General features: G+C 38.9%; 24 protein-coding genes and 1 tRNA gene. 20 read left to right on the forward strand and 5 right to left on the reverse strand.

The genetic code is table 11. From position 1 onward, the window contains the following. The first annotated feature begins 9 nt into the window (after positions 1-9). From Q0486_RS12155 to Q0486_RS12175, 5 genes are all read left to right on the forward strand, one after another. A tRNA-Leu gene (locus tag Q0486_RS12155) sits at positions 10-91 on the forward strand. Between the two features lie 143 nt (positions 92-234). Beyond that, entirely contained in the window at positions 235-1,035 is an 801-nt protein-coding gene (locus tag Q0486_RS12160) for a UDP-2,3-diacylglucosamine diphosphatase (protein WP_299233711.1), read from the forward strand. Next, a complete protein-coding gene (locus Q0486_RS12165) occupies positions 1,032-2,150 on the forward strand; it encodes a glycosyltransferase family protein (protein ID WP_299233715.1) in 1,119 nt (372 codons plus the stop codon). Before Q0486_RS12160 ends, Q0486_RS12165 begins: the two co-directional genes overlap by 4 nt. Positions 2,151-2,258: 108 nt before the next feature. Further along, positions 2,259-4,322, forward strand: coding sequence for an RNA degradosome polyphosphate kinase (locus Q0486_RS12170; RefSeq protein WP_299233717.1), 2,064 nt, complete (start codon positions 2,259-2,261; stop codon positions 4,320-4,322). Between the two features lie 112 nt (positions 4,323-4,434). Beyond that, complete coding sequence (locus Q0486_RS12175; protein WP_299233719.1) at positions 4,435-5,373, forward strand: Ppx/GppA family phosphatase; 939 nt, start codon at positions 4,435-4,437, stop codon at positions 5,371-5,373. A 146-nt stretch (positions 5,374-5,519) separates the two neighbouring features. Here the strand turns inward: Q0486_RS12175 and Q0486_RS12180 are convergent, their stop codons facing one another. Together Q0486_RS12180 and Q0486_RS12185 are read right to left on the reverse strand one after the other, a co-directional pair. Continuing rightward, on the reverse strand, positions 5,520-7,931 hold the full coding sequence (locus tag Q0486_RS12180) for a TonB-dependent receptor (RefSeq protein ID WP_299233721.1): 2,412 nt from the start codon (positions 7,929-7,931) through the stop codon (positions 5,520-5,522). Positions 7,932-8,015: 84 nt separating this feature from the next. Then, complete coding sequence (locus tag Q0486_RS12185) at positions 8,016-8,597, reverse strand: LuxR C-terminal-related transcriptional regulator (protein ID WP_299233723.1); 582 nt, start codon at positions 8,595-8,597, stop codon at positions 8,016-8,018. Between the two features lie 275 nt (positions 8,598-8,872). Here Q0486_RS12185 and Q0486_RS12190 point away from each other — a divergent pair, with 275 nt between their 5' ends. Together Q0486_RS12190 and Q0486_RS12195 are read left to right on the forward strand one after the other, a co-directional pair. Beyond that, entirely contained in the window at positions 8,873-10,792 is a 1,920-nt protein-coding gene (locus Q0486_RS12190) for a family 43 glycosylhydrolase (RefSeq protein WP_299233725.1), read from the forward strand. Between the two features lie 66 nt (positions 10,793-10,858). Further along, entirely contained in the window at positions 10,859-13,198 is a 2,340-nt protein-coding gene (locus tag Q0486_RS12195) for a beta-galactosidase (RefSeq protein WP_299233727.1), read from the forward strand. 95 nt (positions 13,199-13,293) lie between these two features. On the opposite strand, the gene Q0486_RS12200 is transcribed toward Q0486_RS12195, so the two are convergent. The 3 genes from Q0486_RS12200 to radA form a co-directional block, all read right to left on the reverse strand. Then, the gene (locus tag Q0486_RS12200; protein WP_299233729.1) at positions 13,294-14,937 is read right to left on the reverse strand and encodes an FAD-dependent protein; all 1,644 of its coding nucleotides are present in this window, start codon (positions 14,935-14,937) and stop codon (positions 13,294-13,296) included. Positions 14,938-14,996: 59 nt separating this feature from the next. Then, positions 14,997-16,562, reverse strand: coding sequence for an ATP-binding protein (locus Q0486_RS12205; RefSeq protein ID WP_299233731.1), 1,566 nt, complete (start codon positions 16,560-16,562; stop codon positions 14,997-14,999). Between the two features lie 100 nt (positions 16,563-16,662). Then, positions 16,663-18,036, reverse strand: a complete 1,374-nt coding sequence (gene radA, locus Q0486_RS12210) for a DNA repair protein RadA (RefSeq protein WP_299233732.1) — start codon at positions 18,034-18,036, stop codon at positions 16,663-16,665. Positions 18,037-19,141: 1,105 nt separating this feature from the next. On the opposite strand from radA, the gene Q0486_RS12215 reads away from it, so the two are divergent. The 13 genes from Q0486_RS12215 to Q0486_RS12275 all read left to right on the forward strand — a co-directional run. Continuing rightward, the gene (locus Q0486_RS12215; protein WP_299233733.1) at positions 19,142-22,381 is read left to right on the forward strand and encodes a TonB-dependent receptor; all 3,240 of its coding nucleotides are present in this window, start codon (positions 19,142-19,144) and stop codon (positions 22,379-22,381) included. 14 nt (positions 22,382-22,395) lie between these two features. Continuing rightward, a complete protein-coding gene (locus Q0486_RS12220) occupies positions 22,396-24,162 on the forward strand; it encodes a RagB/SusD family nutrient uptake outer membrane protein (RefSeq protein WP_299233734.1) in 1,767 nt (588 codons plus the stop codon). Between the two features lie 140 nt (positions 24,163-24,302). Continuing rightward, positions 24,303-25,439 (forward strand): cyclically-permuted mutarotase family protein, encoded by a 1,137-nt coding sequence (locus tag Q0486_RS12225; RefSeq protein WP_299233739.1) that lies wholly within the window; start codon positions 24,303-24,305, stop codon positions 25,437-25,439. 46 nt (positions 25,440-25,485) lie between these two features. Further along, positions 25,486-26,298, forward strand: coding sequence for an MBL fold metallo-hydrolase (locus Q0486_RS12230; RefSeq protein ID WP_299233740.1), 813 nt, complete (start codon positions 25,486-25,488; stop codon positions 26,296-26,298). A 163-nt stretch (positions 26,299-26,461) separates the two neighbouring features. Continuing rightward, positions 26,462-30,505, forward strand: coding sequence for a glycoside hydrolase family 2 TIM barrel-domain containing protein (locus Q0486_RS12235; RefSeq protein WP_299233741.1), 4,044 nt, complete (start codon positions 26,462-26,464; stop codon positions 30,503-30,505). Positions 30,506-30,528: 23 nt separating this feature from the next. Next, the gene (locus Q0486_RS12240) at positions 30,529-32,217 is read left to right on the forward strand and encodes a M60 family metallopeptidase (protein ID WP_299233742.1); all 1,689 of its coding nucleotides are present in this window, start codon (positions 30,529-30,531) and stop codon (positions 32,215-32,217) included. Positions 32,218-32,252: 35 nt separating this feature from the next. After that, positions 32,253-33,614 (forward strand): sulfatase-like hydrolase/transferase, encoded by a 1,362-nt coding sequence (locus Q0486_RS12245; protein WP_299233743.1) that lies wholly within the window; start codon positions 32,253-32,255, stop codon positions 33,612-33,614. 123 nt (positions 33,615-33,737) lie between these two features. Beyond that, positions 33,738-35,171, forward strand: coding sequence for a sulfatase-like hydrolase/transferase (locus Q0486_RS12250; protein WP_299233748.1), 1,434 nt, complete (start codon positions 33,738-33,740; stop codon positions 35,169-35,171). Positions 35,172-35,240: 69 nt separating this feature from the next. Continuing rightward, a complete protein-coding gene (locus Q0486_RS12255) occupies positions 35,241-37,355 on the forward strand; it encodes a glycoside hydrolase family 2 TIM barrel-domain containing protein (protein ID WP_299233744.1) in 2,115 nt (704 codons plus the stop codon). Between the two features lie 42 nt (positions 37,356-37,397). Further along, positions 37,398-39,365: a family 20 glycosylhydrolase gene (locus Q0486_RS12260; RefSeq protein ID WP_299233745.1), complete on the forward strand. Its 1,968-nt coding sequence runs from the start codon at positions 37,398-37,400 to the stop codon at positions 39,363-39,365. Between the two features lie 55 nt (positions 39,366-39,420). After that, on the forward strand, positions 39,421-43,275 hold the full coding sequence (locus tag Q0486_RS12265) for a TIM-barrel domain-containing protein (RefSeq protein WP_299233746.1): 3,855 nt from the start codon (positions 39,421-39,423) through the stop codon (positions 43,273-43,275). 97 nt (positions 43,276-43,372) lie between these two features. Next, the gene (locus tag Q0486_RS12270; protein WP_299233747.1) at positions 43,373-44,401 is read left to right on the forward strand and encodes an endonuclease/exonuclease/phosphatase family protein; all 1,029 of its coding nucleotides are present in this window, start codon (positions 43,373-43,375) and stop codon (positions 44,399-44,401) included. A gap of 121 nt (positions 44,402-44,522) precedes the next feature. Beyond that, positions 44,523-44,823 (forward strand): alpha-galactosidase (locus tag Q0486_RS12275; protein ID WP_299233749.1); only part of this gene is annotated, 301 nt, incomplete at its 3' end.

Consider the following 44,823-nt stretch of genomic DNA (forward strand, 5'->3'; position numbering starts at 1 on the left):
GCTTCTCACGCGCCTGTGGCGTAATTGGTAGCCGCGCCAGACTTAGGATCTGGTGTCGTGAGACGTGTAGGTTCGAGTCCTATCAGGCGCACGAAAAGGAAGATGTAAATGATGAGTAAATCAGAATTTACATCTTCCTTTTTTATTACCATAATGTATTACCTTATTAATCTAAACTACACGTCTTTGTAATATTGATTCCGTTATTTTGCATCAGACAAAAATGAAAAAGAGATGGAATTAAGACCACATTACAGAACAATCGTTTTATCGGATATTCACCTTGGTACAACTCATTCTAAAGTTGATGAGGTGAGTGATTTTCTTAGTACGGTAGATTGCGACCGGCTTATTCTTAACGGTGATATTATTGACGGGTGGCATTTGCAGAAATCGGGTGTAAGAAAGTGGAAACCACAGCACACCCGTTTTTTCAAGATTATAATGAAAATGATGGAAAAGTGTGGTACTGAGGTTATTTATGTACGTGGAAATCATGATGACTTCCTTGATAATCTTGTACCATTGCAGTTTTCTAATATAAGTATAGTAAAGGATTATATTCTGGAAAGTAATGGTCGTCATTACTTTGTCACTCATGGAGATGTTTTCGACAAAGTTACAACCGAGATGAAATGGTTGGCTAAGCTGGGCGATGTGGGTTATACATTATTGCTTTGGATGAACGGTATGTATAACAGATATCGTGCCAAACAGGGCAAACCTTATTTTTCATTGTCTCAGGCCATAAAGCATAAAGTCAAATCGGCGGTATCTTATATTTCCGATTTTGAGAAAGTTCTTGTGGATTTTGCACGTAAACGTGATTGCGATGGAGTGATTTGCGGACATATACATCATCCTGAAAACAGAATTGTGGATGGCATCCATTATTTGAATTCTGGCGACTGGGTCGAGACACTTTCTGCTCTTACTGAAGATGAAAACGGAGTGTGGGAAGTTGTAAACTACTCTGATGTGATCAATCAATTGAATAAGACAGCAAAACTTACAATTTTATCTGTAGCATCATGAAATTCCTTTTTATTGTTCAGGGAGAGGGGCGCGGACACCTTACCCAAGCCATAACTTTGGAGAATGTCTTGTTGAGAAGTGGTCATGAAGTTGTGGAAATACTTGTAGGAAAAAGTGAGTCCAGACGATTGCCCGGATTCTTTACTCGCAGTGTACACGCTCCGGTAAAACAGTTTGTAAGTCCTAATTTCCTTCCTACACCAACAAACAAACGAGTAAATATCACACGCAGTATACTATATAATGTAATTAAGGTTCCTGAATATTGGGAGAGCATGCGTTATATCAACGAACGTATATCAAAGACAGGTGCCGATATGGTCATTAATTTTTATGAGCTGCTTACAGGACTTACATATTTCTTATATCGTCCTGCTGTGCCTCAGGTGTGTATAGGTCATCAATATCTTTTTCTTCATAAGGATTTCGAGTTGCCTCAGAGGAATAGGTTTGGCATGAAGCTTCTCAATATGTTCACCAGGCTCACTGCATTGGGAGCAAAAGAGCATCTTGCACTTTCTTTCCGCAGTATGAAAGATGATGACAGAAATAGGATTAAGGTTGTACCACCTCTGTTGAGACGTGAAGTGTTCCGTCAGGAATCATCCGATGGAGGTTATATCCACGGATATATGGTCAATTCCGGTTTTTCGGAATGTATTATGCGTTGGCATAAGGAACATCCTGAAACCCATTTGCGCTTTTTCTGGGACAGATGGGATGAGGAGCCGGTCAGGAAAGTTGATGATACGTTGAGCTTTTATCAGTTGGACGATGTCGAGTTTCTGCGTCAGATGGCAGGTTGCAAGGCGTATGCCAGCACTGCTGGTTTTGAGTCTGTATGCGAGGCTATGTATTTGGGCAAACCTTTGATGATGGTACCTGCACACATAGAACAGGAATGTAATGCTTTCGATGCCATGAAAAGTTCTGCCGGTATTGTTGACAATGATTTTGATTTGAGCAAGCTGCTGGAATTCTCCGGGACGTATAAACCAGATGTAAGATTCAAGGACTGGGTGAACTCGGCAGAATATATGATAGTTAACGAACTGGAAAGCCTTGCCTCTACTGAATTTATGCCTAATATGTATATGGTGGAAGAATATATATAACAGAAGGCTTATTTTCTGTTCATTTACCTAACAATGTATTGATAATTTTTGTATATTGCAATAACAATGTAATATGTATTACTTTCCTTTGCACAAAAATTAGATATTATGGCAAATAAGAAGAAAGAAAATCCATATCTGGAAAGAGATATAAGCTGGATGTACTTTAACAGACGTATCCTTCAGGAGGCAACACGTCAGCATGTCCCTTTGCTGGAAAGAATGGCTTTCCTGGGAATATACTCAAATAATCTTGATGAGTTCTTCCGTGTACGTATGGCCTCGCAGAACCGTATTGCTGAATGTGAGGATAAATCAGCAGCCAAGGATAGTGAAAAGGCCAAGAAGATAATCAAGAAAATTACAAAACTGAATTCGGAATACGCCAAAGAATATGAAAAGGCGGTGGAAAGTGTCATCTCAGACCTTGAAAAAGAAAATATTTTCATTGTTGATGATGAAAATATATCACCCGAACAGTTGGAGTATATACGTTCATACTACAAGGATAAACTTAACGGATTTATCGTCCCTGTATGGTTCTCGGCTATAAAGACGCTAGAGTCTGAGACTGACGAAAACATCTTCCTGGCAGTCAAGCTTCAGAAAGATAATGGCACTAAGAATGTAGTCGATTATGCTTTTCTTGAACTGCCGGTAGGATTGTGCGGACGTTTTGTCCGTCTTCCGGATTGCGACGGAAAGAGTTACATGATGTATCTTGATGATGTGGTGAGATGCTGTCTTCCTATCGTTTTCGAAGGACTTGAATATACCAAGTTCGAAGCATACGCCTTCAAGTTTACCCGCGATGCAGAAATGGAGATAGACAATGACTTGCGCACAGGTACTTTGCAGAAGATTTCCAAGGGGGTGAAGAGTCGTAAGCGTGGTGAACCTCTACGTGTGATTTATGATGGCGATATGCCTAAGGACCTGATGAAGCGTGTCCTCAATAAACTGGATGTGGATTCATGGGATACTATCCTTTCCGGCGGTCGTTATCAGAATCATAAGGACTTGATGAAGTTCCCTGATTGTGGCAGAAAGAACCTGAAATATCCGGCATGGACTCCTATTATGAAAAAGGAGCTTGACGGTCCGGAAAGTCTTTTGTCAAAGATTCAGGAAAGAGACAGGTTTATCCATGTTCCTTATCATAACTTTGACTCATTCATCAGAGTGCTTCAGGAGGCTGCCGTCAGCAAGAGGGTTAACAGTATCAAGATTACTCTGTACCGTCTTGCCAAGGAATCTAAGGTGGTAAAGGCCCTTATCGGTGCTGCACGTAACGGAAAGAAGGTTACCGTGGTAATAGAGTTGCTTGCCCGTTTCGATGAGGCTTCCAATATAAGTTGGTCAAAGAAAATGCAGGATGCAGGCATCAAGGTAATATTCGGGGTAGAAGGCTTGAAGGTACACTCTAAGATTACCCACATCGGTATGAAAACTGGTCCGGATATAGCTTGTGTAAGTACAGGTAACTTCCACGAAGGTAATGCCCGTATGTATACGGACTGTGTATTAATGACAGCCTCAAGAAGACTTGTAAATGATGTCGATGCAGTATTCGATTTTATTGAACGCCCTTACACTCCGATAAAGTTCAAGGAGTTGCTAGTCTCTCCAAATGAGATGAAGAACAAGTTCATAACTCTTATCAATAATGAAATAAAGAACCGCAAGGCTGGAAAACCTGCATATATCAAGATAAAGATAAATCATATCACAGACCCTATAATGGTAGAAAAGCTTTATGAGGCATCTCAGGCCGGTGTGGATATCGATTTGGTGGTACGAGGAAACTGTTCGTTAGTACCTGGAATACCGGGAGTGAGCAGCAATATCAGAATTACAGGTATTATAGACCGTTATCTGGAACACTCTCGTATCTTTATTTTTGCCGCCGGAGGAGAGGAAAAGATTTTCATGGGTTCTGCCGACTGGATGCCGCGAAATCTTGACAACCGTGTAGAGGTGATTACTCCGGTTTACGATCCTGCCATAAAAGGAGAACTGAAGCGAATAGTAGACTATGGTTTGAAGGACACTCTTCAGGGACGTATAGTAGACGGATTTGGTGATAACAATTTCGTTGCTTTGTCAGAAAATGAAACACCGTTCCGTTCTCAAGAGGCTCTCTACGATAGCTATCTTGCTGAAAACGAATAGATATTATAGCTTGATTTTTCACAATGTTGCTTGTCGCTTGCCCGCAAGGGTATAGTGGCAAGCAATTATTCGCATTTATAAACTTACTGTTAAATTATAAAAAACGAATACTATGAGCAAGGAGATTGAAACAACACTAAATGGTGTGAATTATGCGGCTATCGATATTGGTTCCAATGCCGTACGTTTGCTTATCAAGCATCTTGAAGAAACAAAAGAAGGAGTGAAATTCTCAAAGGTACTGTTGTTGCGTGTGCCTCTTCGTCTAGGTTTCGATGTATTTTCAAAGAATAAAATCTCGGATAAACGTGCCAAGAATATGCTTCGTCTGATGAAGGCCTACAGTCATCTGATGAAGATATACGATGTGAAGGATTATCGTGCGTGTGCCACTTCGGCAATGCGCGATTCAAAGAACGGTCCTGAGATTATAAAGCGTATAGCTAAGGAAACGGGAATACAGATAGAAATTATCGACGGTCAGGAAGAGGCGAAAATAGTATACAATAACCACGTAGAATCTATGGACGACCGCAAAGGCAACTATATGTATGTCGATGTAGGCGGTGGCAGTACGGAGATAAATTTGTTGTCACAAGGTCAGTTGGTTTGCAGCCGTTCTTACAATATAGGTACTGTACGTATTCTGAATGAGGCTGTAAAGGAAGGCGAGTGGGACAGACTTAAGAATGATATGGCGGATCTGGCGAAATCATATCCCGATACTAACATTATCGGTTCGGGAGGTAATATCAACAAGCTGTATCGTATGATAGAGAAAAAAGACAAGAAACGTGCCCGTATGACTGTTGCCTCATTGCAGGAACTGCATAATGAATTGAAGCAGTACACTGTGGCGGAAAGGATGCAGAAGTTCAATCTAAAGCCGGACCGTGCCGATGTTATTGTTCCTGCAGGTGATATTTTCCTTACTATTGCAGGTATTATAAAAGCGACTTACATCTATGTGCCTGTTATCGGACTTGCCGACGGAGTGATAGACGGTATTTACTTGCGTAATAAATGGAAGGTACTCAATAATGAAATTTAATTGTTTCTGTGAATGTATTTAGGAACTTAGTATAATAAAAATATGAGTGTTTTATATTGTAATTTACTTTCACATCTTTCACAGTCATATACACAAAAACGGCGGAACAAATCGTTCCGCCGTTTTTGTGTATATGACTTATTATGTTAGAATCTGCATCTCAGGTCAACACCAATCTGCATCGGGCGTCCCATTTGTGCGAATCCTCTGTTCATCGATTCAAAGTAGAATGCCTGGTAGTCAGTGTTCAGTGCATTGTTTATCCAGATACCAATCTGTCCGTTACCTTTGTTCAGGCTTATACGTCCGTTCAGTGTGCCGTAAAGGTCCTGGTAAGCATTGTTCCGTTCTGTCCAGTAGATACGTCCTGCACCTTTGTAGTTTGCGTTTACAATTATGTTGTCCAGCCATGCACCGCTCTTCATACGGAAAATATACTGACCTCCAACAGTGAATGTATGTTTAGGAACGAAAGGAACGTAATTGCCATTATAGTTCACTTCATCGCTGACTACATAATCTGTAAATGTGGCATGAGTATATCCGTAATTACCGTTCAGACTGAATGCGTCAGTAATCTGAGCTTTCAAAGCCAGTTCTCCACCTATACTTCTGCTTTTTCCGGCATTGACGGTGATACGTCCAAGTCCGCTTGCCGCAAAACGTGAAATCTGCTGGTCATGAGTGTCCATATAAAAAGCGGCTATATCAGCTTGCAGACGTCCGTCTAACATGGTCATGTGAGAACCTATTTCGTAGTTCCATGAGTATTCAGGCTTATACATGGTTGTTTCCTGTATGTCAAATTCATAATGAGGAATTTTGTCACCTCCCATTTGTGAAACCATGCCATGGCTCTTTTCATCTAATGTGGCTATCATGCCGTTAATCATTTCACCCTGTACTATTTCTGAAAACATCTGTATGTTATATCCTCCCGAACGATAACCTTTTGTAACTGATGCGTAAATGTTATTGTTCTTATTAAAATCGTATTGTAAGGCGAATTTAGGTAATAACTGAATATAGTCGTGGCTTATATTACCGTTTACGTTAGGCGAAGATTTCAAGTCTTTGAAAGGCATTGGCATGACGGATATCTTGAAATCGAAGTTGATATTGGCGTTAGAGTTATAGTCCAGCCAATATCTCTCGTATTCCATTCTCAGACCTGCAGTAAAAGACAGTCCTTCAAAGATAATATCATTTATTGTTGATTGATGATATATACCTGTACTGAGCATTGGAGATTTGAAATTTCCTCCGATTAATATGTTATTGTCGGTTATGTCAAGGCTCATATCAGGCATCATCGGTTTTTCTTCCTTTATTTTCTTGAATATACCGTTCACGTTATCCTCCATTAATGAAGATATCCCGTCTTCATGGAAAGTCACAGGTCCTTCAGTATCAAGCCACTGATAGAAACCGCTCACCCCTGTAGTCCACTGCCATCGACGTCCCGGTTTTGATTTAAGCACAATTTCCTCACTTATGGTCTTTGAGTTTTGTCTCTGCGACATAGTGTATACGTTCTTTCTCGTGAAATCCTGATCAAGGTTCATTTCATCTTTCAGATACTGGAAACCGGTTACACTACTCAATATAAAGTTCTCAGCCTGATGTTCGATGTTCAGACCTCCGTTGAGGAGATGACGCATATATCCGCACTCGTTATTGTAAGCCACTTTTCCCAGGTCGCCTTTCAGGTCCTGATAATAGATGTCATTTTCAGAAATGTTTGTCAGCTGATAAGGATAACCTCCCTGATTGGAATATTCGTAATTTACAGTGAAATCCAGTTTAAGATTGTCTTTTGGCAACCAGATAGCTCTCATTCTTCCGCCTACTTCGTCACCTTTATCTATCTTCTCGTTATTACGTGCTACATTTTCGAAGAAACCTCCTTCGTGTTCATAGAAAGCACCTGCCGAGAAAGCGAATTTTTCTGAAATACGGTGGTAGTGGTTCACGGAAGCCTTGTAGTTATTATATGTAGCAGCTCCAAGGCTGAGGTCAGTACCCTGATATGTGAACGGCGACTTAGTGAATACACGGATAAGACCACCCATAGTGTTACGTCCGTACAGAGTACCCTGCGGACCTCGCAATACATCTATACGTTCTATATCTGAATAATTGAAATCAAAAGCAGATTTATCGATGAAAGGAATATTATCTACATATAGTCCTACGGCAGGAGTGTTGATTCTTGAACCGATACCTCTAACGTAAACTGAAGTGGTAAGTTTTGAACCGTAGTCAGGAATAAACAGGTTAGGAACAAGTCCTGACAGTGATTTTACCGATGTGACAGAATTGTTTCTCATGTCTCCCTGCGAGAATGATGTGGCGGAGAGAGGCTGTTGTCTCAATCTGTTATTTTCCTTAGGTGTAGCTATAACCACTACTTCTTCTATGTCTATCACTCTTGTTGTGTCTGCCGGTGCGCTGATGTTTTCGTTTGTGGGCAGACTGTAGGCAGGAGTCACTCCGGTTACAATTGTAACACCTGCCGCCATTAATTTAAATGTCTTTAGAGCTGTGCGTCTTCTCATTTTTCAGTCTGTATATGGTTTTTGTAATTCGTTTGCAAAGGAAATGCAAATAGCGAAAACGTACAATCCTAATTTATTATGATTTTAAATGCTGTCGGCATCTATGTATCCGTTCATAACAGCATAAATAGCCAGTCCGGAAACGGATTTTATTCCTAGTTTTTCAGTAATGTTTTTTCTGTGTGATATTACAGTTGTCATACTTATATTCAGCTTTTCGGCTATTTCCTTGTTTATATATCCTTTTGTTACTAGCACGAGCACTTCTATTTCTCTGGCAGACAGTGTGGAGGCACTGTCTTTAGGCTGAGGTTTGACAGGATGATGGGTCATTTCGTGTCCTCTGCTTCTCATTTCCATAAAGGCTTTGATCAGTTTTTCCTGAGGGAGGAATGTGTTGAGCACAGGGACACCGACAGGTATTTGAGGTTCCCCAGCAGAGAGCACAATACTCTTAGGCTTTCTTTCAAGGAAGAAAGTGGTATGCTCAAAATATATCGATATTGAAACGAAATAGTGGGCATACATGTCCGGAGTGTCGTCAATTAGAGCTTCGAATGAGTGGAACACACGTATGACGGCTTGCGGTATCAGTTCTTCCAAAATAGTCTGTAGTCCCAAAGCTGTGAGAGTATTTCTTTCTATGATGGCGATTTCAGGAGTCATATATTTATTGTATTATTTGTATCGGTAAGTTTTCATCGGCAAATATATGGTTTTTATATTAAAATTCTATCTTGTTTTTGAAATGAAGGTTATGATAGTGAAATATATAAATACTATATGATATTGATATCGATGACGCAAAAATGTTTGTTTTTAATAAGCTGAGTGTATTATATTACATGAATGTGAACGATTTACTATCTATTTTTAACCGATTTCTACCTATTCGTTTAATAGGTGTGTATTATCTTTGCACAAACCTTAACAAATAAAATATGAAACATAGGATTATATCTTTATTTTTTGCATTAATTATTTTGTGTCCTGCCTTTGCTGAAAAGGTAGAAGAAAAAGATTATGTGGCTTACCTTTTTACTTATTTCACAGGTGACCATATTAGTAAAGAGGCCGTATGTTATGGGGTAAGTTTGGACGGATACACATATTGGGCCTTGAATGATAATAAACCGGTTTTAGATTCCAAGGTTATCAGTTCTACAGGAGGAGTGCGTGATCCTCACATCTTAAGATGCCAGGATGGTAAGACTTTTTATATGGTTGTAACCGATATGGTGTCAGCTAATGGTTGGGATTCAAACCGTGCTATGGTATTACTAAAATCTACAGACCTGATAAATTGGTCACATTCTGTTATTAATATGCAGAAACGTTATTCAGGTCAGGAGAAACTGAAAAGAGTTTGGGCTCCTCAAACTATTTTCAATCCTGAAGCAGGAAAATATATGATATATTGGTCCATGAAATATGGTAACGGACCGGACGTTATTTATTATGCTTATGCCAATGCTGATTTTACAGATTTGGAAGGGGAACCTAAGCCTTTGTTTATTCCTGCCGATAAGAAATCCTGTATTGATGGTGATATAGTTTATAAAGATGGAGTATATCATTTGTTTTATAAGACAGAAGGGCATGGAAATGGTATTAAAGTGGCAACGACTTCTTCATTGACATCAGGCCAGTGGAAAGAGTGTGATGAGTATAAACAGCAGACTAAGGATGCTGTCGAGGGAGCAGGTACATTTAAACTGATAGGTCAGGATAAATATATACTGATGTATGATGTATATATGAAAGGTGCTTATCAGTTTACAGAAACAACAGATTTGGAGAACTTCAGGGTAATAGACCATGAAGTGAAGATGAATTTTCATCCTCGTCATGGTACTGTCATACCAATTACCCGTGCCGAACTTAAACGTATAACGGATAAATGGGGAAAGCCTGTCGAGCTGGGGGAAATTCCGAACAATCCTGTTTTACCAGGATTTCATGCCGATCCGGAAATCCTCTATTCTAACAAGACCGGTAAATATTACATCTATTCTACTACCGACGGACAGCCGGGTTGGGGAGGATGGTATTTCACTGTCTACTCTTCTGAAAATATGAAAGACTGGACATACGAAGGAGTAATGCTTGATTTGAAATCAGAACAGGTACCTTGGGCTGACGGTAATGCCTGGGCTCCATGTATAGAGGAAAAGAAAACAAAGAATGGCTATAAGTATTATTTCTATTACAGTGGAAATCCTAAAAACGGAGGAGGCAAAGAAATCGGTGTAGCCATAGCTGACGATCCGGTCGGACCTTTTACTGATTTGGGACATTCGTTTATAACAGAATCTCCTACAGGAAGAGGTCAGGAAATAGACGTAGATGTCTTTACGGATCCTGTCTCAGGCAAGACATATTTATATTGGGGAAACGGATACATGGCAGGAGCCGAACTTAATAAAGATATGGTTTCTATAAAGAAAAAGACAATAACTGTAATGACTCCTGAAGGAGGGACACTGCAGGATTATGCCTACCGTGAGGCTCCATACGTATTCTATAGAAATGGCCTGTATTATTTCATGTGGTCTGTAGATGATACCGGCTCTCCTAATTATCATGTGGCATACGGAACGTCTGATTCACCTCTCGGACCTATTAAGGTTGCCGAAGATCCTATTGTCACTATTCAGAATCCTGAAAAGGAAATTTATGGTCCGGCTCATAATTCAGTAATTTGCAAGCCTGGAACAGATGAATGGTATATAGTCTACCATAGAATTAATAAATTTTACATTGACAGGGAGAAATCTCCTGGAACTCACCGTGAGGTGTGCATAGACCGTTTGGAATTTAATGAAGACGGAACTATTAAAAGGGTGAATTTAACATTGTAATATAGGTATTGGTATTAAATATATTCAGTTGATTTAATTTTATTATAAGTAATACAGTGAAATTATATGAATAAGTTATTGAATCTAGGATTGTCTGTCCTGTTGGCTTTAGGTGTTGTTACAGGACTACAGTCATGCTCTGAAAAACAGACAGGTACTTTTGAAGTTGGCAAAGGTACATTCCTTTTAAATGGTGAGCCTATGGTAGTAAAGGCTGCCGAAGTGCATTATCCGCGTATTCCTCAACCTTATTGGGAACAGAGAATCTTGTCGTGTAAGGCTCTTGGTATGAATACATTGTGTCTTTACGTGTTCTGGAACCTTCATGAACAGGAAGAAGGCAAGTTCGATTTCTCAGGAAATAATGACATTGCGGCATTCTGTCGTCTGGCACAAAAACATGGTATGTATGTTATTGTAAGACCTGGACCATACGTATGTGCCGAGTGGGAAATGGGTGGACTGCCATGGTGGTTGCTTAAAAAACAGGATGTGCAGTTAAGATCACGCGATCCTTATTATCTTGAGAGAGTGAAGATATTTATGAATGAAGTCGGAAAACAGTTGGCCGATCTTCAGATTACCAGAGGTGGAAACATCATTATGGTACAGGTGGAAAACGAATTCGGCTCATACGGAACAGATAAACCATACGTATCCGAAATCCGTGATATAGTCAAGGGTGCCGGATTTACAGATGTTCCTTTGTTCCAGTGCGACTGGAGTTCCAATTTTACTAACAATGCGCTTGACGATTTGTTGTGGACTGTAAATTTTGGTACCGGAGCCAATATAGACCAGCAGTTTAAGAAACTTAAAGAGCTGCGCCCTGAAACTCCGCTTATGTGTAGTGAGTTCTGGAGCGGATGGTTTGACCATTGGGGAAGAAAGCACGAGACACGCGATGCCGCAACAATGGTAAGGGGTATAAAAGATATGCTCGACAGAAACATTTCATTCAGCCTGTATATGACTCATGGAGGTACTACATTCGGATGGTGGGGCGGAGCCAATAACCCTGCATATTCTGCTATGTGCAGTTCATACGATTATGATGCGCCTATAAGTGAGGCAGGGTGGACTACTCCAAAATACTTCCAGTTGCGCGATCTGTTGCAGCAATATGCTCCTGAAGGTACAACTCTTCCTGAGCCACCGGCTCCATTCCCGGTTATAGAAGTTCCAGCCATTACAGAATGGGAAGTGGCTCCGTTATTTGATAATCTGCCTGAGGCTAAGCAGACAGAAAATATCAAGCCTATGGAACAGTTCGACCAGGGATGGGGTTCAATCCTGTATCGTACTGTCTTGAAGAATGATATATCAGGAGTATTGCATATAGACGAAGTTCATGATTGGGCTCAGGTCTTTGCCGACGGTAAGTTGCTTGGCAGACTGGACAGACGCCGTGGCGAGTTTACTCTTGATTTGAAATCAACTTTGAAGAAAGGAACTCAGCTTGATATACTTGTTGAGGCTATGGGACGCGTAAACTTCGACAAGTCAATTCATGACCGTAAAGGTATCACAAACAAGGTAGAAGTCGTTTCAGGTAATAATGCTCTTGAGTTGAAGGACTGGATGGTATACAATCTTCCTCCATTCTATGAATTTGTAAGCGATAAGAATTATCAGAAAGGAAAAGCATTGGATGTTCCTGCTTATTATCGTGCTACATTCAATCTTGACAAGACAGGTGATACATTCCTTGATATGCAGACATGGGGCAAAGGTATGGTATGGGTAAACGGACATGCTATGGGGCGTTTCTGGGAAATCGGTCCTCAGCAGACATTGTTCATGCCGGGCTGCTGGCTGAAAGAGGGAGAGAATGAAATCATTGTACTTGATCTTAAGGGTCCTGCTGAAGCTAAAGTTGTCGGTCTGACTAAGCCTATTCTTGACATGCTTCGTGAAAAAGCTCCTGAGACTCACCGTAAAGAAGGTCAGAATCTGAACCTGAAAGGCGAAACACCTGTACACGAAGGACGGTTTGCTCAAGGTAATGGCTGGCAGGAAGTCAAGTTCGCTTCACCTGTGAACGGTCGCTTCTTCTGTCTGAACGCTACATCAAACTATGATGGGAACAATATTGCAGCTATAGCCGAATTTGATGTTCTTGGAGAAAACGGCAAGCCTGTTTCCCGTGAAAACTGGAAGATCGCATACGCTGATAGTGAAGAAACACGTAGCGGTAACCGTACTGCCGATAAGATTTTCGACCTTCAGGAAAGTACATTCTGGCAGACTGTCGACAATACGGCTTATCCACATCAGGTTGTTATAGACTTGGGTAAGGAATATAAAGTTACAGGTTTCCGTATGCTTCCTCGAGCTGAGAAAAATGCTCCAGGCTTGATTAAGGACTATTCTGTATATGTAAAGAAAGGAAATTTCAAATATTGATTTATTTGAGGGATTGAAATAACTTATAAAAAATGCTGTCTGATGAAAAACTTTATCGGACAGCATTTTTTATATAATAGGAATTCTGTTTTTCTTTATTTGCCCAAATAGTTGCTTACAGCCTCCGCACATCTCTCTCCGTCAACTCCGGCCGATACTATTCCTCCGGCATAACCGGCACCTTCACCGCAAGGGAAAAGTCCTTCTACCGTGACATGCTGCAGCGTTTCGTTGTCGCGTACAATTCTGACAGGCGCCGATGTACGTGTTTCCACTGCAATCATCACCGCATCGTTGGTGAGGAATCCGCGCGAACTTCTGCCGAACATTTCGAATCCTTTGCTCAGACGTCTGCTGATGAATTCAGGCATCCAGAAGTGTAGTGGAGACGATATGATGCCGGGGCTGTAGGAAGTGACAGGAAGGTCGTAGCTTAGTTTCTTTCTTGTGAAATCTACCATTCTTTGTGCGGGAGCAGTCTGTCGCATATTTGCCTGTTGCCAGCATATCTGTTCCAGTTTTTCCTGGAACTGCATCATTGCCAGAACCGACTGTTCTCCATCCTTGGCAGTCTTGCGTATCAGTTCTTCTGTTTGCTGTTCTGCAGAGCCTTCAATCACTTCGCATGCCTGCAGTTGCAGGGTAGGATCGTTCAAGTCTTCAGGGCGAATTTCTACTACCATACCCGAGTTGCTCCATTTCGTACCACGGTTACTCGGGCTCATTCCGTTAACGACAAGCTGGTGAGGACCGCTTGCTGCCGGAACCACAAAACCGCCAGGACACATACAGAAGCTATATACACCGCGTCCGTCAACCTGCTGTACGAAACTGTATTCAGCTGCCGGAAGGTATTTGCCTCTTCCGTTCTTGTTGTGATATTGAATCTGGTCGATAAGCATTGACGGATGTTCCAGACGTACACCTACGGCAAGACCTTTAGTCTCCATCTTCACGCCGTTTGCATATAGCCAGCGGTAAACATCGCGTGCAGAATGACCGGTGGCAAGTATCACCGGACCTCTGAAAGTCCTTCCGTCGTTGGTTTCAATGCCAACAACCTTGTTCTTCTCTATTATAATGGCATCCATTCTGGTTTTGAAGTGAACTTCTCCGCCGCATTCCAGAATGGTATTTCTCATGTTTTCAATCACCCTCGGCAGTTTGTCTGTTCCGATGTGTGGATGCGCGTCTATAAGGATTGAAGTGCTGGCTCCGTGCTGGCAGAACACATTCAGAATCTTATCCACATTGCCTCGCTTCTTGCTTCTTGTGTAAAGCTTACCGTCGGAATATGCACCTGCGCCACCTTCTCCAAAACTGTAGTTTGATTCGGGATCAACCTTATGTTCGCGGCTGATTTTAGCCAGGTCTTCTTTTCTTTCGCGCACGTTCTTTCCGCGTTCAATTACTATCGGACGCAGACCAAGCTCTATAAGTCGCAGTGCGGCAAACAGTCCTCCCGGACCCGCGCCCACTACAATCACCTGAGGCTTTCCGCTAACGTTTTTGTATTCAGTTGGAGTATATTCCTGTGTGTCCGGAATCTCGTTGATGAATACCTGCACTTTAACATTCACATATATTGTACGCTGACGTGCGTCGATACTCTTCTTCAGTACCCTCACAGCATTTATTGTTCTGATGTCAAGCCCCTTTTCGCGGCTGATGTATGTCTTCAGCGACTGTTCGCTTGCAGCCTGTTCAGGCAATATTCTGAGTTGATATTCGTTTACCATTTTGGGGTGGAGTTGTTGGTTTTTAGTTTTTAGTTGATGAGTTTGGACTGGTTTTTATGTTATACATATTTCCAATCACTTACTGTTCCTGTCTCTGATGAGAATCCTACACCTATTTTATAGAGTTGGCGGTTGTCTGTTTCGTATTCACGTGCATATCCTTTTTCTTCAATCTGTTGAAGAGCTTCTGCAGCAGTACCATCCAGCTTGAATTCGAAAATGTAAATGTATTGTGGAGTTTCTACAATACAGTCCACACGTCCCTGGCTTTGCACTTTTTCCACATAAACAGTATACACGCTCACCATTCTCATAATCAGGTAAAAGGTGTATTGGAAATAACGTTCCCGTTCATTTTCGTCTTCCTTTCGGCGCATTGTATATGGAATACTGGCCAGAAAAGCCGTAAACATAGCTTGCAGTTTTTCCACTTCACCGGCTTCAAGTTTTTCAACCAATTCATCTATCCAACCTTCTACACGTTGTTTTGGCTTCAGATAGGAAGTTGCCAACATTGTAAGGAATCCGTTTTTTACCTCATTATTTGGGAAATCAAGCAAAAACTTGTTCATTCTCATATTGTAGTCCTTTATCGTGAGATAGCCACTTTGATATATCATAGGAAGAGGTTTTTCTATGTCGGCTTTATAGTCTACGAACTCTTCAGGACGATAATATTTGCCTGTCAGTTCATTCAAATTTTCGTTGAAATGAGTTAGTAGGCGTATAAGATATGTAGGTGTACCTGAGCGGAACCAGTAATCATACACCCGTTTGCTGTCAAGAGCGTTCAGCAGGCTGAATGGATTATAAATGTCTGTCATACGGTCGCTGAAGTGATAACCGTCGTATTGCTGTTTCAGACGTAATTTCATTTCCTCAGGATTGCATTTATATTCTATAGCCATGTCAGCAATAGGTTTGAGAAAATAATGTTCAATCTCCTCCAGAGTGATACCGCATAAAGCTTCGTAGCGTGTATCCATACTGATATCCTTAGGTTGGTTGAAACCACTGAATACACTTACTTGCGAGAATTTGGTCACACCGGTAAGCAAAACAAACTGCAGATGTTCGTCTGCTCCTTTAAATACAGAATAGAAACCTTTCAGTACGTTACGATGACGATCTTCCAGAGTCGAATTAATATCTAGTACATCCAGAATAGGCTTATCATACTCATCAATCAGTACTACGGCACGATGTCCTGTTTTTTTGTGTGCGGCTTCAAGTACCTTTATGAAACGTCCTCCCAAATCAAGTGAGTCACAGTCTGATGCTAAGCCATACATTTCTTCCCAATCGGATACATATCCATTCAGGCGTTTTTCCAGAACACCTTCATCTGTAAAGTTGGAGCCATTGAAATCTACATGGAAAACAGGATACACATTCCATTCTTTCTCCAGATTCTCTATGGCTAATCCACGGAATAACTCCTTATGCCCCAGGTAGTAGTTTTTCAGTGTAGAAACCAGCAAGCTTTTTCCAAAACGGCGCGGACGGCTGAGGAAATAAATGCTACTCTCATGGGTGAGATTATAGATTAACCCAGTCTTGTCAACATAGACAAATCCGTCTTCAATGATACGGTCAAAACTTTGTATTCCGATTGGATATTTCATAAGTGTAGTTTTTTTCAATATCTGCAAATATAGCGAAATGTGTGGGTTAGCACAAATGGAAAACCTGTTTTTCTGAGTTGATATTTGTTTTCTATAATATTCATCCGAAAAGTTCTCTGAATGCCTCTTCTACTTTTCTTACAGGAACAAGTTCAATCTTTATTTTCTTTTTGTCCAGTCCTTGCAGATTATGTTTCGGCACCAGCATACGTGTGAAACCAAGTTTCTCGGCCTCGCTAATCCTCTGTTCGATTCTGTTCACGGGGCGTATTTCTCCGCTCAGTCCAACTTCGCCTGCCATACATACTCCCGATTCTATTTCTGTGTCCATATTACTGGAAAGAATGGCGCTTATCACAGCCAGATCGATAGCCGGGTCGTTAACTTTCAGTCCGCCGGCGATGTTCAGGAACACATCCTTCTGGGCCAGTTTGAAACCCACACGTTTCTCCAGCACGGCAAGCAGCATGTTCATTCTTCTGATATCGAATCCAGTTGCCGAGCGTTGAGGCGTTCCGTAAGCAGCAGTACTTACAAGTGCCTGTACTTCGATAAGGAAAGGACGTATCCCTTCTGTGGCGCAAGCTATGGAAATTCCGCTCATTCCCTCATGGTCCTGGGTGAGCAGCAGTTCCGACGGATTGCTTACCTGACGCAGACCGTCCTGGCGCATCTCGTAGATACCCAGTTCTGCCGTACTTCCGAAACGGTTCTTTATGCTTCTCAGTATTCGGTACATATAGTGCTGGTCGCCTTCGAACTGAAGTACTGTATCGACGATATGTTCCAATACCTTAGGCCCGGCAATGCTTCCTTCCTTGTTGATATGACCAATCAGTATGACCGGAGTTCCCGTTTCCTTTGCGAATCGCAGTATTGCTGCCGAACATTCTCTCACCTGTACTATGCTTCCGGGCGATGAGTCAAGATTTTCTGTAGAAATAGTCTGTATGGAGTCTATAATAACCAGATCCGGAGCAGTACTCTTTATATTGGCGAAAATCTGTTCCAGTGAAGTCTCGCATGCTATGAGCAGTTCGCTTTCTCCGTTATGCTTTATTCTGTCCGCACGTAGCTTGAGTTGTCGCGCACTTTCCTCGCCGGAGATATACAGTATTCTTTTGTTGGTCAGATGCAGGACTGTTTGCAGAACGAGAGTTGACTTTCCTATACCCGGTTCACCGCCAAGCAATGTGAGCGAACCTTGCACCAGTCCTCCACCGAGCACTCTGTTCAGCTCGTCGTCCATAAGGTCAATTCTCTGTTCGTCCGATGAAACAATCTCCCTGAGATATTGTGGTTTTGAACGAATGGATTCAATACCGTGGGCAGCATGCTTTGCCACAGGTGTTTCCTTTCTCACCACTTCTTCCGAAAAAGTGTTCCACTGTCCGCATGAAGGACATTTGCCAATCCATTTTGGTGACTCCTGCCCGCAGTTTGTGCATACGAATACTGTCTTGTCTTTTGCCATTGTTTGTACTGGATTATGGTTGTTATGCAAAAGTAATGAAATGTAAGTGTTGAGGCAAATGAAAGACTTAGTTTTTCAATTTCCCTATTTAGGGACTAGATTCTGTTGGAAAAATCAATTGTTAATATCAATCTGACAAATTGATAATTTTGAGTGTATGAGAATATTAATTTTTGAGTTGATGTACAGGCGATTGGAAAATTTTAAATTATGAGTAAACGGTGTTTTGCTGAATGGTTTGTCTTTGCTTTAATTTGGTTTTGTTTTGTTGTTGTATATTCTATAATTTTGGAAATTTGCTTTTATTAATTCTTTTGTGGTGTTATTCCGATATTTTAATTTCACCAGTTTCCCTTTATCAAATAGAGATGAAATCGTCAGTTTTTCAATAAATTTTGAGTGTTTGATAAGTCTTATAAAAATGACAGCCCATTCAAATTAAAATGTTTTGTCGTTTAATTTGAAATGAACTGACATTTTTTCGATGTTTTTCTAATAGATAATTGTTAAATTTTTGAAGTGCTTTAAGAACTATGCCTAATTAAGTGTTGTTTTTATTGATTTTTATTTGATTGAGGTTAACATTTTTCTTCTGGATGATGAAAAATTTTAAATATAAATGTAGCTCATTTTTCGATTTCAGTTGCAAAATGAAAGTTAATTGGTATGCTAATGTCTATATGGATTATGTTACTTATCATTGTTTGGAAATTGGATTATTAGGAATTTGTTAATATTCTCTTATTATATATTTTGAATGTCTGAAAACTGAAAAAACTAATAAAACAAGATACGTAAAAACAATTTTTTTTCTTAATATCGGCGTATTTTTTTGATTTTTGGATATGTTGTATGGAATTATTTTATATATTTGCTCCCAGAATGATTATTAAAAAATGCAAAGTGGAAAAAAGTATCTGAAGTATGCAGAGAATATTTAAGTAGCTTTGCTTTGTTATTATTATGTACCCTAAATTTATTTGTGGTATTTTGAATGTATTAGACATAAAAACTTACTTAGGCTTTTTTAAAGGAAACTATTAATTAAGGAAAATCTTTGCTTTAAAAGATTTTATATATTTATTAACTTTAAAATATAATGGCTATGTTGAAAAAAAACAAATCGGTCAGTATGTTGTTGACTCTGGCAGGTATTTGCTCTACAGGAGCAGTGTATGCAGTTGCTGTGCCTGATGTGGATGACATCCAAAGTGTGCAGCAGGAAGCAACATGTACTGGTGTAGTGAAAGATGCAACAGGTGAAACTGTTATCGGAGCTTCGGTTTTGGTTAAAGGTACAACTAATGGTACTATTACAGGTCTTGACGGAGATTTCTCTTTGTCTAATGTAGAGAATGGCAGTGTTATTCAGATTTCTTTTGTTGGTTATAAGACAGTAGAAGTGGTATGGAATGGACAGCCAATCAATGTAACCTTACAGGATGATTCTCAAGCTTTGGAAGAAGTTGTTGTTGTGGGTTACGGAACACAGAAAAAGGTGAATTTGACTGGTGCTGTAGCTATGACAGAGGGTGATATGTTGCAGGATCGTCCTATTGCAAATTTGGCTCAAGGTTTGCAAGGTGCTATTCCAAACTTGAACATTACTATGCCAAGTGGTAATCCAAACGCTACCGCTACATTTAATGTGCGTGGTATAACATCATTGAATGGTGGCTCGGCGTTGATATTGGTTGATGGAGTAGAAACCAATGATATTTCGTTGTTGAATCCTCAAGATATCGAGAGTGTTTCTGTATTGAAAGATGCATCTTCTGCTGCAGTATATGGTGCACGTGCTGCTTTTGGTGTAGTTCTCATTACGACTAAGAAGGGTAAGAAAGATCAGAAAGTTACGGTGAATTATAATAACAACTTTTCATGGTCGGCACCGTCACGTTTGCCAGACGGAATTTCTTCAGATAAATGGATTGATGCAGTACAGTTGGCTAATACAAATACTAGTGGTAGTGGCTACTTTAGTCAGGAGTTGGTAGATGCAGTTCATGCTTACTGTAAAGATCCAAGCCGCCCGTCTGCTTTTTTGGATGAAACAGGTGCCTTTACAGCGAAAGGTCAATGGGCTTATGCAGGAAATACTAATTGGTTTGATGAGTTCTACAAGAGTGCAGCTTTCATGCAACAGCATAATGCAAGTATTCAGGGTGGTACAGATAAGAATACTTACTATGCATCAATCGGTTATAAAGGACAGGATGGTTTGTTAGCTTATGGTACTGATACATATAAGCGAATCAATATGTCGTTTAATTTTACTACTCAGGTGACTAAATGGTTAGAAATAGGATTCCGTGCGAAATATAATCGTAGTGAATCTGATGAACCTAATGCTTATGCTTATATGAGTAGTTCTCCTTATTATGAGGTATATCGTTCATTCCCGTTTATTCCTGTTTATTTACCAGATGGAGAACATTTTGCAGCAATGGAAGGTAGTAACTTCAACTACAACTATGCTGGTATTTTGGAAGAAGCCGGACGTGTAAAGAATGTATATGATGATATTTGGTATACAGGTTCATTCAATATTACTCCATTTAAAGGACTTTCTATAAAGGGAGATTATACAGGAAACCGTTTTTTCCGCACTCAGCGTGAACATCTGAAAACTATTTATCAGCTAAATCCTGATGGTTCGCAAACGGCAAAGATGCCTACAAATAAGGCAGGATTAAGAAAGTATGATGATACATACGAAGCTTTGAATGTTTGGGCTGAATATAAAAAACAAATAAAAGACCATTCATTCTCTATTATGGCCGGTTATAATCAGGAACGTAAGAATACCAGTAATATGTATGGAGTAGCTGCCAATCTGTATTTGAATGATTTTCCGATTATTGATATGGCTAAGGATAAGGAAACATTGAGTGAGGAAGCTACTGTTTGGGCTGTTCAAGGTGCATTTTTCCGTTTGAATTATGATTATAAAGGAAAATATCTTGTAGAATTGAATGGACGTTATGATGGTTCTTCAAAATATGCTTCTGGTAGTCAATGGGGTTTCTTCCCATCAGCATCATTAGGTTGGAGACTCTCTGAAGAGAAATTCTTTGAACCAGCTCGTAATGTTTTTGAAAATGTTAAATTACGTGCTTCTCTCGGTTCTTTGGGTAATCAGGTAACAAATGGTAATTTTGATTACATTGGAACAGTTGGTAGTGAAAGTTTGAATTATGTGCTTTCTGGCAAGATACCAACCGGTATAACTCCTGCTACATTGGCATATAATAATGTAACTTGGGAAAAGGTTACTACAGCTAACTTTGGTATTGATTTAGGATTCTTAAATAACCGTTTGACTGCGTCCTTCGATTATTTCTTGCGTTATACAGATGATATGGTGGTATCTAAGGCATATCCGAATAGTATGGGTACAAGTGGTGGTAAAGAAAATCTTGCAAGTATGAGGACAAATGGATGGGAGCTTTCTTTGAATTGGAATGACCGTATTGATGATGTGGCAGGAAGTCCGATGGATTATAATGTGGGAATAGGTATTTCTGATAGCTACTCAACCATTACAAAATATGATAATCCTACAGGTACATTGAATGATCTTTATGAGGGTATGCGTCTGGGAGAAATTTGGGGTTATACTACTGAAGGATTTATAAAAGATGCATCTGAAGCTGCAGAACAGTCTGTACGCCAGTCATATATATCTAATACATGGATACCTGGAGATATCCGTTATGCAGATATCAATGGTGATGGAGTTGTGAACGAAGGTGATAGTAAATTAGGACCTATCAATACATTGAGTAATCATGGTGATAAGACTATTATAGGTAATCAGACACCACGTTATCGCTTTAATATTAATTTGGGTTTAAGCTGGAAGAACTTCGATATACGTGCTTTGTTTGAAGGTGTAATGAAACGTGATTTGTGGCTAGGAAACGAAGTCTTTTGGGGATTTAGCGGTGTATGGAATAGTGCGATAAATGATTATCATGTGGATAATTCTTGGTCTGAAGATAATCCTAATGCTTATTATCCTGTACCTCTATGGAGTGACAGAAGCCGTAAAACTCAAACTAAATATCTTCAGAATGCAGCTTATATCCGTTTACGTGATTTGACTATTGGATATACACTTCCTAAGAAATGGTTGGAACCTGTAGGAATTTCTCAGTTGAAGATTTTCTTCAGTGGTCAGAATTTATGGGAGGCAACAAGCTTGTATAAGTATGTAGATCCAGATATGACTGGAAATACTTATCAGAAGTCATCTGATGGAATGGTTGGTACATTGAATTCGGATATGAAGCAATATCCGTTCTGCCGTTCTTATTCATTTGGTATTAATCTAACATTCTAAAAAGATTTACGATTATGAAAAAAATAACTATATTAAGCGGCTGTTTATTTACAATGGCATTTGCTAGTTGTAACTTTCTGGATAGAGAACCGCTGGATGCTATTGGTAAAGAACAATTCTTTGCAACTGCCAATGCAATAGCATTAGAGCAGTATTGCAATGATTTTTACCCTAAATTGATTGTTGGTTATGGAGCGCCGAAGAGTTATGATTGGGGTATGTTGGGAGAAGATTTTACAAGTGATGATGTTTTGCCTTGGGAACGTAATGCGACAAGTTTTGGTTTGGCTACAGTTCCTTCAAGTGCAAACAATACCCAGTGGAAATGGGAGAATATCCGTGCTTGTAATGATTTCCTTGAGAATTACCAGCAATCTCCAGAAAGCCAAGAGGTAAAACAGAAATATGCAGGAATGATACTATTCTTTAAGACTTTGGACTATTTTAATAAGGTAAAGGCTTATGGAGATGTACCATGGTTTGATAAAGTGATGAATCCTGGTGATGAGGAAATGTATAAAGCACGGGATTCACGTATCTTGGTAATGGACAATATGCTGAATGATATCGATCAAGCTATTAAGTGGTTACCTAAAAAAACGGATGTAACTGTAATTAGTAAGGATGCGGCATTGGCTTTAAAAGCTCGTATGTGTTTGTTTGAAGGTACATGGCGTAAATATCACGGATTGGAAAATCCGGAAAAATTCTTGAAAGAGGCTTATAATGCAGCTTGTGAATTGATGAAGGAAGAGTATGGATATTCTCTATATAAAGGTTCAAGTCCTGCTACAGCTTATCATGAATTGTTCTGTTTGCCAGACCAGTCTAATAATCCTGAGGTAATTTTGTCAAAAGCTTATGATCCAGGAATTGATAAAGGAAATAACCTGACTCGTCAGATTTTTGTAGGTGAAACTCCTTTGGGTATGAGTAAGAATTGTGCTGATTCTTATTTGTGTGCTACAACAGGTATGCCTATCTCTTTGTGTAATTGTCCTGGTCATACACAGCATACAACATTGATTGCAGAATTAGCTAACCGTGACCCTCGTTTGTTACAAACAACTGCTACTCCAGATGTGACAGATGTCGATCATTGTTATTATATGAATGGAAAAGCTCCTAATATTGCTTCAGTTACTAATACTGGTAATCCTAGTAGATGTGCAACAGGTTATCCGATTGTTAAGTTTTATAATGCAGAAGAGTATAGTGCTTCTCATTATCAGGGTACTGAAGATGCACCAGTTTTCCGATTGGGAGAAATCATGTTAATCCGTGCTGAAGCTGCTGCGGAATTAGGTACAATTACTCAGACTGACCTTGATGAGACAATTAATGAATTACGTAAACGTGTTGGCTTTAACAAAAAATTGGAATTGACAGTACCGTTTACAGATCCTGTAATTGAGGCTGCATATCCGAATGTATCAGGTAATAATGCAAAACTGATTCGTGAAATTCGTCGTGAACGCCGTATAGAGATGTTTGCAGAAGGAGTACGTTACGATGATATTCGTCGTTGGAAATGTGGAAATTTGTTGACAGCTCCACGTTTAGGTATAATTATTGAAGGAGCAGGGTATTCAGATGAAGAATTGGCTGAATTGAAGGAAACTGTAGGCGTGAATTCAGATGGTGCTTTGACAATTTATGAAAAGCGTTATGCCGGTCAGAGTCCTACTCCGGTATTCGAGGATCCAAAACATTATCTTTCACCTATTCCTACCGATGAAATCGGTAAAGCTCCTAATATTAAACAAAACCCAGGTTGGTAAAATTAAATGTTCGGTTGATATGATTTTAGAAGATTAATCTAACTTTGAATTTAAGAAATTACTCAGGCTTACTTTTTTTAAAATAGTATGCTTGAGTAATTTCTTTTTTAATAGCATTTATAATATCATCATCTTTAGAAATGAAAAAGATAGTATTCTTTATCTTACTTTTTTTATGTAGTATTCGTGCTTTTTCTGGAGAAAGAGAATGTACTACTAACTGTTATCAAGGAACAGCATTAAATAGTAGTGGCTTATACACTCATTTTGATAAATTTCCCAAATATCCTATTTCTCACGGAGTGTCAGCACCTTTTGCCGGTATAATTAATGACTGGATGATTGTAGCTGGTGGATGTAATTTCCCTGATGTTCCAGCTGCAAAAGGAGGTAGAAAGGTATATTACAGCGAGATCTATGCTATAAATATGAAGGAATATAGCAAATGTTGGAAGCTGCTTGGGCGATTGCCACAGAATATGGCATACGGAGCTACAGTAGTAATAGAAGATGAGATTTATTTTATCGGAGGCGAAAACGAGAATGGAAAGTTGAACTCAGTTTATAAGGTTTCTTTGGACTGTAAAACCTGCAAGGTGGATATTGAGACTCTTCCTTCCATTCCTGAATGCATAACCAATTTGTCCGGAACAGCCATCGGCAATGATATTTACATTACTGGTGGTATAACAGAGACAGACAAGAACAGTATGTATCGCATATCAACACTTTTACCTGGTAAATGGGAAAAGCTTGCCTCTTATCCCGGGAACAAGAGAATACAAAGTATACTCCTTTCTGACGGTAAAAACGAATTGTATCTTATAGGTGGATTTGAGTTGCCTTCAAAAAAGAAAAATGCTGTACTTTCGAATGATATATTGTGTTATAATGTTGAGAGTCGTTCTTGGGATAAATTTGTTGAACTTCCTTTAGACGATGAACTAGAGAAACGCTGTATGGTTGGTGGAAGTGGTGTCGTACATAAAAATATGCTTGTATTAACAGGTGGTGTGGACTATACCATCTTCAGTAATGCTATAAACGGTAATGTTCCTGAAGGCTACTTGGAGAAACCTGTGGGATGGTATAAATTCAATAGTGATGTATTGTTGTTTGATTTAAAAGAGAAAACATGGAAGGTTGTTAAGAATGTAGAGGGAATGGCTAAGGCCGGCGGTGCGCTTCTGGAGTATGAGAATGTGCTGTATATGATTTGTGGTGAGACAAAACCTGGCATCAGAACAGATAAGATTGTTACTGTTCCTTTATTTTAAATTTCTTGATAAATTTGTGCTGAAAACATTATTTTTCTTTAAGAATATGAAGTGTAAAATAACAACATTGGTGGAAAATTGTGTCTATGGTCGTAAACTACAGGCTGAACATGGTTTGTCTTTGTATGTTGAAGCAGGTAATCATGTAGTACTTTTCGATACCGGAGCTTCCGATTTATTCGTACGTAATTCACGTCTGTTGCATTGCAATTTGCAGCGAGTTGATTATCTGGTTCTGTCACATGGTCATAGTGATCATTCTGGTGGTCTTGAAACATTCCTTGAGTTAAACAGGAAAGCGAAAATAATTTGTAAACGTGAAGCCTTGGATTCCAAGTTCAAAGGAGAAAGAGAGAATGGTATCAGGCATGCTGCATTGTTGGATATGTCGCGCTTTATATTTGTGGAAAAAACTACTGAGATACTTCCTGGTATATGGATATTTCCAGAAATACCTATAATAAATGAAAAAGATACTCATTTTGAGCAGTTTCTTGTTAAGCGTGGTGGAGAATTGATACATGACTGTTTTGAGGATGAGTTGGCATTGGCTCTTAAGGGTGAAGAAGGATTGGCTTTATTGAGTGCCTGTTCACATCGTGGAATTACGAACATTTTACGTACTGTATCTTCGTTTTTTAATAATTGTCATTTAAAAATGATCATTGGTGGCTTCCATATACATAATGTTCCATTGGATAAAGATGATGCTATAGTTGCTGGATTGAAAAATTCATTGCCAGAAGAATTGGGTGTATGTCATTGTTCCGGGGTTGATAATTATGCTTTTTTCTATTCTCTTTGGGGTGATATGGTGTTCTATAATCATACAGGTTGTGTAAAAGATTTGGAACTATAATTATGTAAACAAAACTTATATTTTAGTAAATTGTGTAGGCTTTTCCAGTAATATACTGTATGTATGGTGTTAATTGATAGTATAAGTTAAAATTGAATGTAAATCATTGTGTTTGTATTATATTTGCCTTCAATTAATCTAAATCTAATTTATTATAGAAAAAATGAGGTATAAATTTTTATTACTATGTTTTTTAGGAACTGTGTTTACTATAAATGCACAGCAAGAATTATTAAGTGGTTTTGAATATGGAGAAAAGAAAACTCCTGATGGTACTGAATGGCAGTCTCCCGAACAATTGTCTTTAAACAAGGAACAACCTCGGACTTGGTTTTTTACATTCTCTGATTCTGAAAATGCTCGTAAACTGCTTCCTGAGTTCAGTAAGTATTATATGACTCTTAACGGGAAATGGAAGTTTAATTGGGTCGGTAATCCGGAAGAACGTCCGGTAGATTTTTTCAGACCTTCGTATGATGTTTCAAATTGGGATGATGTAACTGTTCCTATGCAGTGGAATGTCGCCGGAATACAGAAAAATGGGGATTTAAAGTATGGGGTTCCTATCTATGCTAATCAGCCTGTAATATTCCAGCATAAAGTGGCTGTTGGAGATTGGAAGGGTGGTGTCATGAGGACTCCTCCTACAGACTGGGTGACATATAAGCATCGTAATGAGGTTGGTTCTTATCGTCGTAGCTTTATTGTTCCCGAAGGTTGGAAAGACCGTGAAGTTTATATAAATTTCGATGGGGTTTCATCATTTTTTTATCTTTGGGTAAACGGGCAATATATAGGATTCTCCAAGAATTCGCGCAACACTTCTTCTTTTAATATAACTCCATATCTTAATAAAGAAGGTGAAAACATTCTGGCAGTAGAGGTGTATCGTAACTCGGATGGCTCTTTCCTCGAAGCTCAGGATATGTTCCGTCTGCCGGGTATATTCAGAGGAGTATATCTTACTTCGACATCACAATTGCAGATAAGGGATTTTCGCGTACGTACGGATTTGGATTCGGAATATAAAGATGGAGTGGTGCGTGTGGAAGCGGATATAAGAAATCTCGCAAAGAAGAAAGCAAAAGGTTATTCACTATCTTATAAGCTTTATGCCAACAAACTTTATTCTGATGAAAACACTATTGTAGAAGGTATTTCTTCTGTTTCGGATGTCTCTGATTTAGCCCACGGAGAATGTGTTACTTCAGAAACTGAAATTAAAATAAGTAATCCTAAAAAATGGTCGGCAGAATATCCTTACAGATATACTATTGTAGGAGAACTGAAGGACAGGAAGGGTAGGGTGACAGAGACTTTCTCTACTTCGTTCGGTTTCTGTAAGGTGGAGATAAAGGAGACAACGGCACAGGACGATGAATTCGGTTTGGCAGGACGCTACTACTATATTAACGGAAAAACTGTTAAGTTGAAGGGAGTGAACCGCCAGGAAATAAACCCTGAAGTTGGAAATGCTATTTCGCATGAACAGATGAAAGATGAAATCATGCTTATGAAACGTGGAAACATAAATCATGTACGTAATTCACACTATTCATGTGAACCATACTGGTATTACCTTTGCGACAAATATGGTATCTATCTTGAGGACGAGGCGAATATAGAGAGTCATCAGTATTATTATGGAGATGCTTCGCTTTCGCATGTTCCTGAATTTGAGGCTGCACATGTGGCACGAGTAATGGAGCTTGCTCATGCGCATGTAAATCATCCTTCGATAGTTATATGGTCGCTTGGAAACGAGGCTGGACCAGGGGTGAATTTTGTAAAGGCATACGAGGCTATTCATAAGTTTGATTCTTCACGTCCTGTTCAGTATGAACGTAACAACAAGATTGTTGATATGGGATCAAACCAATATCCTTCGATAGCATGGATGAGAGGAGCTGTTACCGGGAAATACAATATCAAGTATCCATTCCATGTTTCAGAATATGCCCATTCGATGGGTAATGCAGTGGGTAATCTTCAGGATTACTGGGATGCTATCGAGTCGACGAATTTCTTCTGTGGTGCTGCAATCTGGGATTGGGTAGATCAGGCTCTTTATTATTATGACCGTAATACGGGTGAGCGTTTCTGGGCATACGGAGGCGACTTTGGTGACAAACCGAACAGTGGAATGTTCTGTATGAATGGTATCCTTTTCCCTGACCATTCTCCGAAACCTGCTTTCTGGGAAGTAAAGAAAGTATATCAGAATGTCGGAGTAAAGGCTATAGATATGGAAAATGGTAAAATAGAGATATTCAATAAAAATTACTTTACTCCTCTTAACGGTTATAAACTTGTCTGGTCACTTTATAAGGATGGAAACAAAATAAAGGAAAGTGATGCTTTTATTGCGCCACGCAAGATTGTGGGTCCACGTGATAAGGCTGTATATACTATTCCTTATAGATTTGATGAGCTCGAGAAAGGAAGTGAGTATTTTGTGAAAGTACAGTTCTTGCTGAATGAGGATATGCCTTGGGCTGATGCCGGGTATGTACAGATGGAGGAACAACTCTTGGTGAAGAAGGCTGAAAAATTTCCTTCTATGGCTAGTGTGACATCTTCAATGAGTAAGCCTGAAATTATAGAAGAAGACGGTTTTATTACAATTTCCGGAAATGGTTTCTCTGTTATGTTTGATAATTCCAAAGGAACTATTCATAATTTGTCATATAATGGAAATACGGTAATCGGTGAAGGAAATGGTCCTGTACTGGACGCATTCCGCGCAAGAATTGATAATGATAATTGGGCATATAAGCAGTGGTTTGAAAAGGGACTTCATAACTTGAAACATAAAGTGTCCGGCTACAAGTGGATTAATCGTAAAAATAATAAGGATAATACTGTAAAGCTGATGTATACGGTAATTTCGCAGGCTCCTAACAGTGCTGTCCTTGAGGGAGGTACTTCCGGACGGAATATCATTAAGGAAAAAACAGATAAACCGTTTGGAGAAAATGATTTCAGGTTTATAACTAACCAGATTTGGACTATATATCCGGATGGCTCGGTCGAACTTCAGTCGTCTATAACTTCGAACCAACCTGAGGTTGTGCTTCCACGTCTTGGATATGTAATGCAACTGCCGGAAAAATTCGGAAATTATACATATTATGGCAGAGGACCTTGGAACAATTATAATGACCGCTGTACTGGGGCGTTTGTAGGAAAGTATAGCAGCACGGTAAAAGAGCAGTATGTAAATTTCCCGAAACCACAAAGTATGGGTAATCGTGAAGGAGTACGTTGGTGCGCTTTGACCGATGATAATGGTAATGGAGTTGAGTTTGTATCGTCTTCAACAATGTCAGCATCAGCTCTTCCATGGTCTGCCTTGGAAATGACTCTTGCACCTCATCCATATCAGTTGCCAAAATCCAGTGGAACACATCTTCATCTTGATATGGGAGTTACAGGACTTGGAGGTAACAGCTGTGGTCAGGGTGGTCCGCTTGAAGAGGACAGAATAAAAGCGGGAAATCATAATATGAGTTTTATAATACGTCCGGTGAAGAATGCTGAATTTGATAAAACAGCAAAAGTTTCAACTTCCGGCGAAGTTCCGATGTCTGTATCAAGAGCGGCAAATGGGCTGGTATCAATAGAAACATCAAAGCCTGGTGCAAGAATACTGTATACAGTAAACAATTCAAAAAAGAAACAGTCTTATTTCAGACCTTTTGATTTGCGTAACGGGGGAACGGTTACTGCTTATTATGCAGATAATCAGGAAGTGTCGGTAAGTATTAAATTTGAGAAGCTGGAAAGTATACCTCTGACTGTAGTGAATGCTTCAAGCGAGGAATCGGGAGAAGGAAATGCCAAAAACCTTGTCGACGGAGACAGTAACACAACATGGCATACTATGTATTCTGTAACTGTAGCACAATATCCACATTGGGTAGACTTTGATGCCGGTGAAGAAAAACTTGTGAAAGGATTTACATATTTGCCACGTCAGGACGGAGGTACAAACGGTAATATAAAGGATTATACATTGCATCTGAGTCTTGACGGCAAAAACTGGGGGGAACCTGTTGCCAAAGGACGATTCAAGAGGGGTAAAGATATACAGAGAGTAATGCTTGATACTCCTGTCAAGGCTCGTTATATACGTTTTACGGGACTTAATTCGCAGAATGGGGCGGACTTTGCCGGAGGAGCAGAATTTACTGTAATGGCTGAATAATCAAGAATTTAAGAATATTACTAATGAAAAATTTTAATTATATATTATGTTTGGTTTTGCTTTGTGCCTCATACAGAATATCTGCTTATGCATGTACTGAAGCATGTATTGGTATTGTAGATACCATAGATAAGAATACTGAAGACAGATATACTGAAATAGCGGAAAGACTGTTTTCTGATCCATTGTGTACGAAACTAAAGAAGAGGACTTCAAAGCGAATGATTCAAAAATGTGGTTGTGAGGAGTTTACGAATCTGGGAATGTCTATTTATAATAAACAATATGACATAAAGTTCCGTGTAAATTCATTCAAACCTTTATATAGTCCTTCGGCTTTGGGAAAAATGCTTCATATAGGAAACGGTTACAGTACATTTCAACATCTCACTGGTATTGTTTTGAAACCTGGCAAGCATATAATAATAGTTGATGGGTTAAAAGAAGGTAGTAAATTGGGAGTTAAGGTGGCAGAACTTTATGCCCCTAATCAGGGAAACAAAGATTGGAGCCTTCATTCAGAGAGATTTGAACTTGGAAATGGTGTCAATGTCTTTGAAAAAACATCAGGTTGGACAGGACTTGCATATATGGATTATTATTTTGATAATCCTGAAAATGAGAATGAGATAAAAGTACATTTTGTTACAGGTGAAGTGAATGGATATTTTGATGCATCTGTAAATACAAATGCAGAATGGGATGAAATGCTTTCAAAAGCTGTATATCCGGTGTTCGATGCTACGGGCTGTAATATTCATCTGGCATATCCCGTAGAGGATTTGAAAAGGTATGCTGCCGGAAAAGGTAAGGAACTTATAAATGTTTATGAAGATCTTGTTTCTAAACAACATGAGATAATAGGGTGGAAAAAATATGGACTTGTTCCTGATAATAAAATTTTTGCACGTGTAAATTATGGATATTACATGTTCCGCGATGGAAATGGAGTTGCATTTAAGTATGATACTATGCGAAGGGTTGCTAATCCTGACCACATGCGTAATAAGGATGAGGATGCATGTTGGGGGTTCAGTCATGAAGTAGGTCATGTTCATCAGTTAAAGACGTATCTTTCATGGGGAGGTCTTGGAGAAACTAGCAATAATATATGTACAAGATACTGTACGCAGGCATTTGGATATAAAAACCGTCTTGGAAAGTATTTTGATAAAGTGGAAAAAGATTTTCTTGAAGGTGTAAGGTTCGGATCGGCTAGTAAAGCAAGAATAAAAGGAGGAATGAACGATTCCATCATTGCTTCTGTAAACGAAAATCCGGATTATGCTTTGAGTTATCTGGAGACAGATAATTTTGAGCGTCTTGTTCCATTCTGGAAACTTCAATGTTATTTTGTCAAGAATGGTTATGCGGACTTTTATCCAGATTTATATGAGAAAATGAGAAACTCTGAGAAAGAATACCCCGAACTGAAAAATCTGGACAGGCATAAGAATGTGGTTCCATTTCAATTGAATTTTATTCGTGGAGCTTCCATTGTCTCTGGTAAGAATCTGTATCCTTATTTTGAAGCATTCGGCTTTTTCAGATTGTTGAATCTTACTTATGGTGATTATGGTACTTATTCATATATTATGACGGATGAAATGAGGACTAAGTTTAAGAATGAAATGAAGGAACTTGAAAGTAAAGGTGTAATAAAACCTTTGACTTCTGATGAGTTGAAATCAATGTTATATGCCAGGGAGTAATGTTTATGGAAAAGAATAAAATATTAGTTTATTGTATGTCTTCATTACCGCTGTTCACAGCGTGTAATAGTGTGTCGTCTGATAATCGTCCGAATGTTTTGATTATATTGATAGATGATGCCGGTTATAATGACTTTGGTTTTATGGGATCAGAAGAAATAAAGACACCTAATATAGACCAATTAGCTTTGCAAGGTACAGTATTAACTGATGCACACGTTGCAGCAACGGTGAGTAGTCCGTCGCGTGCTTGTCTTATAACAGGAAGATATGGCCATAGATTTGGTTATGAGTGTAATTTAGAAGATAGAACCAATGGATTGTCTCTTGATGAACAGACTATTGCGGATGTATTTAAGGCTAATGGTTATCGTACTGCAGCTATTGGCAAATGGCATTTGGGAAGCTTGGAAAAATTTCATCCCAATAATCGTGGCTTTGATTATTTTTATGGAATGAAGGCCGGATCGCGTGATTATTTTTATAATGAGAAGAAAAGCGATAGACCTGGAGATGAACGAAATTTGTTATTCAATAACAAACAAGTTAAGTTTGATGGATATTTGACAGATAATTTCAGTGATAAAGCAGTTGAATATATAAAAGAGAGCGATCAGCCGTTTATGATGTATCTTGCCTATAATGCAGTTCATACTCCAATGCAGGCTACAAAAGAAGATATGGATAGATTTAAAGGACATCCGAGACAGAAACTGGCAGCAATGACTTGGGCTCTGGACCGTGGAGTTGGCAAGGTAATTCAAGGCTTAAAGGATTCAGGTAAGTTTAATAATACTCTTATTTTCTTTCTCAGTGATAATGGAGGGGCTACAACAAATGATGCATCAAATTATCCTCTTAAAGGTTTTAAGGGAAATAAGTTTGAGGGAGGACACCGTATCCCTTATTTTGTCGTTTGGAATGGAAAAGTAAAACCTGGAGTAAAGTTTAATGGACTTTCTTCTTCTCTTGATATTTTTGCAACGGCTATTGATGCTGCAGGAATTTCTTCAACAAAAAATAATCTTGATGGGGTTTCACTATTACCTTATTTGTCGGGTGAGAAATCCGGTAATCCTCATGACAAGCTTTTCTGGCGCAAGATGGATACAAGGGCAGTCAGAAAAGGAAATTATAAGTTGATAATTACTCATGGTGTCGATTCTGTTTTGTATGACATGTCTTCCGACTTGGATGAAATGCATAATATAATAAAGGAAAAGCCTGATGTATATAATGATTTGGCATCGGATTTGAAAAATTGGGAGAAGAATATTTGTACAGAACCATTATGGATAGAAAAGGGATGGAGAAAAATAACAAATGGATCTCATGAAAAATTGATGCATAATGAAATAAAGACTGCTGTGGATTTGAAAAAGAAAAGAAAGAACTGAATTTTATATTTTTGATTCTGAATTGTAGAATAAAAAGAAACGTTTTAAATTAAGATCCTTGAATCTATGAAAACAAAATTAAGTATTATGACAGGTATAGCCGGGATAACATTTCCGGTTTACATGTTTGGACAAATATTATCTGAAAATCATCCTAATATAATTATAATTGAGGCCGATGACCTTGGCTATGGAGATTTGAGTTGTTATGGTGCTACACGTATCAAGACCCCGGGAATGGATAGAATTGCTAAAGAAGGTATTCGATTTACGGATGCACATTGTACGGCGGCTACCTCTACTCCAAGCCGTTATTCACTCATAACAGGAATGTATCCGTGGACTAATGCTGATGCTAAAATTCTTCCGGGCAATGCGGCTCTAATTATAGATACAAAGAGAATCACTCTTCCTAAGGTGATGAAGAAAGCCGGATATGTGACCGGTGCTGTCGGAAAATGGCATCTTGGTTTAGGGGATGGTGCTGTGGACTGGAATAAAAAGGTTTATCCGGGAGCTAAGGAAGTAGGATATGATTATTCATTTATTCAAGCTGCAACTAATGACCGTGTCCCTTGCATTTTCATGGAAAATGGTATTGGTGTCGGGCTTGAACCTGATGATCCGTTATATGTGAGTTATAAGGAGAATTTTCCAGGAGAACCTACAGGAAAGGATAACCCGGAACTTCTACGTATGCATCCCAGTGTAGGACATGCCGGATCTATAGTTAATGGTGTGCCGCGTATCGGATTCCAGACAGGAGGAAAGAATGCACAGTGGAGAGATGAGGATATGGCTGAATTGTTTTTGAACAAGGCAAAACAGTTCCTGAATGACAATAAGGATAAGTCTTTCTTTTTATATTACGGTCTTCATCAACCTCACGTTCCACGTGTTCCTAATGAACGTTTTGTGGGAAAATCCGGTATGGGACCTCGTGGTGATGTCATTCTTGAAGCAGACTGGTGCGTGGAAGAGTTTTTGAAGGAGATAGATCGTCTTGGACTTACTGAAAATACTATTGTTATTTTGACTAGCGACAACGGACCTGTACTGGATGATGGATATAAGGATGATGCTAAGGAACTGATAGGAGATCATAAACCTGCCGGTCCATATCGAGGTTGGAAAACTACTATGTACAATGGTGGAACATGTATTCCTTTTATGTTGAGGTGGCCTGCTAAAGTAAAACCTTCGGTTTCTGATACGTTTGTTTGCCAGATGGATTTGCTTGCTTCTCTTGCAGCTCTTACAGGACAGACTTATAATGAACGTCTTGACAGTCAGAATACTCTTGGCGCATTTCTTGGTATTAATGACAAAGGCCGTTCTGAGATGGTCATAGAAGGAATGTTTAATTATGCTTTACGCCAAGGTGATTATGTGATGATACCTCCTTATAGTGCAAAAGCCAGATATGAGCTTTATAATATTAAGGATGATCCGGGACAAATAAACAATCTGGCTGAAAAACAACCTCGTTTGTTACGCCAGATGATGATGAGATTAGAACAATTAAAGCGTGAAACAGGTAAGGTGACAAATTATTAAATTAAATCAGAAGTTTATTTATTGGAATCAATATATAATGAATTAGGAATTATAATACATAGGAAGAACATGAAATTTACTACACGTTTGCTTGCCTCTGTTTTAGCTATGGCGGGTATGATTGGATTGTCAGCAAGAGAAGTACAGATATTTAATGATGGCTGGTTGTTTAAAAAAGGTCCTTTCCCGGAAGATGCAATGAAGTCTGCTGCTGTATGGGACGGAAAATGGACTGAGGTAACTATTCCTCATACATGGAACAATATTGACATGCAACAGAAAGTCAATTCGTTTTACGAAGGTGTCTCTTATTATAAGAAAGATTATCTGTTCCCTGAGGAATGGAAGGACAAGAGATTGTTCTTGCGATTTGAAGGAGTAGGTAGTTGTGCTGAGGTTTATGTTAATGGTAAACTGGTAATTTCTCATAAGGGTGGATATTCGGCTTTTGCCTGCGAAATTCAAAATGAAGTACGATTTGGAGAAATAAATGAGATTATTGTTAAGGCGGATAATAAGTCTCGGCCTGACGTGATACCCGTAAATCATCAGTTGTTTGGTGTGTATGGTGGTATATATCGTCCTGTGAGCTTAATTGTAACCGATAAATGTAATATTGCTGTAACTGATCATGCTTCAAGCGGTATATATATCACACAGAAAAATGTATCGGAAAAATCGGCAGATATTTCTGTAAAGGTTAAGTTAGACAATGCTTCTCTCAAGTCTCAGAGACTGATACTGGAGAATATCATATATGATATGAAAGGGCGTAAGGTGTTCTCAGATAAAAAAGAAATAAACTTAAGCTATCAAGGTATTAAGACTTATATTTCTGATTTCAAATTGAAAAATCCTCATTTGTGGAATGGCAGAAAAGATCCTTATCTTTATAGGGTTACAACAAGACTTTATAAAGATGGTAATGTTATTGATGAAATGTCACAACCTTTAGGTGTGAGAAAATATGAGATTGTGGTAGGTAAGGGATTTTATCTTAATGGAAAGAAATACCCTATGTATGGTGTGACAAGACATCAGGACTGGTGGAAGCTGGGCAGTGCTCTGACGAATGAAAATCATGATTTCGATTTGGAAACTATAATGGATATTGGTGCTACAACAGTAAGGTTTGCGCATTATCAACAGTCAGACTATATTTATTCCAAGTGCGACAGTCTTGGGCTTATAATATGGGCTGAAATACCTTTTGTAAACCGTGTGACTGGTGAGGAATGGGAGAATGCCCATTCACAGCTTAGGGAACTGATACGCCAAAGTTTTAATCATCCTTCCATATATGTATGGGGACTTCATAATGAAGTTTATCATCCTCATTCGTATACATCACAGCTAACACAGTCTCTTCATGATTTGGCAAAGACTGAAGATCCTGACAGATATACTGTCTCTGTAAATGGATATGGACATGCCGAACATCCTGTGAACATGAATGCCGACATACAAGGTATGAACAGATATTTCGGATGGTACGAAAAGAAAATACAGGACATAGAGCCATGGGTGAGAGGGCTTGAAGAAAAATATCCGGACCAGAAACTGATGCTTACTGAGTATGGAGCGGATGCGAATATTGAGCATCAGACAGAATTCCTGGGTGAATCATTGAATTGGACAAAGGAATATTATCCTGAGACTTTCCAGACAAAGACTCATGAGTATCAGTGGAGTGTTATAGCAAATCATCCTTATATCATTGCTTCATATTTGTGGAATACTTTTGATTTTGCCTGTCCTATGTGGAAACGTGGCGGAGTGGCAGCACGCAATATGAAAGGGCTTGTTACTTTCGACAGAAAGATAAAGAAGGATTCATATTTCTGGTATAAGGCTAACTGGAGTGAAGAGCCGGTGCTGTATCTCACTCAAAGAAGAAATGATGACAGGGAAACAAGGAATACCAGTATAACTGTTTATTCCAATATTGGTACTCCTAAAGTTTATATAAACGGCAAAGAACTCTCCGGAATAAGGAAAGGATATACGGATGTACATTATATATTTGATAGTGTAAGTTTGTATGACGGTGAGAACAGGATTAAGGCCGTATGTACTGATAAGTCCGGAAAAGAATATACCGATGAGATAATATGGAATTATACCGGTGAAAAATCCAGGGCTATTGAGAAGTTTGAAAATAAGAAAGAACATTTTGGCTTTTGATATATACATTCTAATTCTGACAATGAGTAAATATTATGAAATATGAAAATCACAAATCTTAAATCTCGAGTTTTATTATTAGTTGTTTGTTTGTTGAACACACTATGTGTTTTCTCGCAGAATCAGAAACCTTTTGTTATTCCTGAATTGAAAGAATGGAAGGGAAAGACTGGGGAGTTTGTTCCCTGTCATGAAACTAAAATTGTATGTGATAAAGATGACCCTGAACTTGTACGTATAGCCAATATTTTTTCGGCTGATTATAAGGAAATGTTCGGAGTGGCAATACCGGTAGCATACGGAAAAGCTGGAAAGGGTGACTTTGTATTGAAACTGAAAAGTAAGCCTGACCTTGGAAAAGAAGGTTATACCATTGATATTGCCGACAAGGTAACCATTTCTGCTACACATTATGCCGGAGTATACTGGAGTACAAGAACACTTTTACAGATGTCCGAGCAGTCTGATTTACGCTCACTGCCTAAAGGTTACATAAAGGATTTCCCGGACTATGATATAAGAGGATTCATGATGGATTGTGGCAGAAAGTTCATACCTATGGATTATCTCAGAGACTTTATGAAAGCGATGTCATATTATAAAATGAATACTTTCCAGATACATCTTAACGACAATGGCTTTAAGCAATTCTTCGGACACGACTGGGATAAGACATATGCGGCTTTCCGTTTGGAATGTGATACTTATCCGGGTCTGACTTCACGTGATGGATATTATACCAAACAGGAATTTATCGACTTTCAGAAAGAATCGGCTTCATTGTTTGTTGAAATAATTCCTGAGATAGATGCTCCTGCTCATACACTGGCATTTAGTCATTATAATCAGGCTCTTGGAAGCAAGGTGTATGGAATGGATCATCTTGACCTGTTCAATCCTGAGACATACAAGTTCATGGACGGATTGTTTAAAGAATATCTTGAAGGAGAAAATCCGGTATTCGTTGGACCTAAAGTTCATATCGGAACAGACGAATATTCCAATAAAGACAAGAAAGTGGTAGAAAAGTTCCGTGAATTTACAGACAGATATATTAAATATGTGGAAAGTTTCGGAAAGCAGGTTTGTGTATGGGGGGCCCTTACTCATGCCAAAGGTGAGACTCCTGTAAAATCGGATAATGTGATAATGAGTGCCTGGTATAACGGATATGCTGACCCTAAAGATATGGTTAAGCAGGGATATAAACTGATTAGTATACCGGATGGACTTCTCTATATAGTTCCGGCAGCCGGATACTACTACGATTATTTGAATACGAAACATCTTTATGAAAACTGGACTCCCGCGCATGTTGGCAAGGCAGTATTCAAAGAAAAGGATCCTGCCATACTTGGAGGTATGTATGCTGTTTGGAACGACCATGTAGGAAATGGAATCTCAGTGAAAGACATTCATCACCGTTCGTTCCCGGCCTTGCAGACATTGAGTGTGAAAATGTGGACGGGAAAGAATGTTTCTGTTCCTTTTAATGAGTTTGATGCCAAACGTATGTTGCTTAGTGAGGCTCCTGGTGTAAATCAACTTGGTAGAATAGGCAGGAATACAGGTCTTGTGTATCAGCTGGATGAGGTTAAGGCTGGAATGGAGCTGCCATATGAAGAAGTAGGATATAATTACACTGTAGAATTTGATATTGAAACTTCTGCAGAAGATAAGGGTACGGAATTGTTCCGTTCGTCAAATGCCGTTTTATATCTTTCGGATCCAATAAGCGGACAGATAGGTTTCGCACGTGACGGATATCTAAATTCATTCGGATTTCAGCTTTATCCAAATGAAAAAGCTCATATCTGTATTGAAGGTGACAATAAATCTACAGTACTTAAAGTAGATGGAAAAGAAGTTAAGAAACTTGACATTGAAAAGCGTTATTTTAATGGTGGAAAAGATTCTATGAATTATGTTCGTACTTTAGTGTTTCCGCTCAAGGAGGCTGGTGAGTTTAAGAGTAGGATAAGGAATCTGAAAGTAATAGTTAATAAATAATTGTTTGGAATATAATAACTTATAAATATACGAAATTCTTAAATATATACTTTGAATGAAATCTAATAGAGTTTTATTACTTGCTTTGTCTTTGCCTTTGGTAGGTACTGTCTCTTTGAATGGCAGTAATCCTAATGGTGGCTTTTCAGGTATATTAAATGTAAACGTTGCAACAGATACAGTAGAAAAAGCTATTTTAAGCGCAAGGATGATTAATCCGACTACGGCTGAGATATTGTTTTCGGATAATACACGTCTGAGTATCGATTTTTATGGTGAGAACATTTTCAGATTTTTTAAAGATAATTCCGGAGGTATAATCAGAAAACCTGAGGCTAAACCTGAGGCTGATATTCTCGTGACCTCTCCAAGAAAGGAAGTTGGCGGAGTGGTATTGACTGAAAATGATGGAGAAATAGCTATTTCTACTTCAAAAGTGAGAATTTCTTTCGATAAACAGACTTCTTTGTTTAAGTTGATAAGGTTGAGCGACAATTGTGTTGTGGCTGAGGCAGCTTCACCTCTTGAGTTTACTTCAAGGAATGTGTCTATATTGCTTAAGGAACGGAAAGATGAATACTTCTACGGTGGAGGAGTACAGAACGGACGTTTTTCTCATAAAGGTAAAATTATAGCTATTGAGAATACAAATAACTGGACGGATGGAGGAGTGGCTTCGCCTACACCTTTCTATTGGTCTACAGCTGGTTATGGTATAATGTGGCATACTTTTGCAATGGGTAAATATGATTTTGGGGCTACTGAACCTGAAATTGTACGTCTGAGTCATAATACTGATTATATTGATGTATTCTTTACGGTGAATGATAGTCCTGTAGGATTGTTGAATGATTTTTATCAGTTGACAGGTAATCCTGTTCTTATTCCAAAATTCGGCTTTTATGAAGGACATCTTAATGCCTATAACCGAGACTACTGGAAAGAAGATGAGAAGGGTATATTGTTTGAAGATGGAAAGAAATATAAGGAAAGTCAGAAAGACAATGGAGGTATAAAAGAGTCTCTTAATGGAGAAAATAATAATTACCAGTTCTCTGCACGTGCTGTTATAGACCGATATGAAGCATATGATATGCCTTTGGGCTGGTTGTTGCCAAACGATGGTTATGGAGCCGGATATGGACAGACTGAAACTCTTGACGGAAATATACAGAATCTGAAGTCGCTTACAGACTATGCCAATAAGAAGGGAGTTGAGATAGGGCTTTGGACTCAGTCGGACTTGCATCCAAAGGAAGGTGTAAGTGCATTGCTCCAGCGTGATATAATAAAAGAAGTGAGGGATGCAGGAGTACGTGTACTAAAAACTGATGTGGCATGGGTAGGTGCTGGTTACTCTTTCGGACTGAATGGTGTTGCTGATGTAGGACATATTATGCCTTATTACGGTAATAATGCCCGTCCTTTCATTATTTCTTTGGATGGTTGGGCCGGCACTCAAAGATATGCAGGAATATGGAGTGGTGACCAGACTGGAGGTAACTGGGAATATATACGTTTTCATATACCTACATATATAGGCAGTGGACTTTCCGGACAGCCAAATATCAGTTCAGATATGGATGGTATTTTCGGAGGTAAGAATATACCTGTAAATGTACGTGATTTTCAGTGGAAGACATTTACACCTATGCAACTGAATATGGACGGTTGGGGAGCAAATCCAAAATATCCTCATATTCTGGGTGAACCTGCTGTTTCTATCAACCGTTGGTATCTTAAGATGAAATCCGAACTGATGCCGTATGCATATAGTATAGCAAAAGAAGCTGTTGACGGAAAACCTATGGTTCGTGCCATGTTTCTGGATTATCCTAACGAATATACATTAGGCACAGCTACAAGATACCAGTTCCTTTACGGACCGTTTATTCTCGTGGCTCCTATATATCAGGCAACAAATTCTGATGACAAGGGAAATGATATAAGAGACGGAATATATCTGCCGGAAGGTGAATGGATTGACTATTTTACAGGAGATGTATATACAGGAAACAGAATAATCAACAACTATGATGCTCCGTTGTGGAAATTACCTTTCTTTATAAAAAGAGGTGCTATTATTCCATTGTGTAACCCCAATAATAATGTTAGTCAGATAGATCGTACACAACGTGTATATGAGGTATATCCATACGGGAATACCAAGTTTATAGAGTATGACGATGATGGTGTTACAGAAGAATATAAATCAGGTAGAGGAACTACAACCCTTATATCACAAAAACTTGATGGAGATAAGGCTGTTATTGCCATTGCAGCCACTGAAGGCGGATTCGAGGGTATGGTTAAGGAAAAAACAACAGTTGTGAGAGTGAATCTTACCAGCAAACCTAAAAAGATTACGGCCACTTTGGGAGGAAAACGTGTAAAGCTTGCTGAGGCTTCGTCACTTGAAGAATTGCAGGGAGGAGAAAACAAGTTTTACTATGAAGAAAAACCTGAACTTAACAGGTTTGCCACTGAAGGAACAGAAATGGCTGAACTTAGTGTGGTAAAGAATCCTCTTCTTCATGTGCGTATAGCCAGAACAGATATAACAGAAACTGACATCAAACTTGAAATCAAAGGATATGAATATCTTGTGGAAGACAAGTTGCTTTCTTCGTCCGGTGAACTTATAGCTCCTGAAGCTGGAATAGCAGAAGAGAATATAACAGCATATACATTGACTCCGTCGTGGAAAAAGGTGGATAATGCGGATTATTATGAAGTGGAACACAACGGAATGATTTATTCTACAATAAAGGGTTCCGAATTGTTGTTTGCCGATTTGAAGCCTGAAACTTCGTATACAATGAAAGTACGTGCTGTAAATAAGGTTGGTGTATCCGAATGGACAGAGATTACTGCACAAACCAAGTCCGATCCTTTGGAATTTGCTATACGTGGAATCAAAGGCGAGACTACATGTGAGAGTCAGGGCAGACAAAAACCGGACAAACTCTTTAACTTCGATGAATCCGATATGTGGCATACCAAGTGGGGACAGTCTGCTGTTCCGTTTGATCTTACTATGGATTTGCGCAGTATAGGTCAGATAGAGAAGCTCGTGTATTTGCCTCGTACTGGTGGTGGAAACGGTACACTACAGAAAGGTACTGTATATTATAGTATGAACAAGAAAACATGGACTGAGGCCGGAAAATTCGAATGGGAAGGCGATGATACAAAAACATTCGAGTTCAAGGATAAACCAACGGTACGATATATTAAAATTTCAGTTTCACAGGCGAGAGGTAATTTCGGCTCAGGACGTGAAATATATGTGTTCCGTGTATCAGGTTCGGAAAGTTATATTCCGGGCGATATAAATCATGATAATATCGTGGATGAAAATGATTTGACATCTTATATGAATTATACCGGTTTGAGAAAAGGTGACAGTGATTACGAGGGGTACATCAGCAAGGGTGACTTGAATATGAACGGATTGATTGATGCATACGATATCTCGAATGTAGCTATAGTGTTGGAAGATGGAATAAACGATAAGATTACTCCTTCCGTTGAAGGAACTGTGAGTGTTAAGTCTGATAAAACTGTTTATAATGCGGGTGAAACCATAGAAATTAAGGTGACAGGAAAGGGATTACGTTCTGTTAATGCTTTGAGTTTCGCCTTGCCTTATACTGAGAATGATATGGAGTATCTCGGTACTGATGCTTATGGAATGAAGAACATGAGAAACTTGACATACGACCGTCTGCATACAAATGGTGATAAATCTCTATATCCTACGTTTGTCAATCTAGGTGAGAAGGAATGTCTGGAAGGGGATGTTGAACTTATGACTATAAAATTCAGGGCTAAACGTAAGTTTACTCTAAACTTGAGAATTTCGGACGGAATACTTGTCGATAAACATCTTAATACTTCAGATTTCTGATTTTATAATTGAGAAAAAAGCGGCAAATGGACTGTAAATGAGGTTCCGTTTGTCGCTTTTAGTCTAAGAATCCATAAACTGATTTTATTTTTTGATTATGAGAAATTTTCTTTTATTTATTATTTGTATTTTAGCTTCATTTTTTAGTTCATCTGCAAGAAACGAATTTACGGTATTACAGTGGAATATCTGGCAAGAAGGAACAATGGTTAAGGGTGGATATAATGCTATAATAAATGAAATAGTGAGATTGAAACCTGATTTTGTAACATTAAGCGAAGTGAGAAACTATAATGATACAAGGTTTTGCGACAGAATTGTATCTTCATTGAGAGAAAAGGGTGAAGTGTATTATTCCTTTTATTCTGATGATACCGGACTTTTAAGTAAGTATCCGATTTCAGATTCAACTATAGTTTATCCATTGAATGATGATCATGGAACAGTTCATAGAATGTTGACTGAAATTCACGGACATAAGATAGCTGTTTATACAGCACATCTGGATTATCTTAAAGATGCGTATTATAACGTCAGGGGATATGATGGTTCTACATGGAAGGAAATTCCAGTTCCTGAGTCTGTGGCTGAGGTTCTGGTATATAATGATGCTTCTTTTAGGGATGATGCAATAAGAAATTTTATTGAAGCTGCTCAGAAAGATATTGAAAATGGTATTATGGTGGTCTTGGGAGGTGATTTCAATGAACCATCCCATCTCGATTGGATTAGAGAAACTAAGGATCTTTATGACCATAATGGAATGATTATTCCATGGACTGTAACTCTTCTGCTTGACAATAATGGTTTTGTTGATGCTTACAGAAGCAAATATCCTGATGTGTTGAATTATCCAGGATTCACTTTCCCGTCTGATAATCTGCTTATGGATGTGAAACGTTTGACATGGGCTCCTAAATCGGATGAACGTGACAGAATAGATTATATATTCTATTATCCTGATGAGAGACTTAAACTAAAGGATGCTGTAATATTTGGACCTAAAGGAAGTATTGTCCGGTCCGAAAGAATTGAAGAGAACACTTCTGATAAATTCATAGAGCCTATTGGTGTTTGGCCTACAGATCATAAGGGACTGTTGGTTACTTTTGAATTGAAAGATTGATTGATGAAACTTATAATTATGTATTAAATATGAAGTCCTGTTTATGAATAATCACAACTTCTTAAAACGTTTAGCTTTATTTTGTACTATAGTTACAATTCCATTGGCAGTATCGTCAAGAATGTGTAATTTTGATCCGCCTATTATGGGTTGGAGTTCATGGAATACATACAGGGTGAATATAAGCGAGTCTCTGATAAAGAAACAGGCTGATGCCATGGTATCGCTCGGTCTGAAGGATGCAGGCTATTTATATATAAATATTGATGACGGTTTTTTCGGTTATCGTGATGACGAGGGAATGCTGCATACGCATCCTGAACGTTTCCCGAATGGTATGAAGGTTGTGGCAGACTATATTCATTCTTTAGGACTAAAGGCCGGAATATATTCAGAAGCCGGATCAAATACGTGTGGGTCTA

Origin of the sequence: uncultured Bacteroides sp., from assembly GCF_937912035.1 — a bacterium.
GTDB lineage: Bacteria > Bacteroidota > Bacteroidia > Bacteroidales > Bacteroidaceae > Phocaeicola.

Bases quoted from the DNA above. Each gene is read 5' to 3' on its own strand.
- Q0486_RS12160 (WP_299233711.1), top strand. From the start codon at position 235: ATGGAATTAAGACCACATTACAGAACAATCGTTTTATCGGATATTCAC.
- Q0486_RS12165 (WP_299233715.1), top strand. From the start codon at position 1,032: ATGAAATTCCTTTTTATTGTTCAGGGAGAGGGGCGCGGACACCTTACC.
- Q0486_RS12170 (WP_299233717.1), top strand. From the start codon at position 2,259: ATGGCAAATAAGAAGAAAGAAAATCCATATCTGGAAAGAGATATAAGC.
- Q0486_RS12175 (WP_299233719.1), top strand. From the start codon at position 4,435: ATGAGCAAGGAGATTGAAACAACACTAAATGGTGTGAATTATGCGGCT.
- Q0486_RS12180 (WP_299233721.1), bottom strand. From the start codon at position 7,931: ATGAGAAGACGCACAGCTCTAAAGACATTTAAATTAATGGCGGCAGGT.
- Q0486_RS12185 (WP_299233723.1), bottom strand. From the start codon at position 8,597: ATGACTCCTGAAATCGCCATCATAGAAAGAAATACTCTCACAGCTTTG.
- Q0486_RS12190 (WP_299233725.1), top strand. From the start codon at position 8,873: ATGAAACATAGGATTATATCTTTATTTTTTGCATTAATTATTTTGTGT.
- Q0486_RS12195 (WP_299233727.1), top strand. From the start codon at position 10,859: ATGAATAAGTTATTGAATCTAGGATTGTCTGTCCTGTTGGCTTTAGGT.
- Q0486_RS12200 (WP_299233729.1), bottom strand. From the start codon at position 14,937: ATGGTAAACGAATATCAACTCAGAATATTGCCTGAACAGGCTGCAAGC.
- Q0486_RS12205 (WP_299233731.1), bottom strand. From the start codon at position 16,562: ATGAAATATCCAATCGGAATACAAAGTTTTGACCGTATCATTGAAGAC.
- radA (WP_299233732.1), bottom strand. From the start codon at position 18,036: ATGGCAAAAGACAAGACAGTATTCGTATGCACAAACTGCGGGCAGGAG.
- Q0486_RS12215 (WP_299233733.1), top strand. From the start codon at position 19,142: ATGTTGAAAAAAAACAAATCGGTCAGTATGTTGTTGACTCTGGCAGGT.
- Q0486_RS12220 (WP_299233734.1), top strand. From the start codon at position 22,396: ATGAAAAAAATAACTATATTAAGCGGCTGTTTATTTACAATGGCATTT.
- Q0486_RS12225 (WP_299233739.1), top strand. From the start codon at position 24,303: ATGAAAAAGATAGTATTCTTTATCTTACTTTTTTTATGTAGTATTCGT.
- Q0486_RS12230 (WP_299233740.1), top strand. From the start codon at position 25,486: ATGAAGTGTAAAATAACAACATTGGTGGAAAATTGTGTCTATGGTCGT.
- Q0486_RS12235 (WP_299233741.1), top strand. From the start codon at position 26,462: ATGAGGTATAAATTTTTATTACTATGTTTTTTAGGAACTGTGTTTACT.
- Q0486_RS12240 (WP_299233742.1), top strand. From the start codon at position 30,529: ATGAAAAATTTTAATTATATATTATGTTTGGTTTTGCTTTGTGCCTCA.
- Q0486_RS12245 (WP_299233743.1), top strand. From the start codon at position 32,253: ATGTCTTCATTACCGCTGTTCACAGCGTGTAATAGTGTGTCGTCTGAT.
- Q0486_RS12250 (WP_299233748.1), top strand. From the start codon at position 33,738: ATGTTTGGACAAATATTATCTGAAAATCATCCTAATATAATTATAATT.
- Q0486_RS12255 (WP_299233744.1), top strand. From the start codon at position 35,241: ATGAAATTTACTACACGTTTGCTTGCCTCTGTTTTAGCTATGGCGGGT.
- Q0486_RS12260 (WP_299233745.1), top strand. From the start codon at position 37,398: ATGAAAATCACAAATCTTAAATCTCGAGTTTTATTATTAGTTGTTTGT.
- Q0486_RS12265 (WP_299233746.1), top strand. From the start codon at position 39,421: ATGAAATCTAATAGAGTTTTATTACTTGCTTTGTCTTTGCCTTTGGTA.
- Q0486_RS12270 (WP_299233747.1), top strand. From the start codon at position 43,373: ATGAGAAATTTTCTTTTATTTATTATTTGTATTTTAGCTTCATTTTTT.